The following is a 54,426-nucleotide window of genomic DNA, read 5'->3' on the forward strand; positions in this document are numbered from 1 at the left end:
TCGGGGAAGCGATCGCTGAACTCGGCGGCGACGGTTTCGTCGTTGACGCGATAGTTGAAGCCGGCCAGCAGGCGTTGTGCTTCTTCGGTGTAGAGATAGTCCAGGTAGCCCTTGGCCAGATCCTCGTTGCCGTTACGCTCGGCATACTCGTCGACCACGGCGACCGGGAACTCGGCCAGAATGCTGACCGGCGGCACCACGACTTCGTAGTCGTCCTTGCCGTATTCGTTGCGGATATTGTTGACCTCGGACTCGAAGGTGATCAGCACGTCGCCGATACCGCGCTCGACGAAGGTGGTGGTCGCGCCACGGCCGCCGGTATCGAATACCTCGACGTTACCGAGGAAGGTCTTCATGAAGTTCTCGACCTTGTCCCGATCGCCGTCGAAGGCTTCATCGGCGTAGCCCCAAGCCGCCAGATAGGTGTAGCGGCCGTTACCCGAGGTCTTGGGGTTGGGGAATACCAGGGAAACATCGTCGCGGGCGAGATCGTCCCAGTTCTCGATGTGCTTGGGGTTGCCCTTGCGTACCAGGAAGGCGGTGGTCGAGTAGTAGGGCGAAGCATGGTTGGGGTAGCGATCCTGCCAATCCTTCGCTACCAGGCCGGCGTCGGCCAATACGTTGACGTCGGTGACCTGGTTGAACGTGACCACGTCGGCGCGCAGGCCCTGCATGATCGAGCGGGCCTGGGTCGAGGAACCGGCATGGGACTGCTTCACGCTGACGGTCTCGTCGTGCTGCTGTTGCCACCAGTCGATGAACTTCGGGTTGATGGCGGCAAACAGTTCGCGGGCGATGTCGTAGGAGGAGTTGAGCAGCTCCCGCGACGGTTCCTGCGCCTGTGCCGGCGTTAGCGTGCCCAGCGAGAGTGCCAGGCCAAGAGCGGAAGCGGTGAGCCAAGAGCGGGTAGCGGTCAACCAGTTCATGTGTCAGTTCCCTACGGATTATTCGCGTTGGCGGCAAGGCTAAATAAACCTTAATGGAATGACAATCGGTTAAAATAGAACTTTTTGTTCTATAAAGGTGAGACTGATCAATAAGCCATGCTTCAAGGAGCCCGTGGTTGCGCCGGGAAAGGGGAAGCACATGAAGGAGCCGTATGCGTTCGTCAGCGGTGCGGAAGCTGTCGGAGGCTAGCTCCGCACCGCTGACTTGGAATTCGGCGAATCGCTGTCTCGCTCAGCCGTTGATGATGCTTCTTCGGGCAGGAGGCAACGTGGATAGAGCGTGCGGGAGCGTGTATCGAAGATCCTCGACGAAACGTTGCCACCACTGGGTGAGACTATTGTGGGTGAGATTCTTCAGCATGCTCGCATGGCGTTGCCGGCGTTCTTCCTGCGGCATCTGCAACGCCTGATGAAGTGCCTGGGTGATGGTATGCGGATCATAGGGATTGACCAGCAAGGCGCCATCCAGCTCCTGTGCCGCGCCGGCGAATTCGCTCAGCACCAGGACGCCGGGGTCCTGCGGATCCTGAGCCGCGACGAACTCCTTGCACACCAGGTTCATGCCGTCGCGCACAGGGGTCACCAAGCCTACTCGAGCGGCACGGAAAAGTCCCATCAGTACCGCTCGAGGGTAGGTCTTGTTGATGTAGTGGACCGGCGCCCAGCCGAGATCCGAATAAAGCCCGTTGATATGGCCCGCCTGGGTTTCGAGTTTCTGGCGCAGCTCATCGTATTCATTGATCGCGCAGCGTGAGGGACTGGCGACCTGGGTATACAGTACCTTGCGTCGATACTCGGGGTAGTGTTCGAGCAGTTCCTGGATGGCACCCAGACGCATGGATAGACCCTTGGAGTAATCGAGTCGGTCGGCGCCGGCAATCAACGCACAGTGGCCGAGCGATGCGCGTAGATTCATGAGGGTTCGCTTGGTCTCGCTATGCTGGGATTCTTGCTGCAGCGTGTCGACATCCACCCCCACGGGATAGGTTCCCAGACGCACCCGGCGGTCGCCGTGGAACAGTACGTTTCCCTTGACCGTGGCGCCGAGAATGCGTGTCGCCGCGTCGCGGAAGGACTCCTGGTCGCGCGGTGTCTGGAAACCCAGCAGGTCATAGTCGAGAAACTGCATCAGCAGTCGCTTGTGGCCGGGAATGCAGCGCAGCAACTCCGCGCTGGGAAAAGGGATATGCAAAAAGAAGCCGATCGGTGTGTCGACGTCGCGACGACGCAGCGCATTGCCTAGCGGGATCAGGTGGTAATCATGCACCCAGATCAGTTCGTTGCCCTTGAGTAGCGGGGTAATCTCACTGGCAAATCGCTCGTTGGTGGCGTAGTAGGTCTCGGCGAAGCGGCGGTGAAAGTTCATGGCGCCGAGGTTTAGATGAAAGATCGGCCACAGCACTTCGTTGGAAAAGCCCAGATAGTATTCATCATGTTCTCGTTGTTGCAGTGGCAGGGTGGCATAGGTGACGTTGCCACGTTGCGTGCAACGTGCACTTTCCCGCGCATCGCTGACTTCCCCATTCCAGCCGAACCAGATGCCTCCATGGCTGGCAAGTGCATTGTTGATGGCAACCGCGAGGCCACCCGCCTGCTGCCGCCCCGCCTGAGGCACCGAGACGCGATTGGAAACGATGACGAGGTCTCTCATGATTCTTCTCCTCCCTCCGTTGGGTTCGAATGCGATATCGAATCGGTGTTGGAGATGGTTCAACGTGACTGAGTCGACAACAGGGATTCCAGCCATGTCAGAACTTCCTCCACGCTGTTCAGATGATATCGGGCCTTGCTTCCGACGGTCTTTCCCACGCGGATGGAGATGCCGTTGTGTGCGTTGACTATGGGGAAGGCGTCCTCGTCCGTGCTGTCGTCGCCAATGAAAATCGGCGTGCGGTCCCGGAAAGGGGGCGTTTCGAGCAACGCTTCGATGGCGCGCCCCTTGTGGCAGCCCGCCTGACGCAACTCCAACAGGCACTTGCCTTCGCTGAGCGTGTAATGCCTGCCATGCGCCTGCTGCAGACGATGCATGATGTCGCGGCAAGCATCCTGGCATTGCGGCGCTTGCCGGTAGTGCAGCGCAAAGGCGTAGGTTTTGTCTTCGAAGAAGGTTCCGGGGTGGCGGTCGCAGAACTCGCCGAGGACTGTTGCGATGCGCGAGGCGTCATGATGCTCGCGTTTCAGAGCATGGCGATTGCCGTCGAAGGTTCGCCATTGTGCGCCATGGCAGCCGACCAGTGTCATGGGCAACGGTGTGGTGAGGTGTTCGAGATCCTGGAGATGTCTTCCGCTGACGAGTGCGACGGCTCCTTCCCAGAGAGCATGGCATTCGCTCAACAGGCGGCGTTGGCGAGGGGGCAAGGTTACTGCATCCGGATGCGCGGCGAGAGGTACCAGTGTCCCATCGAAATCCAGAAACAAGGCAGTCTCGGTCGCGGCAGGTTCCGGTGGCTTGGCTGGGCTCATCGAGACCGGCTCCGATATCCAAAACGACTTAATAACTATGGGTGGCCGGAAATATTTCAACCGGATCCCGAGCGTACATGGCGGCCCCGTAGGGTGGCCGCCACCGGCGGCGTCCTGAATGGACATCACAGCCCCATGGCGGAAGAGGTCGAACGCCGTGGATCGGCGCCACCGGTGAAGGTGCCGTCGTCCCCGATCAGGATCGACTGCGCCGCGCCCATCGCCTCCTGCCGGCTGACCTTGTGTCCCATCGCCTCGAGCAGGGCGACGGTGTCCGGGCTGATGCCATCCTCGATGCGAATCTCGTCGGGCAGCCACTGGTCGTGAATGCGCGGCGCGCTGACCGCGCTCTGGATGTTCATGCCGTGGTCGATCACGTTCATCACCACCTGCAGCGTGGTGGTGATGATGCGCGAGCCGCCGGGGCTGCCGGTGATCAGGAAGTTCTTGCCGTCCTTCTTGACGATGGTCGGCGTCATCGAGGAGAGCATGCGTTTCTCCGGTTCGATCTTGTTGGCTTCGCCGCCGATCAGGCCATAGGCGTTGGGTGTGCCGGGCTTGGCCGAGAAGTCGTCCATCTCGTTGTTGAGCAGGAAACCGGCGCCGTCGACGACGATGCCGGAGCCGTAGCTGAAATTGATGGTATAGGTATTGGAGACCGCTAGGCCGCTGTCGTCGGCGATCGAGAAATGCGTGGTCTCGTTGGATTCGTAAGGCAGCGGATTGCCGGCGGCGATCTCGCTGCTCGGCGTGGCGCGGTCGAGATCGATCTGGCTGCGCAGTTCGTCGGCGTAGGCCTTCGAGGTAATGCCCTCGAGCGGCACGTCGATGAAATCGGTGTCGCCAAGATACTCGGCGCGGTCGGCGTAGGCGCGCTTCATCGCTTCGCTCATGACGTGAATGGTACGCGCCGAATTGAAGCCCATGGCGCCGATGTCATAGCCCTCGAGAATATTGAGCATCTGCACGATGTGGGCGCCGCCGGAGGAGGGCGGGCTCATGGCGTAGACGTCATAGCCGCGATAGGTGCCATGCACCGGCTCGCGAATCGTCGGCTGATAGCTGGCCAGATCCTCGGCGCTCATCAGGGCATCATGCTTGTGCATCTCGGCCACGATCAGCTTGGCGGTTTCGCCTTCATAGAACTCACGCGGGCCATGCTCGGCAATGCGCTTGAGTGTGGCCGCCAGGTCCGGTTGCCGGAAGCGCTCGCCGGCGCGGTAGAGCGAGCCATCCGGCTTGAAGAACACCTTGCGCGTGGAGTCCCATTTTTCCAGGCGTTCGCGAGCATCTCGAATGCCTTCGGCGAAGCGGGGCGGAATCACGAATCCCTCGTCGGCCAGTTTGATGGCGGGCGCCAGCGCCTCGGCCAGACTCAGCGTGCCGTACTTGTCCAGCGCCAGTGCCAGGCCTGCCACGGTGCCCGGCACGCCGGAGGCATTGTGGGTATAGCGCGACAGCTCGGGGACCGCATTGCCGTCCTCATCCTGAAACATCGTCTCGTAGGCCTTGGAAGGCGCCTTTTCGCGATAGTCGATGGCGATGACCTTGCCGCTCTTTTCATCCGAAATCAGCATGAAACCGCCGCCGCCGATATTACCGGAGCGGGGCTGGGTCACGGCCAGCGCAAAACCGGCGGTGACGGCGGCGTCGACGGCATTGCCGCCGTCGGCGAGCACGTCGTGGGCGATCTGCGAGGCGAGATAGTGGCTGGTGGCGACCATGCCGTGTTCGCCCACTTCGGGATGGAAGCGCTCTCCCTCGAGAATGGCGGATTGGGCCAGCGCGCAGGCGGAGAAGGCCGCCGTGATGCACAGGGTTGCCAGTAACGTGACGAACCGGTGCTTGACAGGACGAGAGCAGGGCCAGGGCATGCGGGATCCTCTTTGATTCAGGTGGTTGTGCTTGGCTTCCAGTTATAGAAACCTAGCCGAAGAAAGAACGAGTTACGGCTTTCGTTCACGTGCTAAGCATTCCGAGGTGTGATAGTTTGCCGCAGGTGTGGCAAAGAAAAACCGTCGCGGCGAGCACCGCCAATGACGGATGAAAACCGGCGCGTGTTCAGACCTTCCCCGGACGCCGCCTGACAAAGGCTCGACCAAGAACGAGCCGAAAGCTGTGCTTCACCCGGACTGTGAAGGAGATAATCATGAGCTCAGAGCTCGAGAACGCGTCCCGTCGCGGTTTCATCAAGGGTTCCCTGATGATGATTCCGGCGGTGACCGTGGGCAGTGGCGTTTCGCTGACCGCCGCCGCCGCAGAACCCCCCGCCGACCTGAACGACTACCAGCCGACGTTTTTCGATGCCGATGAATGGAAATTCATCCTGGCTGCCTGCGACCGTCTGATTCCGAGCGACGGCGAGGGACCGGGCGCTTTGGAAACCAACGTGCCGATCTTCATCGACAAGCAGATGGAAGGCAAATTCGGCCATGCAGCGGACTGGTACATGAAAGGGCCGTTCTTTGACGACGTTTCGTCGCTGTTCGGCTATCAGTCACCGCTGACGCCGCGTGAGGTCTATCGCAAGGGCATCGCCGCGACGCGCCAGTATTGCCAGGACAATCACGATAACGACTTCGCAGCGCTCGATGAAAAGACCCGCGAGCAGGTGCTGACCCAACTCGAGAAAGGCGAACTCGAATTCGACGATGTCTCCTCCGGCCAGTTCTTCGCCTTCCTGCTGCAGAACACCAAAGAGGGTTATTTCGCCGACCCGATCCACGGCGGCAACAAGCACATGGCAGCGTGGAAGTTCATCGGCTTCCCGGGTGCCCGCGCGTCCTATCTCGAATGGGTCGATCAACACAACAAGGCTTACCCGCTCGGTCCGGTCAGCCTCACTGGCGAGAGGGGATAAACCATGGCCAAGACCAATCCGCACGTCGATGTCGTTCTGGTCGGCCTGGGCTGGACCAGTTCGATCATGGGCATGGAGCTGACCGACGAGGGCTTGAGCGTGCTGGCGCTGGAACGCGGGCCGGATCAGGATACCGTTCCCGACTTCGCCTACCCCAAGATGGCCGACGAACTGACCTACGGTGTGCGCTACCAGCTGATGCAGCGTCCGGCCAAGAGCACCCTGACCGTGCGCCACGGGGTCAAGGACACGGCGGTGCCTTATCGCAGTCTGGGGTCGTTCCTGCCGGGTAACGGCGTCGGTGGCGCCGGTACACATTGGAACGGCCATACCTGGCGGCCGCAGCCGCAGGAGCTGCGGCTGAAGAGTTACGTCGGGGAGGCTTTTGGCAGCGACATCATCCCCGATGAGATGACCATTCAGGATTTCGGCGTCAGCTACGATGAACTCGAGCCGCATTTCGATTTCTTCGAGAAGGTTGCCGGGATCTCCGGCAAGGCCGGGAACCTGAATGGCGAAATTCAGGAAGGTGGCAATCCGTTCGAGGGCTGGCGCTCCAGCGAGTATCCCCAACCGCCGATGCCGCGAACGCTCAACGATACCCTGTTCCACGACATGGCCAAGGATCAAGGGTTGCATCCGTTCCCGCTGCCGGCGGCGAATTCCTCTGGGGCGTATACCAACCCTTATGGCATGCAGCTGGCACCGTGCAACTATTGCGGTTTCTGTGAACGCTACGGCTGTCTCAACTACTCCAAGTCGTCGCCGCAGACCTGCGTGCTGGGTGCACTCAAGCAGCGCAAGAACTTCGCCTACCGCGCCAACTGCGAGGTGATGAAAGTCAACCTCGACAGCGACGGCAAGAAGGCGACCGGCGTGACTTATATCGACGAAAACGGCGACGAGGTCATTCAGCCGGCCGACCTGGTGATCCTGGGAGCGTACTCGCTGCACAACGTTCATTTGCTGCTGTTATCCGGTATCGGTAAACCTTACGACCCGATCAGCGGCGAGGGGGTGGTCGGCAAGAACTATGCCTACCAGATGAATGGCGGCGCGACGCTTTACTTCAAGGACAAGGAGTTCAACCCGTTCATCGGCGCCGGGGCCAATGGCGAGACGCTCAACGACTTCGGCGTCGAGCAGATCGACTTCGGTCAGGAAGGCTTCATCGGCGGTTCCTATTTCAATGCCGCCATGACCAATGGCCAGCCGATCCGCAACATGCCGCTGCCGAAGGGCGCGCCGAGTTGGGGTGCGGAGTGGAAGCAGGCGGTGCAGGAGTCCTACGGCCATACCATGACCATCGGTTCCCACGGCAGCAACATGTCCTACCGTGACTGCTACCTGGACCTCGACCCGAACTACACCGACGACTACGGCCGCCCGCTGATGCGCATGACCTTCAACTGGAAGGCGAACGACGTTCGCATGACCCAGTTCATGAAGCAGAAGATCGATGTGCTGTCCAAGGCACTCGGCCCGGACGACTACAAGCTGTCGTTCAAGGACTTCGACTCCCAGTACGACGTGCGCCCGTACCAGACCACCCACAACGTCGGCGGTGCGATCATGGGGACCGATCCCTCGACCAGCGTGCTCAATCGCTACCTGCAGTCCTGGGACGTGCACAACGTGTTCGTGATGGGCGCGAGTGCCTTCCCGCAGAACATTCAGTACAACCCGACCGGGCTGGTCGGCGGTCTGACCTACTGGGCGGCCAAGGCGATTCGCGAGCAGTACCTGCCCAATCCCGGACCCTTGGTTCAAGCCTGAGGAGAGCGATCATGACCCATCGATATTGGCTGGCCGCGCTCCTTGGCTGTGGCCTAGCGGGAGTGGCGGCGAGCGCCACGGCGGCCGAGCAGACCGAAGTCGAACGCGGCGCGTACCTGGCTCGCGCCGGCGACTGCGTGGCCTGTCATACCGCGCCGGGCGGCAAGCCGTTCGCCGGCGGCCTGGAGATCGAGAGCCCGTTCGGCACCATCATCTCGACCAACATCACACCGGATCCGGACGCCGGCATCGGCAACTATTCGCGGGACCAGTTCGCGGCGGCGCTGCGCGAAGGCAAGCGCGCCGACGGCGCCAATCTCTACCCGGCGATGCCGTACCCGTCCTATGCCAAGCTCAGCGACGACGACATCGACGCGCTCTACGCCTACTTCATGCAGGGCGTCGAGCCGGTATCCGAGAAAGCGAAGGAGAGCGACATCGGCTTTCCGTTCAATCAGCGCTGGGGGATCGGCCTGTGGAACTGGCTGTTCGCCGACGCCGAAGCGTTCGAACCGAAAGCAGGGCAGAGCGAGCAGCTCGCCCGCGGTGCCTATCTGGTTCAGGGGTTGGGCCACTGCGGCAGTTGCCATACGCCGCGTGGGCTGTTGTTCCAGGAGAAGGCGCTGGACGACAGCGACGACGCCTATCTGACCGGCGAGACGCTGGGCGGCTGGTGGGCGCCCAATCTGCGTGGCGGAGGTGACAGCGGCAGTGGTCTGCAGAATTGGAGTGCCGACGACATCGTCGATTATCTCGCGACCGGGCGGAACGATCATAGCGCCGTGACCGGCGAGATGACCTCGGTGGTCGCCAACAGCACCTCGTATTTGAGCGACGATGACCTGCAGGCGATTGCGGCATATCTCAAGTCGCTATCGCGTGGTGCCGACGACGAGCAGGAGGCCCAGAGCGAGACCACGCCGGAGCAGACCGAGCAGATGCTGACCGCCGCCGACGTCGCCGACAAGCCGGGCGCGCGGCTCTATCTGGACAACTGCAACGCCTGCCACTTCGCCAACGGCCGAGGGGCGCCGCAGACGTTCCCGTCACTGGTCGACAACGAACTGGTCAACGCCGACGATCCGACCGGGCTGATCCACGTGATCCTGGCCGGGGCGCGGATGCCGTCGACGCCCGGCAAGCCGGAAGCGCTGGCGATGCCGGACTTCGGCTGGCGGCTGTCCGACGACGAAGCCGCCCAGCTGGCGACCTTCGTGCGCGGCGCCTGGGGCAACCACGGCGGCGAGGTGAGCGCCGACCAGGTGGCCAAGGTGCGTGAAAATCTGCCGCAAGACCTGGAGAGCAGCAAACCCGATTTCCAGGATTGACGAGATCCTGAGCGAACGACGCCTCGCCGGTCCCGCCGGCGAGGCGTTTTGTTTTACGTCTCGTCAGCCAAGGGACGCTAGAATGGACGGCAACCGCTCAAACTCAAGGAAGCGCTGAATAAATCGGCGAGCAGGATGAAGTGCAAGGCGCACGGAGCGCAGCAACCGGAACCTATGGGGTATAGGTGAGNNGCAGCGATTCGCCTGTGCAGTCATTTAAGCAGTGTTTCCTCAATGCAAGGATTCGCCGCTGATGCGTAACTTCAAGATTGCTCCTTCGATTCTCTCCGCCAACTTCGCCTGCCTGGGACAGGAAGTCGACGATGTCCTGGCCTCGGGCGCCGATATCATTCACTTCGACGTGATGGACAATCACTACGTGCCCAACCTGACCATCGGGCCGATGGTCTGCGAGGCACTGCGCAAGCATGGCGTGAGCGCGCCAATCGATTGTCACCTGATGGTCAAACCGGTGGATCGGCTGATCGGCGATTTCATCGATGCCGGCGCCAGCTACGTGACGTTTCATCCCGAAGCGTCCGAGCACATCGACCGCTCGCTGCAACTGATCCGCAGCCATGGCTGCAAGTCCGGGCTCGTCTTCAACCCGGCGACGCCGCTCTCCTATCTCGACTACGTCATGGACAAGGTCGACATGATCCTGATCATGAGTGTCAACCCCGGTTTCGGCGGCCAGTCGTTCATTCCCGCCGCACTGGACAAGCTGAGGCAGGCGCGACGGCGCATCGATGCCAGCGGGCTGCCGATCCGCCTGGAGATCGATGGTGGTGTCGGCCCCGACAACATCGCCGAGATCGCCCGTGCCGGGGCCGATACCTTCGTCGCCGGCTCGGCGATCTTCAAGGCGCGCAGCCTCGATGACCCGCACCGTTACGATGGCGTCATCGGCAAGATGCGCACGGCCCTCGAAAGCCTGTAATGGTTGCTGCGTGAGCGGGACGGGCACAGCGGTGGCAGAACCCCGGTGGTATCTCTACCTGATCGAGACCGCGAGCGGGGCGCTCTATACCGGCGTCACCACCGACGTCTCCCGTCGCTTCGCCCAGCACGTTCGCGGCAAGGGGGCGCGATCGTTGCGCGGCAAGGGGCCATTGAGGCTGCGTCATTGCGAGTGCGTCGGTGGACATGGCGATGCCTTGCGGCTCGAAGCGGCGATCAAGCGGTTATCCGCAGTCGAGAAGCGGAAGTGGTTGGTCGGCAGACAAAAGAAAAGCTAAGGAAACACTGCCTAAATGGCTGCGCAGGCGAATCGCTGCGTTACGCGGTGCTGGAGCGCCAGCCCGGTCGAATCCTCACCTATACCNNGCTCCGGTTGCTGCGCTCCGGGCGCCTTGCGACGGAGTGCCGCCCACTTCATCCTGCTCGCCGATTTATTCAGCGCTTCCCTAACGACGAGTGATTGTCACGATAATGTCATCATAAGGTGATAGCGCTGCGCGTAGAATTTCCGAACGTAAACTTACCAAGGAATTCAATGGTATGAAGGTCGTGGCGCTGCATAACCTCAAAGGGGGCGTCGGTAAAACCTCGGCGGCGGTCAACCTAGCCCGCGAAGCCAACCGGAATGGTTTGCCGACGCTGGTTTGGGATCTCGATGCCCAGGGCGCCTCCACCTGGATTCTGGGCGGCGAGAGCCGTTTGAGCCGCAAGGTCGACAAGTTGCTCTCGGGCAAGTCGCCGTTGGGCGAGCAGGTGCAGCATACGGCGTGGGAACGACTCGATCTGCTGCCCGCCGACATCCGCCTGCGCGATCTCGACCGCATCCTGGGGGAGAAGGCCGATGGCGACAAGCATCTCAAGCGCCTGGTCGAGCCTTTCAGCGAGGAGTACGCGCTGATGGTGCTCGACTGTCCGCCGGGCCTGTCGACCCTGGCCGAGCAACTGATCCGTGCCGCCGACCGTATTCTAGTGCCGACCATTCCCAGCCCGCTCTCCGTGCAGGCATATTCGCGCATGATCGATCACCTCGACCTCAAGAAGCGTCAGCGTGAGCGACTTTTTCCCTTTTTCAATCTGGTCGACCGGCGTCGCACATTGCATCGTGACTGGATCGACTCACCCCCGGCCGAAATCGGCCAGCCGATGCGGACCTGGATTCCCTACGCCAGTGACGTCGAGCGCATGAGTCTGGAATGCCGGCCGCTGGCGGATCTGGCACCGCGCAGCCGGGCGGCCCAGGCTTACCGTCGGCTGTGGCAGGAGCTCAAGGCGGATCTGGACGGGTAACATCGGGGTTCGGCAACGGCCTCATGAACCTGTATCCTTGATCAGTCTTTTCGTGTCTCTCATGGCGACTGCATGGCGCTGCCAACGCTCGACGATCCGTTTTACTATCTCGTCAACTTCCGTACCGTTCTCGATTGGCTGAAGGTTCGCTACGCCGATCTTCTTGCCGCCGACGAGCGCGCCTTCATCGCTACCTTCGGAACGCTGCCCCAAGCCTCCCAGGCGCTGCTGGTGCGCATGGTCATGCGCAAGGGCATCGACTTCCGTGCCAGCCGCCTGGTTTATGCCGAGATCGGCGATCCGACCGTCGCCGTCACGCCGCTGATCGAAGCGGGCTTCGTCGAGGACGGCGCCCCATTGGCGCTGGAGGCCTTATTCGCACTGACCACCAAGCCGGAGCTGGGCGTGCGTTTTTCCGCCGACTTGGCCGAGTCCGGGGTGGCGAAGAGTCGTGGCAAGAACGACTGGCTTGCCGCGCTGCAGGCGCGAGCGTGGGAGCCACGCCCCTTCGCCGATTGGCTGCCGATGAGCGACGACCGTCACTACCGTCTCGGTGTCGATGCCTTGTGCGAGCGGTTTCGGCTGATGTTCTTCGGCAACCTGCGCCAGCAGTGGTCCGAATTCGTGCTGGCCGATCTCGGCGTCTACCGTTTCGAAACCGTGGAACTGGATGCCGCTTCGCGGGCGTTTTCCCGGCGCGGGGAACTCGAGGCCTACCATCGTCTGTACGCCTGCCGCGAGCGCTTCGAGGCGCAGGAACCGCTCGATACGTTGCTGCCGGACATTCCGCGCGACGCCTTCGACAACGTCTGGCTGGAGCGCCGCCGCGGTCGCCTGGTCTACAAGCTGGCTTATCGCCTCGAGCGCCAGGGCGAGCTGGCGCAGGCGCTGGCGCTCTATGAGGAAAGTTCGGCACCGGAGGCCCGCGTCAGGCGAGTGCGGGTGTTGGAGTCGCAGACCAGGTTCGAAGCGGCATTGAAGCTCGCGGAGCAAGCCGCGGCAGCGCCGTTCAATGCCGCCGAGAGTCAATGCCTGGAGCGGATTCTGCCGCGTCTCAAGCGCAAGCTCGGCCGGCCCCGAGGCAAGCCCGACCCGGCGCCAGAGGCGCCCCGGCTCGATCTGGAACTATCGCGATCACCGAGCGTCGAGCTGGCCGCCGCGCGCCACCTCTCGACGCCACGGGCGCCGGTCTACTATGTCGAGAACACCTTGATCAATGCGCTGTTCGGCCTGCTCTGCTGGGAGGCGATCTTCGCGCCGTTGCCGGGCGCCTTCTTTCATCCGTTCCATGTCGGGCCGGCCGATCTGCACGAGGCGGACTTCCATGTCCGCCGCCGCGAGATCTTCGACGACTGCCTGGCCCGTCTGCAGCAGGACGGCAATCCAGCGACACAGGACTACCGCGATATCATCCGCCGGCGCTTTCACCAGAAGTTCGGAATCCAGTCGCCGTTCGTGTTCTGGGAAGGACTCGACGAAGCGCTACTGGAGCTTGCCCTCCACTGCATTCCGCCGAGCCATCTGCGGCTGTGGTTCGAGCGTCTGCTCGGCGATATCCGCGCCAATCGCGCCGGCATGCCGGACCTGATCCAGTTCTGGCCGGACGATGATATTGATGGACCTCGCTATCGCATGATCGAAGTGAAAGGGCCGGGCGACCGATTGCAGGACAATCAACGACGCTGGCTCGAATTCTGCGCCGCCCACGCGATGCCGGTCAGTGTCTGCTACGTGCGCTGGAAGCCGGAAGCGACGTCGGCCACCCATGGCGACGGCGACACTTCCGCCCGGAGCGCGCCTTGAGCTATCGGATCGCGGTCCGCGCGCTGTGCGAGTTCGCCGCCAAGACCGGCGATCTCGACCTGCGCTTCACGCCATCGCCGTCGGCCCAGGAAGGCATCGCCGGTCATCAGATCGTGACCGAACGTCGCGGCGACGGCTACGAACGTGAAATCGCCTTGAGCGGCGAATATGGCCACCTCCAGGTGCGGGGACGCGCCGACGGTTTCGATCCGCGCGCCAATCGGCTCGAAGAGATCAAGACCCATCGCGGCGATCTCTCGCGCCAACCGGCCAATCAGCGCGCGCTGCACTGGGCCCAGGCCAAGGTCTACGCTCATCTGCTGTGCCAGGCGCGCGGGCTAGAGCAACTGACGGTAACGCTGGTCTACTTCGATATCGTCAGCCAGCGGGAAACGCCATTGAGCGAAGTCTGCTCGGCGGATGCGTTGCGGGAAGTCTTCGAGCGTCACTGCCAGGCGTTTCTGGCCTGGGCGCAGCAGGAACTGGCGCACCGGCGTCGGCGCGACAACGCACTGCAGGCGCTGGCCTTTCCCTTCGACGGTTTTCGCCGGGGCCAGCGGCCGCTGGCGGAAGCGGTCTACAAGGCGGTGCATACCCGGCGCTGGCTGCTGCTGCAGGCGCCGACCGGGATCGGCAAGACACTGGGAACGCTGTTTCCGATGCTCAAGGCGATGCCGGGCGAGCCGCTGGACAAGGTTTTCTTCCTCACCGCCCGCAATACCGGCCAGCGTCTGGCGCTCGACGCGCTACGTTCGCTGGGCACCGCAGGTGACGAAGCCGGCGACACCAGGCCGTTGCCGCTGCGCGTGCTGACGCTGACCGCCCGCGACAAGGCGTGCGAACATCCGGACAAGGCGTGTCACGGCGACTCCTGTCCGCTGGCGGCGGGGTTCTACGATCGCTTGCCCGATGCGCGTGCGGCGGCCGTGAAGCGAGGTTGGCTCGATCGCGCCGCACTGCGCGACACGGCTCTCGAGCACGGTATCTGTCCCTATTACCTGGGCCAGGAGATGGCGCGCTGGGCCGATGTGGTGATCGGCGATGTCAACTACTGGTTCGATTTTCACGCCATGCTCTACGCGCTGAGTCAGCAACAGCAGTGGCAGGTCGGCGTGCTGGTGGACGAGGCCCACAATCTGGTCGAGCGCGGCCGGGGGATGTACAGCGCCGAACTCGATCACGCGGCGTTTCGACGCCTGCGCCCGACGTTGCCGGCGCCGCTCAAGCGGCCGATGTCACGCGTGGCCTCGCTATGGCAGGCACTCGCCGACGAGAACGAGGAGGATTATCGCGTACTCGAAACCTTGCCCGGCAAGCTGATCACCGCACTGCAGCAGGCGGTTTCACGCATCGTCGACTACCAGAGCGAGCAGCCGATCGCGCTGGACAGCGAACTCCAGCGTTTCTCCTTCGATGCCCAGCACTTCTGCCGCGTGGCCGAGGTGTTCGGCGAGCATTCGATCTGCGACGTGGTACGCCAACCGCCACGCGGACGCCAACGCAACCCCGGGGCAAGGTTGACCCTGCGCAACGTGGTGCCGGCGCCGTTCCTGGCCCCGCGTTTCGCCGCCGCTCGCGGCGGCACGCTGTTTTCCGCCACGCTGGCGCCGGAAAGCTACTATCGTGATCTGCTCGGCGTCCCCGCCGATGCGCCGTGGCTGTCGCTGGACTCGCCGTTCCATGACTCCCAATTGGCGGTGCGCGTCGCGGCCCGCTTGTCGACCCGCTACGCCGACCGCGAGGCATCGCTGGCGCCGATCGCCGATCGGCTGGCGGCCCAGTTTCGCGCCCGGCGCGGCAATTATCTGGCGTTCTTTTCCAGCTTCGCCTACCTCGAACGGGTCGCCGACTGCCTGTCCGAACGCCATCCCGACGTGCCGCTGTGGCGTCAGGCGGCGCGCATGGACGACGCCGCCCGCGAGGCGTTCCTGGCGCGTTTCGAAACTGGCGGCGAGGGTATCGGTTTCGCCGTGCTCGGCGGGATCTTCGGCGAGGGGATCGACCTGCCGGGCGAGCGCCTGATCGGCGCCTTCGTCGCCACGCTTGGGCTGCCGCAGGTCAACCCGGTCAACGAGCAGATGCGTGCCCGATTGCAGGCGCTCTACGGCCGAGGCTATGACTACGCCTACTTCTTTCCCGGCATGCAGAAGGTGGTCCAGGCCGCCGGCCGCGTGATTCGTTCCGGCACCGACGAAGGGATCATTCATCTGCTGGACGATCGGTTTACGCGGCGCGAGGCGCAGGCGCTGCTGCCGGATTGGTGGCCGCGAGCAAGCTTTGACTGAGTATTGGGGTTGTCTGGCTGCCTCACCTGGCAAGGCAACGAATTTCAATGGTTTCATCTTACGACTGATGGCGCTTTAACGATCGTATCGCTTGTGACTGCGAGGGGGCTTAACGCTCGCCCCCTCGCGCTCCCCCTCTTGATTGACGCCGCTGGCCCACGAAACCCTGAACAGCGATGTCTTGCGCTTCGGGTCGGCGCGCAAGGACATCCCTGTCCGGGCGTGCCTCTTGTGACATCCATGTCACAAGACCCGGCTTAGGCATCGCAGTTCAGCGCGGGCCAGAAGGCGTCGGGGTGGCTCATTCGATCGTGGTGGGCCGCATCGGCTCATACGCGGCGTGACTCAACCAGATTTGGCCAGCGCCTCGAACACTCTTGCCACCGCCTCGGCGCCGGGATCGACCACGCCCTTGAGCGCGCTTTCCGGTACATAGGCGGAGCGGCCGGCATTGGCGCGGGTCAGCGTTGCCGTGGCCTGGGCGCCGTCACGCGCGGCCTGGGCGGCCTGGGCAAGCGTTTCGCCACGCTTCAATGCGTCGACCGCGGGAATCAGCGCATCGAGCATGGTGCGATCGCCGGGCCTGGCGCCACCGTAGGCCTGCATGCGCTCGACGCCCTCGGCGAGCGCGGCGTTGAGTTCGCCACGCTGATCGAGGGAGGCACCGGCGGCGGTGAACAGGATCGACAGCAGCACGCCGCTGGAGCCGCCCATGTCGCGCGACAGCAACTGGCCGATGCCGGTGAACAGTTGCGGCAGGGCAGCGGTATTGAGGCGTTTGGCGGCGAGTGCCTTGGCAATCGCCTCCGCGCCGCTTTGCATGCTGGCGCCGGCGTCGCCGTCGCCACTCCTGGCGTCCAGCTCGTCGAGCGCCTCGCGTGCCTGACGCAGCGTATCGATCACGCGTTCCAGCGTGCGGACATTGGTGTCGTCCTGCGGTGCGTCGTCGGCCAGCGCTTCGTGATCCTGATGCGTATCCGCGCTGAAGGTGTCGGGTCGGTTTGCCGGTCGCAGGCCCGGCCAGCCGGGAGCGCTGGTCGGTGCGTCCAGCGCGGTGACGATGTCGTCGTCGGATGACAGCAGCGTGACCGAAAACCCGTGCATGTCGAGCGAGGTCATCAGCGGCGCGGGACCGATCAGATGCGTCACCTGCTCGATGCCCAACTGGCGCAGCAGGCTGGCGGCGAGCACGCCCATCTCCTGGGTGGAGCAACTGCCGAGATTGTTGAGCACGGCGATCCAGGGCGCGTCGAGATGACGGTCGGCGAGGGCGTCACGCAGCGGTTCGAGCACCAGTTGCATCGCTGCATCGGCATCCTGGGGGGCGACCTCCCGGGTGCCGCTTTCGTTATGGATGCCGAGCCCGAGTTCCGGTGAACGCTCGGCGGTGGGCTGCCCCGGCTGCGCGGCGGGTCTCAGCGCCATGCCCAGCGACCCCATGCGCCGGCAGAAGGCTTCGGCGCGCTGTTGTATCTTTTCGAGTGGTGTTTCCTGTTCGGCGAGATAGCCGGTGAGCTTGTGTACCAGCACGGTGCCGGCGATCCCGCGTGGCTGGGGCGAATCCGGCAGCGCGACATCGTCGGCGACGATCACCATGGCCACCTTCAAACCCTCTCCCCGGGCGCGTTCCGCGGCCAGGCCGAAATTGAGACGATCGCCGGTATAGTTCTTGACCACCAGCAGGCAGCCTGCCTCGCCACAGACCTCGCGAATGGCGGCGAGCACCGCCTCGACGCTGGGCGAGGCGAACAGGCTGCCGGAGATCGCTCCGGTGAGCATGCCGGCGCCGATATAGCCGGCGTGGGCCGGCTCGTGACCCGCGCCGCCGCCGGAGAGTACCGCCACCTGGCGCTGCCCTTGGTTTTGCTTGTCCCAATCCCGCCGGATCAGGATGCGCAGGCCGCTCTCGGGCTCGGCAATCCGCAGTGGGGCGGTGGTCGCCACGGCATTCAGTATCTCGTCGACGACAGTGTCGGGGGCGTTGTAGAAACGTTCCATGTTATTTCTCCGTGGGCTTGCCTAAGAGCCTGTCCACAATCTGCTGCGCGTCGGCCAAACGTTGTTGAAAACGACTTCGGAATACTCATTTACCCCGATGTAAACTCCGTGTCCCAAGCCGTTTTCGCCTAGTTTGACTCTAGCTCGCGAGACCGTGAACGGGCTCTTGGTCGCAATCAGTGAAGCTTCATCTTCGGGCGCAGGTAACGGTTCAGGCCGTCGACGATCACGGTCATTCCGGTCTTGAAGATGCCGTGAATCGCCATCTGGTGCATGCGATAGAGGGAAGCGTAGAACAACTTCGCCAGCCGGCCTTCGATGAACAGACTGCGCGCCGAAGCGCCGCGCATCAAGCTGCCGACCGCTTCGAAGTGGGCCAGCGAGATCAGCGAGCCGCGGTCGTGGAACACGAACGGCTTCAACGGTTTGCCATCGAGCGCCGCGCGCAGGTTGTGGTACAGCAGGCTGGCCTGCTGGTGGGCGGCCTGGGCCCGGGGCGGGACGCGTTTGTCGTCGGGCTGCGGGCAGGAGGCGCAGTCACCGAAGGCAAAGATGCGCTCGTCGTCGATGCTCTGCAGTGTCTGGTTGACCTTGATCTGGTGGTTGCGCTCGGTCGAAAGCCCCAATTCGGACAAAAACGACGGCGCGCGAATGCCGGCGGCCCAGACGCTCAGGTCGGTTTCCAGCGATGTGCCGTCGGCGGTGACGAAGCCTTCGGCATTGGCCTCGGTGACGCGGGTGTCGACGTGGATCTTGACCCCGAGGCGCTCCAGTTCACCATGAACGGCCCGACTGATGCGCTCCGGCAGTGCGGGCAGAATGCGCGGCGCCGCCTCGATCAGGTGGACTTCCAGCTTGCCGCTGTCCAGCGCGGTGAAGCCATAGCTGTGCAGCATGCGCGAAGCGCCGAACAGTTCGGCGGCCAATTCGACCCCGGTCGCGCCGGCGCCGACCAGGCCCACGGTCAGCTTGGGATGCACGCGGCGTTCCGGATCGCTGTAGCGCAGGAAGGTGTTGAGCATGTTGCGGCGGAAGCTTTCCGCCTGCTGCGGGCTGTCGATGAAGTGGCAATGCTTGGCCACGCCCGGCGTGCCGAAGTCGTTGGAAACGCTGCCGACCGCGAGCACCAGGTAGTCGTATTCGATCTGGCGAGCCGGCAGTATCACCACACCGTCGCTGTCGAGGATCGCTTCCAGCGTGATGGTGCGCGCCTCGCGGTCGATGTCGCTCAGCGTGCCGCGCTGGAAGCGGTAGCCGTTGTGCTTCGAGTGGCCCTGGTAGGAAACTTCGTCGAGGCCGGAGTCGAGGGTGCCGGTGGCGATCTCGTGTAGCAGTGGCTTCCAGATGTGGGTCGGGTTGCGGTCGACCAGGACGATGTCGGCGCGTTGGCGTTTGCCGAGCTTGCGACCCAAACGGGTCGCCAGTTCGAGCCCGCCGGCGCCGCCACCGACCACGACGATGCGCGGAGTGGTCATGGGGAATCTCTCCAATCGGAAGTGAAAAATCGAATAGTGCGAAAAGGAAGGGTGAAGACGGTGAATCGTCGAATCGAAAGGCGAGGAAACCCGGGAGGCTGACCGTGGCGTGGCGCGGGCACAGTGAGAGTAGACGTGGGCGAATGAGGGACGACACTATGGGACTGCGCGGTCACGAAAAGGGGCACCCGTCGATCCGACGAAAGATTGCCGGATAGGATACGCCGTTCGCTGGCGCTTGGCACCCGTCCACGACGTAAACTTACGCACCCGCCATCATGGTAAGGTGTGCGCCAACGCGCCTCCGGATCAAGGATTTCGTCATGCACCCCATGCTTCACGACATTCGTCTCGTCGCCTTCGATCTCGACGGTACGCTGATCGACTCCGTTCCCGATCTGGCGGCGGCGGTGGACGCCATGCTGGGTGATCACGGCTTGGCGCCGGTGGGGGAGGCGAAGGTGCGCGATTGGGTGGGCAATGGCTCACGCAAGCTGGTCGAACGGGCATTGGCGTTCGCGCTCGAGCGTGTCCCTGACGCCTCGGCGCTCGATGCGGCCCACGAACGCTTCTTGGCCCACTATCACGCCGCACCTTGCGAGCGCACACGGGTATTCCCGGGCGTGCGCGAAGCGCTGGAGGCATTGCACGCACAGGGGTTGATCCTCACGCTGATCACCAACAAGCCCAAGGCGTTCATCGACCCGATCCTCGAGGCGCTGTCCCTGCGGACCTTCTTCGCCATGACCCTGGGCGGCGATTCGTTGCCCGAGAAGAAGCCGCATCCGGCGCCGCTGTTGCATCTGGCGGCGCATTTCGATGTCGATCCCGCCCGTTGCCTGATGGTGGGGGATTCGCGCCACGATGTGGAGGCCGGCAAGCGCGCCGGGTTCCGCACGCTGGCCGTTCCCTACGGCTACAATCATGGCGAACCGGTGTCCCGTAGCGACCCGGATGCTCTGGTTGAATCGTTGAGGGAACTCGTTTAGGGTTTCCGAACCGCTGCCAAGCCGGCATCGATTTCGTTTTCCTGCCGTGCCTTTTCTGTTCTACATTCGACCGAGCTTCGACATGCGACCGGATATCCAACGCTTTTTCATCCCTAGCGCCTTGATGCGCCACGTCAAGCGTTGGCGATGGTGATTGTCAGCCGTTACCTGCGCAGCCGCCCTCACGATCGCTGATTTCACTGTTGGAGTTCCGGTCTCATGATGATGACCCCCGAGCGCTTTGCCGAGCTGGCGCAAGCCGGCTACAACCGTATTCCGGTCACCCGCGAGGTGCTGGCCGATCTGGATACGCCGCTTTCCACCTATCTCAAGCTGGCCGACTCGCCCTGGACCTTCCTGCTCGAATCGGTGCAGGGCGGCGAAAAATGGGGCCGTTATTCGATCATCGGCCTGCCATGCCGTGAGCGCATCGAGGTGCGCGGCTTCACCGTTTATCACATCATCAACGGCGAGCAGCAGGGTGTCACCGAAGTCGAGGATCCGCTGAGCTGGATCGAGCAATTCCAGTCCCGCTTCAAGGTACCGGATCTCGACGACCAGCCGCGCTTCGATGGTGGCCTGGTCGGCTATTTCGGCTACGACACGATCCGCTACATCGAGCCGCGTCTGCGCACCAGGCAGGCCGCCGACAAGCCGGATCCGATCGGCGTTCCGGACATCCTGCTGATGGTCTGCGACGATCTGGTCGTCTTCGACAACCTTTCCGGCCGTCTGCAGCTGTGGACTCACGCCGACCCGGAAACGCCTCACGCCTACGACAACGCCGTCGAGCGGCTCGAGACGCTGGAACTGAAGCTGCGCAGCGCCACCTTCAATACGCTGAGTCCGGGAACCGGACGGGCGGATGTCGCCGAAGACGACTTTCATGCCAGTTTCAGCGAGCAGGGCTACAAGGATGCGGTTGCCAAGATCAAGGAGTACGTGCTGGCGGGGGATCTGATGCAGTGCGTGCCTTCGCAGCGCATGTCGATTCCGTATCAGGCTCCGCCGCTGGATCTCTATCGCGCGCTGCGCAGCCTCAACCCGTCGCCCTACATGTTCTTCCTCAACCTCGACGATCACCACGTGATCGGTTCCTCACCGGAGATCCTGACCCGGCTGGAGGGCGACGAGGTCACCGTGCGGCCGATCGCCGGCACCCGTCCGCGTGGCGCCACCGAAGAGGAGGACAAAGCGCTGGAAGAGGAGCTGCTCTCCGATCCCAAGGAGATCGCCGAACATCTGATGCTGATCGACCTGGGGCGCAACGACATCGGTCGCATCAGTCAGGTCGGTACCGTCGAACTCACCGACAAGATGGCGATCGAGCGCTATTCCCACGTCATGCATATCGTCTCCAACGTCACCGGCAAGCTGCGCCAGGGGATGTCGGCGATGGACGTGCTGCGGGCGACCTTCCCGGCAGGCACGCTCTCCGGCGCGCCCAAGATTCGCGCTCTTGAAGTGATCGACGAACTCGAGCCAGTCAAGCGCGGTGTCTATTCCGGCGCGGTGGGCTATCTCTCCTGGCACGGCAACATGGACATGGCGATCGCCATCCGTACCGCGGTGCTCAAGGATGGCGAGCTGCACGTTCAGGCCGGCGGTGGCATCGTCGCCGATTCCGACCCCGATGCCGAATGGCACGAGACGCTCAACAAGCGTCGTGCGCTGTTCCGTGCCGTGGCGATGGCCGAGAAGGGCCTCGACAACCTGGCTTGAACCTATCGGGCGGGCCGGATTCGGGCCCGCCCATCGGGTTTGTCATCGAGCTTTCACGATGATCGGCTTTCATCGGAAAGATGCCGCACACCGACTCCCGCTTGTCCCGCTTCTGCGCCGTCTCGCGCCGCCACGCCACGTCGATGCCCAGCGGGCTTTCATGGCCACGCTGGCTTCGAGTGGTGTCGGGGGCGCTGGTGCTCGTTGCCATCTGGATGGTAGTCGCTGCGCTCGGGGGAGAGCCCGGCGTGTGGCTCGAAACGCTCGGTCCGCTGCCGTTCTTCGCCGCCATGGCGATTCTGCCGGCACTGGGTGTGCCGATGACACCGTTCTTCGTGATCGCCGGCCTGCGTTTCGGTATCGCCGGCGGGTTGGCGATCTCCGCACTGGCCGCGCTGTCCAATCTGCTGCTCTGTTACTGGATCGCCCACGGCCGCCTGCGGCCGCTCCTGCGGGATTTCATCGAGAGGCGCTTTGCGGCGCTGGCCGGGCTGGATACCGACCGGCGTAGCGCCTGGCGGGTGACGTTCCTGGTCAAGCTGGTGCCGGGTGTACCGATATTCATCAAGCACTACGCCCTCGGGGCGGCGGGCGTGCCGCGTTCGATCTACCTGAGCGTGGCACTGGTCACCACGGGCCCCTATGGCGCGGCTTTCGTGGTGCTGGGGGAATCCGCGCTGAAGGGCGATCTTGGCCAGGCACTGATGGCGTTGGGTGCGCTGGCGTTGATCGCCGCCTCGATCCTGGCCTGGCGGCGCCAGCGCGCACGCCACGTCATGTCGTGAAGCGGCCACGGCCCGCAAAGTAGGGCCGAAGCCGTATGGCAGGGACTCGACTTGGGACAGGTTTCAGGCCACCTGGCCCAGCAGCAGGAATTCGATCAGTGCCTTCTGGGCATGCAGGCGGTTGCCGGCTTCCTGCCACACCACGGCGCGCGGGTCGTCGAGCAGGGTGGTGCTGATCTCCTCGCCGCGATGGGCCGGCAGGCAGTGCAGGAAGACGACATCCTCGGCAGCCCGGTCTAGCAACGCCTCGGTGACCTGGAAACCGGCGAAGTCGCGCTCGCGCTTGGCCTGTTCCTCTTCCTGACCCATGGAAGCCCAGACATCGGTGGTGACCAGATCGGCACCGCTCACCGCCTCGGCCGGGTCGCGCAGGAGCGTGACACGATCGCCGGCGGCTTCCACGATATCCTGGCGGGGATCGTAGCCCTCGGGGCAGCAGATGCGGAGCTGGAAATCGAACTGGCGTGCGGCGTTGATCCAGGAGTGGCACATGTTGTTGCCATCGCCGATCCACACCGCGGTCTTGCCCTGAACGGGACCTCGGCACTCGGTCCAGGTCATGACGTCGGCCAGCAGCTGACAGGGATGGTAGTCATCGGTGAGTGCATTGATCACCGGTACCGAACTGGCAGCGGCGAACTCCTCGAGGCCAGCGTGAGAGAAGGTGCGGATCATCACCGCATCGACCATTTCCGATAGCACCCTGGCGGTATCGCCGATCGGCTCGCCACGGCCGAGCTGGGTATCCCGCGACGACAGGAACAGTGCGTGGCCGCCGAACTGCGCCATCGCCGTCTCGAACGAGACTCGGGTTCGTGTCGAGGACTTCTCGAAGATCATCGCCAGCGTACGATTGCTGAACGGGGTATAGGTCGGCCCCTGCGTCTTCAGGCGGTTCTTGATCGTGATGCCGCGCTGGATCAGGTAGGAGAGTTCGTCGGCGGAAAGATCCAGCAGGGTCAGAAAATGGCGTACGCTCATGGGCGAATTCCTGTCGTGGCTTTGGCACAAGGCATGCGGCAATCTCCAGGCGCGCCGCACGGCGAAATCGGTCGTCGGCCGCAATCGCAGGCTATCCGCGCGGTCGACTCGGAAAACAACGAAAAAAGCGCCGCGTCCCAAACGCCTGCATAGGTGTTTGGCGAGACGGCGCCGTGATCGGCCCGTGTGTTTCACGGTACGGGCCGATCCGTGCGAAAGCCAATCATCCTAACCACAGCCCCAGGACGGCGCAACGGCTAGTTGGGGCACCTATATGGCACTACTAGCTAGCGACCGCCTAAGAATTGTGTAATTCATGCTTACATATATTGACACAGCCACGGCTATGTGAAGTTATTGAGTAAACATCGATTCAGTGTGGAGAACGTAATGTCACCCTCATCGCAGGTAACGAGCCTCAGTGAGCCGCGGGCCATTATAGAAATCGAATTCCACACTGTTGCCAAGGTCAATTTCTCTTCCTCTCAGAACGGAATATCGATTCTCAAAAAGCTGGCGGTGCAAAACGTCGGCGATAAACCTCTGGAGAATTTGACCGTAGAGGTTACCTGTACTCCGGGTTTGATCAGGCAAAAAACCTGGCAGATTGATCGCCTGGCTGTTGGCGACCAACAGACACTGCCTCAGTTGGAGACGTCACTTGATCACGCGTTACTTGCCGGCCTTAACGAGGCCGAGGTTGGCAACCTGGAGCTGACGGTGAAGGCAGGGGGTGTCATGCTCCATGAGGAGGTGCGACCGATAGAGCTGCTCGCAAGAGATGAGTGGGGCGGGGTGGGAGAGATGGCGCACCTTCTCGCAGCCTACATCTCTCCCAACGAGTCGGTTATAGCCACTCTTCTTAAAGAAGCAGGTCGGCTGCTTGAGGCGACTGGTAAGAGCGGGGCTATCGATGGCTACCAAGCCAATGATCCCGCGAGGGTATGGATGGTGGCAGGTGCGATCTGGTCGGCGCTGACCGGAATGGGGTTGACCTACGCCGTGCCACCTGCATCTTTCGAGATGCGTGGACAAAAAATTCGTAGCCCTGAGCGGATTCGCGCTGAAGGTCTCGCCACCTGTCTGGACTCGGCATTGCTCCTCGCTGGTTGCTATGAGGCTGCAGGGCTCAATCCGGTTGTCATGTTTTCCGAGGGGCATGCCTGGGCCGGTGTCTGGCTGGTCGATCGCGACTTCGGCTCGATAACTGAGCCCGATGTCATGAGCGTAAGAAAGGCTGTTGATGCGCGGGAGCTGGTGCTGCTAGAAACCACTGCGTTGACTCGTCGCCCATCGGTCGGTTTCGAACAGGCAGCAGCCGAGGGCAAGGAGCATACGGCAGAGCCGAATGAGCACGCTTTTCTAATGGCGGTCGATGTTCGTCGAGCGCGAGCCGCCCGTATCAGACCTCTTGCCAATCACCGTATACTTGAAAGTGTTGACGAGTCAGAGACGCCCGCTGTGCCGGCAGCGCTTCCGAAACCGTTGGACTTCGGTTTTCTACCCGGCGATCTGATCGAAGAAACGCCTGACACGGCCGCAGGAAGAATTGCCCGGTGGCAACGCAAGTTATTGGATCTTTCTCTACGCAATAGATTGCTGAACTTTAAGGATACGAAGCAGACCTTGCCGCTGCTCTGTCCGGATGTTTCCTCTTTGGAGGATCGGCTTGCGGAGGGCGAAAAGTTTAAGGTGTTGCCGCTCGCTGATGAGGACCCGGCCGGTCGACGTGATCTCTCCGCCAATGAGCGAGCGGCGGTTTTTCAGGATGTCGCGCGAGATGCCTTCGCCCGATCTCAACTCGCGACGCCGCTCTCCGGTAGAGAGGCCAGTAACCGCCTGCTGGAACTCTATCGACGTTCCCGGAGCGATATGCAGGAGGGTGGCACCAATACGCTCTTCCTCGCCGCAGGCTTTCTGCGCTGGAAAAGAACCGAGGGGGACACACGAAGTTATCGAGCGCCGCTCTTACTGATTCCCGTCAACGTGACCAGACGTTCGGCGCAGTCAGAATTCGTCCTGGAACCGCACGAGGATGAGTTGCGTTTCAATGCAACGCTTTTGGAGTTTCTGAAGAGGGACTTCGATCTGGAAATGCCGGAGTTCCAAGGAGAGTTACCTCGAGACGAAAGCGGCCATGATCTGCCAAGAATTTTCGAGGCCGTTCGTCGCAGGGTCAGGGATGTGGCTGGCTTCGAGGTCGTGGAGGAGTTGGCACTTTCTACCTTCTCCTTTGCCAAGTTCCTGATGTGGAAAGATCTGGTCGATCGCACGGACAGCCTTCGCGAGAGCGCGCTGGTGAGGCATTTGGTCGATAATCCGACCGAGCCGTTTCGAGCACAGGACGCGCCTGACTTGCCCGAGCCGATCGAGATCGACCGCAGAGTCGCTCCACGAGAGCTCTTCACGCCGCTACCGGCTGACTCCTCTCAACTCGCTGCCGTCCTTGCCGCGCAAGAAGGGCATGACTTCGTTTTGATCGGGCCACCAGGGACAGGAAAGAGCCAAACAATCGCCAATATGATTTCACAATGCCTGGCGGTTGGTAAGACTGTTCTATTCGTGGCAGAAAAAGCGGCGGCTCTCGACGTCGTTCACAGACGGTTGGCGGCGAATGGGCTGGCTGACGCGGTGCTGGAACTGCACTCCAGTAAAGCGGATAGAAAGTCCGTTCTCGAGCAGCTAGGGCGCAGTTGGAGTCGCGCACATACATTGTCTGAGGCAGAGTGGATTAGGCTGACTGACGAAGTTGTCTTAACACGTGATCAGTTGGATGCCTATGTCGAAGCGCTTCATCGGCCTAATACTCAAGGCTTTAGTGTCTACGAGGCGATTGGGCAGGCGATGTCGACGGAGCCTGGTTTTACGCTCACGTTCAACAACAAGGATGCTCATGATGAGCAGAGTTATACCTATCTCCGTCGTCTCGCGGAGAATCTGACGCGCTGCCGGGCCGTGGTGGCAGACTGTCCCGAGCTGAAACTCGTTCGAGTAGGGGAATGGTCTTTCAGTTGGCAAGCGCAGTTGCTGCAGCAAACGCGCAATCTTCAATCGTCTACGGGTGATCTCATAGCAGCGACAGAGCGATTGTCCAGTGCGCTGGGTCTCGTCATGGATGCGGAGCTGTCGCCCGAGCGCATCGAAAAGCTGGCAGCATTAGCGGCTATCCCTCATACGCAAGAGAAAGTGGCATGGGCGTTATCGCTCGAGCCAGAAGTACTGGACCGGGACTTGGCGCATTTGCTCTCGCAACTCGATGACTACCGCGTCGCGGCCTCGAAACTGTCCGCCGAGTACCCGCTCGACCGTCTCAAGTCGATTCCAATCGATAGCCTCGATGCCGATTGGCGTCAGGCGCAGACGAAACTATGGCCTTTCTCCAGCCTCAAAAAATTATCGGTGCGTAAGCTTTTGCAGACTTACACCGTCACTGGGCAGGTTGATCCCGCCGTTGATATCACGCTTCTGATTCAGCTCCGGGAGCTAGAGAAAGAAATCCAGTGCCACCCTCTGAAAGAGTGTCCCCTGTTTGAGGGAATCAGAACGGATAGCAAGCGTCTGAGACAATGGCATGAGCAAGCCAATACTCTGCGCGAGGCGTTGGAACGTCTTAGACCTGAAGTACAAAACGCCGATGCTTGGCGAGCTGCCACCCGTCAGCTGGCGGATCGAGAGAATGTTGACCTGCTGGAGCTCATCACGGCTTTTGCAGATCACCACCACGTTTGGTGCGACGCTGCAAAAAGGTTTAGTGAGATAGCTGGCGCCGAACCAGAATGCCAACCCTTACAAACGCTCACCGTGGAACTGCAGCACATTATCGACAACAAGGTGCATTTGTCAGACTGGACGCGTTGGGTCGAAGTTCGAGACCAAGCCGTTGGATCAGGGTTGGGCGGAATGGTTAAGGCGTTGGAGCATGACCCGTCTAGCGGTGGTGAAAACGCCTTTGTCGCCGCTTACGCAACCTGGTGGTTACCCTTGGCGATGGATGCCGAGCCGGTGTTGAGAGGGTTCTCTCACTGGGAACATGAAGCTCTGATCAAGCAGTTTCGAGCCGCTGACGAGCGTGCTATGGAGGCCGCGGCAAGTCAGGTGTTGCGGCGAATCCAGCACGGCCTGCCGTCACGGGATAGTGTTGCCAGGCGCTCGGAGCTTGGCACGCTACGGCATCAGTTGGGCTTGCAACGGCCTAGCCTGCCGATTCGCAGTCTCATCGCGGAGATGCCGAGCACGTTCACGAAGCTGTCCCCCTGCGTACTGATGTCGCCACTGTCAGTTGCGCAATATCTGCCTGCCGGACAGGCTGCGTTCGACGTGGTGATTTTTGACGAGGCCTCGCAGATCACGACCTGGGATGCGATAGGGGCGATTGCGCGCGGCCGGCAAGCGATCATCGTCGGCGACCCCAAACAGCTGCCACCCACCAACTTTTTTGGTCGCAACGACGAACCGGAGGAGGAGATCCCTGACAGCGAGCGAGACCTGGCCTCGATACTCGACGAAGTCGTGGCGGCTGGCATCCCTACACGACAGCTGGAGTGGCACTATCGCAGTCGAGACGAGTCGCTGATTGCATTCTCCAACTGGCACTATTATGGCGGCCGCCTCATCACTTTTCCTTCTCCTGCGACAGCCACCGGCGCGGTCATGCTACATCAGATCAACGGTCTCTATGCGCGTGGACAGGGACGCACCAATGATGATGAAGCGCGGGCAATCGTTACTCTGGCCGTGAATCGGATGACCGAGTGGTTGAAACAGCCGGAGGCCAAGCGTCAAACGCTAGGCATCATCACGTTCAATGCCGAGCAGCAGAGTCATATTCTCAATCTCCTGGATAAAGAGCGCCAGCGGAATCCAGAGCTCGAGTGGTTCTTTGCAGACGAGCGGGAAGAACCGGTCATCGTAAAAAACCTGGAAAATATCCAGGGCGACGAACGTGATGTCATTCTCTTCTCGATCACCTTTGGCAAGGATCACGCTGGCAAGCTGTCGATGGCCTTCGGTGCCCTGAACAGTGACGGCGGCGAAAAGCGGCTGAACGTCGCCGTGTCGCGAGCGCGCCAGGAGATGCACGTGTTTGCCTCCCTCTCGGCGGACCAGATCGATCTGAACCGTACCAACGCGTTGGGGGTGAAACACCTCAAGAACTTTCTTGACTACGCAGCGCGCGGCGCCGTAGCACTGCCGGCAATGGACGAGGGGGCTCTGGGAGATGTGGACAGTCCCTTTGAAGCCGCGGTGAAATCGACGCTCGAGGCCCTGGGGTGGGAAGTCAGGCCGCAGATCGGCGTTTCCGGCTTTCGGATCGACCTCGGTGTAGTACATCCGGATCATGCCGGTGTCTACCTTGCAGGCATCGAGTGCGATGGCGCGACCTACCATGGGTCCGCAACGGCCAGAGACCGTGACAAGGTCAGGCAGGCGGTACTGGAAGGGTTGGGGTGGATGATCTTCAGAATTTGGTCGACCGATTGGTTCAAGCAGCGCCAACCGGTGGTTGAACGTATTCAGGCCTTGCTGATGGAGCATCTCGAGGCGGATCGAGCCAAGCGGGCATCCCTGGCGGATGATCTTCATGAGCCCGGGGCTTCGCCGGAGCAAGCATACCTGGAATCCGGCCCGGCGCAGGATGACCAAGAGCCGTTATACGAAAGCGACGGACGCATGACTATTTCAGATGAGACCTCAGAGGAGCCTTCTACTGTCGATGCTGGGGAGTGGCGGCGGGCCGAGCCGATGGTTGCCCGAGTGGCGCTTCCACGTGCCGTTGACCTGAATGTCGAAAAACTCGAAGAGAGTAATGCGTCAATTGAGCCCGACAAGTTTTTCGATCCAGCTTACGATTCGATTCTCGCAGGTCTTGTCGCGAGGGTGGTTGAGAAGGAGGGGCCGCTACCGCTCGCGCTATTGACGAGAAGGGTTGCGGCTCTACATGGCTGGCAGCGTGCTGGGCGTCGCATTTCGGATAGGGTTCGACAGTCGCTGGGCCAAGTCGAGGTGCACGTAGAAGGTGATGTCGATTTCGTCTGGGCCCAGCATGTCCATGGAGAGCGCGTGGCATTCCGTCACGGTGCAAATCGCAGCGTTCGTGATATTTCCTGCGCGGAGATTGCTTGGCTCTACGACGAGCATAGTAAGACGTTGGAAGCCAGCAACGATCCTGTACTCGATTTGGCTCGATTGGCGGGGATCAGCCGACTCTCTGCTGATGCGCGTCAGTATCTCGAGACATGTATCGAGTGGCGAGAGTCCACTGCGCGCCCGTACTAGGCGTCGATGCTCCGTCGGTCAGTTATCTACTGGTGGCCGACGGCAGGGGTGTTTTCACTTCGCGTCATCAGTAGAATGGAGTCACGGTTCATTCCATTTTCGCCTACACGCGAAGGGCGTTTAGCTGCGTTCTTCCCGTTAAAGGAAGTCTCATGAGCGACACCATCGAAACGATCAAGCAGCAGATCAGCGAGAACCCGATCCTGCTCTATATGAAAGGCACCCCGCAGCTGCCGCAGTGCGGCTTCTCGGCACAAGCGGTGCAGGCACTGATGGCGTGCGGTGAGCGGTTCGCCTTCGTCAACATCCTGGACAACCCGGACATCCGTGCCGAGTTGCCGAAATACGCCAGCTGGCCGACCTTCCCGCAGTTGTGGATCAACGGCGAATTGGTGGGGGGCTGCGACATCATCGTCGAGATGTACCAGAACGGTGAGCTCGAGCCGATGATCAAGGACGCCGCCGCCAAGGCACCGGAAGCTTCCAGCGACAGCTGAGGACGAGGGGCAGTTCCCAACCTCTGCGTCGACGAAAACGCTTCATCCGATGGATGAGGCGTTTTTCGATTAGGGCGCGCAGGCGAGCCTGTCGCTGTGGCGCGAATCAGGGCTCGTCGAAGCCCTGCTCCTTCATCGCCAGTCTCCAACCGCCAAGATCCTTGAAGCGGTTGACGATGGCGCAGAACAGTTCCGCCGTGCGCTCGGTGTCGTAGCGGGCGGAGTGCGCCGAGGCATTGTCAAATTCGATACCCGCCGCCTGACAGGCGCGTGCCAGGACCGTCTGGCCATAGGCCAGTGCCGACAGCGTAGCGGTGTCGAAACAGGAGAAGGGGTGGAACGGGTTGCGTTTGATGGCGCAGCGATTGACCGCTGCGTTGAGAAAGCCCTGGTCGAAGGCGGCGTTGTGGCCGACCAGGATGGCCCGCGAGCAGTTGTGGGATTTGATCGTCTTGCGGATCGGTTTGAAAATGCCATCCAGCGCCTCGCGCTCGCTGACCGCGATCTGCTTGCGGAAGGGGCTCGCGATATCGATGCCGGTGAAGTCCAGCGCGGCCTGTTCGACGTTGGCGCCCTCGAAGGGCTCGATATGAAAGGAGAGGGTCTCCAGCGGGAGCAGGTTGCCCTGATCGTCCATCGTCAGCGGTACTGCGGCGATCTCCAGCAGGGCGTCGGTCGCCGCATTGAAACCGCCCGTTTCGATATCGACCACCACCGGGAGATATCCGCGAAAACGCTGCGCCATCAGCTCCCTCGTGCTGGCGTCCGACATGCAATACTCCCGTTCCCTTGACGTGATGGCGATCCTCGATCGCGCTGCTTCTAGCGGTGCCATTCGGCGGAATCGACCGCGTTGTGCCGTGCGGCGAATGACATGAAGTCTAGCAGTTCAGACCGCAAGCGTCCCGTCGCTCGGTATTCTCGGCGCGGCGAGGGCGTTATAATCCGATCTCTCCACGGTCTTCGCCGCTGGCTTCCATTCTTCAGACTATGGCGCCCACGGATACCATCGAGACCGCCGCCGGCCGCGACGGTCGACGCACAATCAACTAGCCGACGCATACCCAAGGAGTTGCCGCATGTCCGATGTCAAAAAGGTCGTCCTCGCCTATTCCGGCGGCCTTGACACTTCCGTGATCGTGAAGTGGCTGCAGGAAACCTACGCTTGCGAAGTGGTCACCTTCACGGCCGATATCGGCCAGGGCGAAGAGGTCGAGCCGGCGCGAGCCAAGGCGCAGGCACTCGGGGTCAAGGAGATCTACATCGAGGACCTGCGAGAAGAGTTCGTGCGTGATTACGTCTATCCGATGTTCCGTGCCAATACCCTCTACGAAGGCGAGTATCTGCTCGGCACCTCCATCGCGCGGCCGCTGATCGCCAAGCGGCTGGTCGAGATCGCCAACGAGACCGGCGCCGACGCCATCTCTCACGGCGCCACCGGCAAGGGCAACGATCAGGTGCGCTTCGAGCTCGGTGCCTACGCGCTGAAGCCGGGCGTCAAGGTGATCGCGCCGTGGCGCGAGTGGGATCTCAACTCCCGCGAAAAGCTGATGAACTACTGCGAGCAGCACGACATTCCGGTCGACTTCTCCAAGAGCAAGAAGAAGTCGCCGTACTCGATGGATGCCAACCTGCTGCACATCTCGTACGAGGGCGGGATTCTCGAGGATCCGTGGGCCGAGGCGGAAGAGGATATGTGGCGCTGGAGCGTCTCTCCGGAGGCCGCGCCGGACAAGCCGACCTACACCGAGTTGACGTTCGAGAAAGGCGACATCGTCGCCATCGACGGGCAGCCGATGAAGCCGCATGAGGTATTGTCCAGGCTCAACAAGCTGGGCGGCGACAACGGCATCGGCCGCCTCGACATCGTCGAGAACCGCTATGTCGGCATGAAATCCCGTGGCTGCTACGAAACCCCGGGAGGCACCATCATGCTGCGTGCCCACCGCGCCATCGAATCGATCACGCTGGATCGCGAAGCCGCCCATCTGAAAGACGAACTGATGCCGAAGTACGCCAAGACCATCTACAACGGCTACTGGTGGAGCCCGGAGCGCCGCATGCTGCAGGCGGCGATCGACGAGACCCAGAAGTTCGTCAATGGCGTGGTGCGGATGAAGCTCTACAAGGGCAGTGCCAGCGTGGTTGGCCGCAAGTCCGAGCAGTCATTGTTCGACGAATCGATCGCGACCTTCGAGGATGATGCCGGCGCCTATGACCAGAAAGACGCCGAAGGCTTCATCAAGCTCAACGCGCTGCGTCTGCGCATCGCGGCCGGCAAGGGGCGCTCTGCCAGTTGAGGCTAGATGGCAGCGGTCGAACATTTCGTATCGGGACCATTCGTAGAGAGTCGTCATGCTGAAGAAACTGTTTTCCGGGTTGATGGGCGGGAGCGATACCAAGCCCGCCGCCCAGAAGAAAGAACGGGAACCGATCGAGTACAAGGGATTCCTGATCGTGCCCGAGCCTCAGGACGCCGGTGGTCAGTATCGGGTCAGTGGCTGGATTCGCAAGCCCGTGGAAGGTGGGGAAACGCGGGAGCGTCGCTTCGAACGCTCGGATGTGGTTGCTGGCGAAGACGCCTGCGTCGAGCTGACCATCGCCAAGAGCCAGCGCTACATCGATGACATCGGCGACGAAATGTTCGAACAGCAACATTGACTCGTTATCGGCTGGCCAGGCAGGCCGGTCGAGCAACTGACCGAACGGCGCTGATACAGCGCCGTTTTTACGGTTGGCGGCCTTGACGATAACGCCCTATCGTTAGAAAAGCTTCCAATTACAAGGCAAGGATGCCGCTTCATGACCGTCATTCACCATCTACCGGGGATCTAGGGAACGAGCACGTGTGGTTTTGTATGGCTCGTGAATGGGTAGGCTTGCGCTCCAGAGGCGTACCTGGGGTAGTGGTTAAGGAGTCACTATGCGTGTGTTTAGCTGGAAAATGGCAGCGACGATGGGATTGGGTAGTCTATACCTGAGCTCGTTGATGGTCTGGGGGCAAGCCGAGCCCGGCGATTCGCCATTCGATCACCAGCCCGAGACGCGATTGGCCTGCGATCGGCTCAAGGCACAGATCGACCGGACGATTCGTGACAACGGCGCGCGCCACTTCCTGCTCGAGATCGTCGATAACGCACAGGTCGAGGATGGCGTCGTCAAAGCGGGGGAGTCGTACGCCGGAGCCGAGGTCGTGGGTAGCTGCGACGGCGGCACGCGCAAGGTCGTCTACAGTCGCGAAGGCGCTACCGAGATGAGCGCGCCCGAAGCGGAGAACGGTGCGAATGCTTCGACACCGGATGCCACCTCGGGCAGCGATGACTCGTTGCCGGAATCCAGCGGCGACGCCGTACCGGCCGAGGACGAGACGGCTCGGGAACCGGAGTCCAGTCCCTGATCAGGCGATATCCACCTTGTCGGGAAACTCGCACAGGTCTTCGATCACGCAACTGCCGCAGCGCGGCTTGCGTGCCAGGCAGGTATAGCGCCCATGCAGTATCAGCCAGTGGTGGGCATCCTTGAGATAAGCCTTGGGCACGTGGCGCAGTAGCTTTCGCTCGACTTCCAGTACGTTCTTGCCGGGCGCGATTCGCGTACGGTTGGCAACCCGAAAGATATGGGTGTCGACCGCCATGGTCAGTTCTCCGAAGGCGGTGTTCAAAATCACGTTGGCGGTCTTGCGGCCGACGCCGGGCAGCGCCTCCAGCTCCTCGCGGGTGCGCGGAATGTCGCCATCGTACTTGTCGACCAGAATATGGCAGGTCTTCATCAGGTTTTCGGCCTTGGTGTTGTAGAGGCCGATCGTCTTGATGTGTTCCTTGAGGCCGTCGATACCCAGGTCGATGATCGCCTGCGGTGTATTGGCGACCGGAAACAGCCGCGCCGTCGCCTTGTTGACGCCGACGTCCGTCGCCTGCGCCGAGAGCAATACCGCAGCGAGCAGTTCGAACGGCGTGGTCCAGTTCAGCTCGGTGGTGGGGTTGGGGTTATGTTCCTTCAGGCGGGCGAAGATCTGCTCGCGCTTGCTGGCATTCATGATGATATCTCGCTATCGCTGGACCCGCGTGCGTGTCGAAGGTGACGCTCGGCCGCGGCGAGCTGTCGGCGTGCCTCCAGGGCCTCGGCACTTTTTCCCTCTCGCTCCAACCGAGTCAATTGCTGCCGTGCCTTGCGCCATGCCTGCTCGGCGGCCGCCACCGCAATGCGGCGATGTTGGTGCGCGGCGGTATCACCCTGGGATGCGTCCCTTGCCAGTTGGCACTCGACGCTCTCGAGCTGCGCCTCGAGACTCTGCGCGCGATCGCGCAGCGCCGAGCGTTGTTCGTCGGCGGCCTTGGCGAGCTGTTTCTCGATCCGTTTCAGGCGCGCGACCAGCGTCGCCCGATTGGCCTTGAGCGCCGTGATGTCGGTCACGCTATCGACGGATTGTCGTTCGGAAGAGACGGGCGAGGGGCGTCGTGTCGCGGCCAGGCGGCGTTCCCGCTTGCGTCGCTTCTCTTCTTCCTTGCGCGCCAGGCGAGCCTTGCGCGCCTCGAAACGCCTGCGACCGTTGAGCGCGCGCCAGTCGAGATAGGCTTGCCGCTCGGCATCGTTTTGTGCCTCGGCCCAGCGCGGATGCGCGACCAGATCGATACAGTCCACGGGGCAAGGCGCGACACACAGCTCGCAGCCGGTGCATTCGGATTCGATCACGGTATGCATCTGCTTGGCCGCGCCGAGAATGGCATCGACCGGGCAGGCCTGAATGCATTTGGTGCAGCCGATGCACTCGGCCTCGCGAATGACGGCCTGCAGCGGCGTCTGCGCCGGTTCGATCAACGGCAGCGCGGGGCGCCCGGTCAACGCTGCCAGGCGATCCCGGGTCGCTTCGCCGCCCGGCGGGCAGCGATTGATCGCTTCGCCGTCGACGATCGCCTCGGCATAGGGGCGACAGCCATCATGACCGCACTTGCCGCACTGGGTCTGCGGCAGTTCGGCATCGATACGCTCGACGGTGATTGTGGCTGCGAGGGACAAACGACGACTCCCGAGGATGTTGACAAACTACTGCGCTCGACCATACGGCGTTAAAAATCGGCTCAAGATACTCATTTACAACTACGTAAACTCCGTTCTTGCGCCGATTTTGATTCGCTACGCTCCCCCTTCGGGCCAGCCTTTGGCTGTTACTCCCTACGGTCGTTGCGCCTTGTCTGGCCTTCGCTCGTGACGTTTGTCAGCATCCACGTCCCGATTCCTGGCCTGACAATGGCTCGATCCAGCGCCGCTCAGGTCACGCGCTGGCCGGGCTTGGCACCGCTATCCGGCGAGAGCAAATAGATTCCGTCGTCATCGCCGGCGGCCAGCACCATGCCTTCGGAGACGCCAAAGCGCATCTTGCGCGGCGCGAGATTGGCGACCATCACCGTCAGCCGGCCCTCGAGCGCTTCCGGCGCATAGGCCTTGCGAATGCCGGAGAATACCGTGCGTGTCTCGCCGCCGAGATCTAGTGTCAATTCGAGCAGCTTGTTGGAGCCTTCGACGTACTCGGCCTTGCTGATTTTGGCGACACGCAGATCGACCTTGATGAAGTCGTCGAAGGCGATCTCGTCGCCAATCGGTTCGTCGGCCAGCGGGTCGCTCGGGTTTGAGTCGGAGGAAGTCTTGCCGGTCAATTTCTTCTCCTCCTCGAGCACTTCCTTGGAAGCCTCGATCATGGCTTCGATCTTGTCGCTCTCGACTCGTGTCATCAGCGGCTTGAACTTGCCGATGGCATGGCCTTCCAGCACGTGCTGGCGGCTCTCCCAGTCGAGGCTGTCGACCTGCAGGAAGATCCGTGCTTGTTCCGCCATCGCCGGTACCACCGGCTGCAGGTAGACCATCAGCGTGCGGAACAGGTTGATGCCAACCGAGCAGATATCGATCACTTCCTGTTCTCGGCCGCCTTCCTTGGCCAGCACCCAGGGGGCCTTGTCGGCGATGTAGGTGTTGGCCTCGTCGGCGAGTTCCATCACCTTGCGCATGGCGCGGCCGAACTCGCGCGCCTCGAAGTCGGCAGCGATTTCATCGCCGGCATAGATGAACTTGGCGACCAGCTCCGGCTCGGCGCAGGTCGCGGAGAGCTGGCCGCCGGCCAGCTTGTTGATGAAGCCGGCGCAGCGGCTGGCGATGTTGACCACCTTGCCGACCAGATCCGAATTCACCCTGGCGGCGAAATCCTCGAGATTGAGGTCGAGATCGTCGACCCGCGAGGTCAGCTTGGCGGCGAAGTAATAGCGCAGGTATTCCGGATTGAGATACTCGGCGTAAGTCTGCGCCTTGATGAAGGTGCCGCGGGATTTGGACATCTTCGCCCCGTTGACGGTGACGAAGCCGTGGCAGTTGACGCCGGTCGGTGTGCGCATGCCGGCGCCTTCCAGCATCGCCGGCCAGAACAGCGCGTGGAAGTAGACGATGTCCTTGCCGATGAAGTGATAGACCTCGGCTGTCGAGTCTTGCTTCCAGTAGCTGTCGAAATCGATGCCTTCGCGGTCGCACAGGTTCTGGAAGCTGGCCAGATAACCGATCGGCGCATCGAGCCAGACATAGAAGTACTTGCCCGGGGCATCGGGAATCTCGAAGCCGAAATAGGGCGCATCCCGAGAGATGTCCCACTCGTTGAGGCCGGCTTCGAACCACTCCTGCAGCTTGTTGGCGATCTGCGGCTGCACGCGGCCGGAGCGGGTCCACTGTTTCAGGAACGCCTCGAAATCCGGCAGCTTGAAGAAGTAGTGGATCGAGGTGCGCACTTCCGGCGTGGCGCCGCTGATCGCCGAGACGGGATTGATCAGTTCCGCCGGGGTGTAGGTGGCGCCGCACACTTCGCAATTGTCGCCGTACTGCCCCTCGCTGCCGCACTTCGGGCAGGTTCCTTTAATGAAACGGTCGGCGAGAAACAGCCCCTTGACCGGGTCAAACATCTGTTCGATGTCGCGGGTACTGATGTGACCGGCGTCGCGCAGGGCGAGGTAGATGCGCTCGCTGTGGATTCGGTTCTCTTCCGAATGGGTCGAATGGTAATTGTCGAAGGCGACGCCGAAACGGGCGAAGTCCGTCTGGTGCTCCTTGCTGACCTTGTCGATCAACTGCTCCGGCGTGATGCCTTCCTGTTCGGCGCGCAGCATGATCGCGGTGCCGTGGGCGTCGTCGGCACAGACGTAGTGGCACTCATGGCCGCGACTCTTCTGGAAACGCACCCAGATGTCGGTCTGGATGTATTCCAGCAGGTGGCCCAGGTGGATCGAGCCGTTGGCATAGGGCAGCGCGCTGGTGACGAGGATCTGGCGCGAAAGCGAGGCGTTGTTCGACATGGCGACTGGAAGATTCCCGTAACGAACCCCGAGGCGGCGCAGTAGCAAAGCCCCTCGGGTGGATAGGTGAAAACTTGGCCGGTGATTGTAGCATGGCTTGTATCGGTACCGTGTGGTGATGCCCATCGCTCGGTGTGGCGAAGAGCCTTGGTGGACGAGGCGGACAAGGGAATCGGAAATGCCCTCGAGAGAGACTCCGGAGTTACATCTGGTCGGTAGGCTCAGCCCTGAGTAGGCTCGGGCGCGTGAACTCAGGTATGCGCTGTTTTTCGCCGAACATGGCCTAGCGTCGACGATTCTGGATGACGGCTTGGAAGAGAGTGCCTGGCACCTGGTGGCGATGCGCGATGACGAAGTGTTGGGTTATGGTCGTCTGAATGCTTTTGACTCACGGCTATATGGTATCTCGCAGATGGTGGTGGCGTCCGCGTTTCAAGGGCAAGGCGTGGGGCGCCAGATCCTGAGAAAATTGATAGCGATTGCCAGAGACCATGGCGCCTCGAAAGTGCAACTCAGCGCTAGAACGCATGCGATTCCTTTCTACCGCCAGGAAGGCTTTGAGACGCGGGGGGGAGCCTTATCCATCCGCCAAAACCGCCGTGGCGCATGTACTGATGGAGAAGCTCATTTGAACCGTTACATGCCGGCATGGGGTCACGTCGATTGGGCCTCGGGCTGAAAAAGCGGTATCTCCTTGCCGAGAATATAGCGTTTGCGCAGCTGCGCGGAGAGCCCATCGATCAGCATCACCACGATGACCAGCAGCAGCGTGATGAACATCACCACGTCCCAGTTCCACAGACGCATGTTTTCGGCGTAGACCAGACCGATGCCTCCGGCACCGACGAAGCCAAGCACGGCGGCGGAGCGCGTGTTGGATTCCAGTTGGTAGAGGCTCAGTGCCAGGAAAGTCGGGAAGGATTGCGTGAACACACCGAGGCGGTATTTCTGCAGGCTGTTGGCCCCCACTGCCGTCAGACCACGGGTCGGCGCCTTCTCCACGGCTTCGTGCCCCTCGGCATAGAGCTTGCCGAGCAGTCCAGTGTCCTGAACTAGAATGGCCAGCGCACCCGCCAGCGGGCCCAGGCCGACGGCACTGACGAACACCAGCCCCCAGATGGCCATGTCCACACCGCGCAGGACGTCGAAAACGCGCCTGACCAGAAAGCCGACGGGACGCAGCAATGGATGCGCCATGACGTTGCGCGCCGCGAAGAACGAGCAAGGCAGCGCGACCACTGTCGCCGTCAAGGTGCCGGTGAAGACGATCGCCACCGTGATGAAAATCTGCTCGAGATAGTAACCGAACGGCCAATTCTGGAAATCCCTCCAGATGAACATGTGTAGGAAGTACTGAACCAATTTGCCGAGCCCGGTCAGGGTCTGCTCGAGACTGATGCCGTACTGGACGAAAAAGAGAACGTAGAAGGCGAACACGGCGGCGACCAGCAGGGCCAGCCGAAGGAGGTAGCGCCGTTGGACACGGAACAGCGTAGCGTGCTCGCGCTTGATGACATCGGGATCGCTCCGTTCCAACAGGTCGATGGTCATGATCGAGGCTCCAGAATCTGGCGGCGGACGCGGCTCGAGACGCTGTCCAGCAGCGAGACCACCACGATGATCAACAGCAGCGTGATGCTGATCTGGTCGTAGCGGCTGAGCTGAATGTTGGTTATCAACTCCTGGCCGATGCCGCCGGCCCCCACCAGCCCGAGAATGGTGGACTGGCGGAAGTTGATCTCCAGGCGCATGAAAACGTAGGAGAGAATGATCGGCTTGACCTGTGGCCACAGCCCGAAACGCACGGATTGAACCGGTCCCGCACCGCAGGCCACCAGGCCGCGAACCGGTTTGGGAGAAGCGGTCGAGATCGCCTCGTAGAACAGCTTGGTCAGACTGCCTACGGTATGCAGCGCCAGTGCCAGGAAGCCGGGAATGGCGCCAACGCCAAACGCCATGACGAACATGACGGCCCAGGCGAGTTCGGGCATGGTACGCAGAAAGGCGGCACCAGTACGAATGACCTGGCGAAGCCAGAGCGGGCTACGTGTGTTATTGGCGGCGAGAAAGGCCAGCACGATGGCAATCAGAGCTGAGAGGATCGTCGATGCCACGGCGAGATTCAGTGTCTCCCAGATCAATGGGAGCTGTATATCGAGCCGATACCCTCAGTAGGCCAACGAGCCTTCGGTATGCACATTGGCGAACAGGTCGGTCAGATGCAGTATCGGCAGGGTCTTGAGGATGTAATCGAAAAAATGGGGAATCGCATTCCAGAGCGTGGCGAGGTCGAACTCGGAGAAGTGCGTGGAACCGAGATAGAGCGCCAGTAGCGTCAGGGACCAGAGTGTGGATTCGCGCAGTTGAATGCGGCGCATCTGCCGCTAGTAGATATCGAACTCGGAATTGGGAGGCTGAGTCTTCATGATTGATCCTGGCCGCTGAACCCAATTGGCGATTCGGGCGCATTGGCGAGCGTACCGCCGCAAATGCATTAGGGACACGAGCCTTGCCCGTGTCCCTAAGCATGGCGAGGAAAGGCGCCATCGGTGCATGTGCCTTTAACGACGCGAGGTCAGTTCGCGCTTCATGTCGATGATGTCCCGATACTCATCGATCGAGGTGGACTCGATGTGATACTTGCCGCCAGTGGCTTTGGCAAAGCAGTCGTGATCGTTTTTGTCGAGATCGTGGACCGTGGCGACCAGGCGATTCTTGAAGTCTTCAGGCAGATCGTGACGCACGAGGAGCGGGCCGTTGGGGATCAGGTTCGACTGCCAGATGATACGGACGTTATCCATCAGGTCCGGATGGTCGAGTTCCTTGAGCCGGCGGAAAGCACCCGCCGAGTAGCCATCTTCACGGTTGCCGACCATGGAGGCCCAGGTCACCGCGCCGTCGAACTGGTCGTTGAGAACGCCAAGAATGTCCTGCTCGTGGCCTCCGGAGAAAGTCACGTCGGAGAAGAAGTGATCGTACCGATCATCCATGTTGCCGCCGAACTGCTGCTGGAAGGCGTGGTCGGGGATCAGGTAACCGGAGGTCGAATTGGGGTCGGCGAAACCGAACGTCTTGCCCTTGAGATCCTCGAGTTTCTGGTAGGGACTGTCCGCCTTGACCACAACGACCGAGTAGTAACCTTTGGCATTGTCGCTGTCGTTGGCCGTGACACCGACCAGATCGACCGCATCGGGGTTTTCGATGTAGACCGAAGCATAGGAAGAAGGCGACATATTGAGCACGAGATCGACCTTGTCGCTCAGCAGGCCCTGGATGACGCCGGCGTAGTCGGAGGAGTTACGCAGCTGGGTGTCGACCCCCAGTTTGTCGTCGAGAAAGGTTTTGACGCACTGGTTGTCGCCGATCTGTTGTGTCGCGGTCTGCCCGCCGAGAATACCGAGATTCAATTCCTGTGGGGCGTCGGCCGCGTGAACGGTAGCGGAAAGCAGTACACTGGCCAGCAAGGAAGCTGCCTGCAGCGTTTTCTTCATCGTTGATCACCTAATCGAGGTATTGGAATTAATGAAGCGTTTCCATTTCATCGCCGTAGAGTCGGCGTAACAGGGACTCATCCAGTCGATCGGGAGGGCCGTCGAATAGGATTTCACCCTGGGCGATGCCGATCGCTCTCGTGCAGTACTGGCGCACGAGTTCGATCGAGTGCAGATTGATCATGACGGTGATGCCGTTTTCACTGATCTGGCGTAACACCTCCATGATTCGCTGCGTATTCTTTGGATCCAGCGAGGCAACGGGTTCATCTGCCAGCAATAGTTGCGGGTTCTGCATCAACGCGCGACAGATCGCCACGCGTTGCATCTGGCCGCCGGAAAGGTTCTCCGCGCGCTGCAGAGCTTGAGGTAGCAGCCCCAACCACTGCAGTAGCGTAATGGCTCGGGTACGATCCTCGTCGGAGAAGATCTTGAAAAAGAACTTGACCGTGGATGTGTGGTTCAACCGGCCCAATAGAACATTGGTGAGCACATCCAGGCGGGGAACGAGACAGAAGTCCTGAAAAATCATGCCGTATTCACTGCGCCACTGACGCCATTGGCGGGCATTGGAACACAGGATGTCCCGACCGTTACCTTCGTGACCATGGCTTTTGTAACCATGATAGAGAATCTGTCCGCCAGTCGCCGGTGTGCTGCCATTCATGACGTGCAACAAGGTCGACTTTCCTGCTCCGGAGCGTCCGATAACGGCTACCATTTCACCTCTGGAAAGAGATAAATCAATTGATTTCAATACATTATTAGACGCGTAAGCTTTCTCGAGTCCACTCACGGACAAGATTTTGTCTTGAGCGACGGTTGGCATTTCCGGAATGGACTCAGTTACCGGATGGGGCTCGAAGTTCAGTAGTGGAGATGCCATGGTCGCGTCATGTCGGCTGAGGTGAAAAGAGATAGGTAATGATTCGTCGAGTAATTAAAAGCGCTAAAAATGACAAGCCAATGACGAAACCATGATGGATTGCCACTCACACTTTCGGCGCCTGTAATAGCCCTACTCCCATTGTCATGTTGTTCTCCGCTATGGTTGGGAGGCATGGTACTGGCCGATATCTATCGATAGCGGCCGATTCGGTGCCAGCGAGAATTCGGTCTGTCGCCAGCACAGGTTGTGGCTGGCGAGTGACGCGACCCTTGGCATATGACTCTCCTGATACCGGCATGTCGGCATGTCCGCACGAACGTATTGACTTTAGTTTGAGTTAAATCATCTTGTGGTTTGTTTTTCGCTACGGCAGCCTTGAAAAAGAGATACTCAGTATCTCTATAGTCATAAAAGGCTCGATATTTTGCATGGGGCTATTTTGGTTAAGTATCGAATAGAGTTGATCGCATGTTGTTATTCTTGATGGGGAGAAGATAATATGACAAAACCCTTGTTCAAGATATGCGCGGTGGCCAAGGATGAAGGGCCTTACTTGGCTGAATGGGTCTTTCATCATCTGCATTTTGGATTTGACCGAATTCACGTCTATCTCAATCGTACTTCTGATGCATCAGCCGCAGTGCTGGATCGTATTGCACGAAATCATTTTCAAGTAACATATGAATATATTGACTGAATCGATCTGTGTGATCCGGGAGTCGGGCGTAAAATACAGACCATCGCCTATGCCAAGGGGTTGGAAGCGTCCCGTCAGGAGGGCATTGATTGGTTGATGTTTCTCGACATTGATGAATTCTGGGTACCAGAAGACTTTACGGCCCACGTCGGCCAATTGGTATCTATGGTGAGTGATGGAGAGCGACGCCCCATCTGTCATTTATGGCATTGTGAGCTGGGTCAAGGCGAGGCATTTTCTTTTCTGAATATCAGTACGGGTTATGTATTATCCTCTCACCTCAAGACGCTTTTTCCAATCCAGGATACGGAAATAAAGCACGTCAGAATTCATCATCCCATCTTTGGCCGCAATGTGATTCCCTACGATACGGATGGCTGGCCCGTGATCTTCAGCAAAGACCATCCCGAGTTGGCCTGCCAGTCGGTCATAAAACCCAAAAGGGCCTACGTCGTTCACCGAATGTATCGTTCTGAAGATGAGTATCTAGCGCTTCTGCTGCGGGGACGGCCGTCTCAAAAACAACAGTTGAAAACCAACCGTCCTGGTCACCTATCGCATGAAAACGTATCCGCCCGTTATGGCTTTTCATGGCCCAAGCAATCTTTCGGCGCTTACGATAAAACGAAACGTCAGTTTATAGAGGCGCTCGATATCGAAGAGCTGGTCGAACAAGATAAATTTGCAATTCTACACCGCGCGAGTCAAGCCGTCGGACTGCTGAAGCAGATGCTGGGTAACGCGGATCGCGATGAGGCGATAAGGTTGTTGAAAGGAACTCGCTATCGGTCCTTGGCCAATGATGTATTGCCGACTTCGCCGCCTGTTCACGAGGCTGAGGTGAATGACTAGGTAGGCGTTTCGAAACCCATCGCTGGTTCGACCACTAAGTGCCTGCTCTAAGTTTCCGTATATCACATCTCCTTTATCCCGAAAAAAGGCTGCACGATTTGTGTGGGTAAGGCCTCGCCGCAGTGATGAGGCGGTCGTGCCGTCGGGGAAGCGCCAACCATCGAACATGGGTTTGCGGTCCCAGGAACGATACGTTTCATCGGCTACGAAACGTAGTCGACAAGCGGGTCTCGGAACTGGAGCCCCATGGGAAGCGACAAGCGTCTGTCGCGACAAGCTTTCCATTTCTCCGTACCATTGGTGGGTTACTCATCGTCTCCGAGGCCATCATGAAGCTCGAGGGCTTCGTTCTCACCCGCCATTGGCGGGACTCGCCGGCCGGCACGCAGGTGTCGTTCTGGCTGGCGACCGATAATGGTCCGCATTATAGCAATGTTAGGCGTTTGCCGTTGCCATCGAAGCAATGGCAATGTGCCAGATCGATACCGACGTTGATGATCTCGTCGGCACGGTGCAGTGCGATGCCGGAGCGCTCGACGGTCAACAGAGTGTCCCCACCGGTTCGGATGTGCAGTAATGTGCTGTTGCCGAGGTTTTCGATCACCTCGATTCGCCCGCCGAGGGTGATATCGGTTGCTATGCTTTCCGAGCGATCGGGAAGAGTGATCTCGTGTGGCCGGACTCCCAGGATGATCCGCTGTTCGGTGTCGCGGGGAATGGATAGGCGAGGTGCCTTGAGTCGGGTCCCGTTTGGCAGCTCCACGATTGCCGTGGCGTCATCTGAACGGGTGATGAGTGCTGGCAGGAAATTCATCCTCGGGCTACCGATGAAACCGGCGACGAATTTCGTCAGCGGCGCGGTGTAAAGCTCGAGCGGCGTGCCAACCTGTTCGATGCGTCCTTGATTCAGTACCACGATACGGTCGGCCAGCGTCATCGCTTCGGTCTGATCGTGGGTAACATAGATCATGGTGGCATTCATCTCCTTGTGCAGACGGGCGATCTCAAGTCGCATCTGGACACGCAGGGCGGCATCCAGATTGGATAGCGGTTCGTCGAACAGGAAGACGGTGGGATCTCTGACGATGGCGCGGCCGATGGCGACGCGTTGACGCTGTCCGCCGGAGAGCTGTCGTGGCCTGCGTGTCAGTAGTTCCTCCAATTGCAGCATCCTGGCGGCTTCGGCCACCTTGTTCTTGATGACGGCCTTGTCAGTCTTGGCCTGCTTGAGGCCGAAGCCCATGTTGTCCTCGACGCTCAGATGGGGATAGAGGGCATAGGACTGAAAGACCATGGATATGCCTCGTTTGGCGGGGGGAAGGTTCTTGACCGAACGCCCTTCGATTCGGAGGTCCCCGTCGCTGATCTCTTCCAGACCGGCAATCATGCGCAACAGAGTGGATTTGCCGCAGCCGGATGGCCCCACGAATACGACGAATTCACCGCGCCCGACGTTCAGATCGACGCCTCGTATCACTTCGCTGGTACCGTATTTCTTGCGGATGCCCAATAGTTCGACTTGGTTTGAGTGTGACATCACCGACCACCTGATTCACTGTGTCCCGTAGGATGGAAAATGCCGTCCTCGCCGTCGTTGGTGCGGCCAAGTCGCTGCCGTATCGTGACCGCCGCACCGATCAGCCCAGAATCATTGCCGTGTGCGGTCGGTGCTATGGTCACGTCCTGAACCAGATAGGGCCAGGCATGGTTCGGCAGGTTCCGGCGAATACGGTCCAGCAGGAAGTCGCCGGCCAGCGAGACGCCACCACCGACGAGGCACAGGTCGATGGCGGTGAGGTTGATCATCGTGCCGAAAGCCTGGGCGACATAACGCGCCATAGTATCGAAGGCCGCCAGCGCATGCCTGTCCCCTTGAAGAGCGCGTCGGCGAATCGTGTCGACATCGAGTGATTGAACCTGCTCGCCAGTCCGATGGGCGTAGGCACTGATGATGGCTTTCCCGCTGGCCAGATCCTCCAGGGTGCCTCGCAAACCATGGCGGATTGAGGAGTGGCCGGGTTCCAGCACCATGGCGCCGAACTCGGGTGGTTTGGCATTCGCGCCGATGGCGATGTGCCGATCAATGACCAAGGCGCCGCCGATGCCCGTGCCGATAGTGATCAGAGCGAAGCTGTTGGCATGTCGTCCGGCGCCGTATTCCAACTCCCCCCGTGTGGCACAGACACCATCATTGTCGATGGTGCTGGGTAGCCCTGTTGCAATGCTCAGCCGCACTGGAAACGATCCCCGTTTCAGTGGCGGAACATTGCCGGTACCGTCAATGGCCTCTCCGGTCAAACGGTCGCAATGCCCTGGTGCGGAAATCCCGATTGCCACGGGAGAAAGGCGATGGATGTTGGCCAGGCAAGTGAGTCGTTTGGCCGTACCGAACACGAGTTCGTCGAGCGTGTCGATATCCGATAATGGGAATGTGTCCTTTGCCACGACATGACCACTGTCGTCGACGATCCCCAATTTGATGGCCGAGCCGCCGATGTCGATCCCGAATACATGCTCCATGTCAGTGATTCGTTCCATCGAGTTTGATGCCGAGTCGGGCGGTCAGGTCAGGGTAGGTCATGGCCTCCGGCACCATGCCTCGTTGCTCGGCGAGATGGACGCCGAGCCATTGGAATGGAACGACTGCCGTCAGCGTATCCTCATGGAGCAATGGGATGTCGAGCCCATTCATGCGGAAGGTGGGGGCTTCTGTGGGCATCGATGTACCGGTCAGATCAAAAACGAGGGCATGCAGATGGTAATGTGTCATGGCTCGAGCAATACGGTGGGCAAAATCCAACTCGTCGGCGGTGGAGGCCAGCAGGACGGTCCGAGAGTGACGGGTAAGGCCGTGCAGGCGGCCGTGACTGGCTTCCTCCGTTTCCAAGCCGAAGGAGGGGATGCCGCTCATCTCGGCAATCTTCAGTGAACCTTCCTGGGCCGAACCCAGATGGCGCCCCTGACCCAGCACGAGAATGACGTCAGCGTTAGCGAATGTCGGCAAGGCATTCAGCGACCAATTCCGGGCCGCGGTGACGAAACGTGCGTAGTCGTCGACGAAAGGGGCGTCGTCGATGCATGGAGACGTACCGGAAAGCAGGACGCCGATCAATTGGATCGCGATGACGCTGGCAGTGTAGCCCATCGTCTTTGGGCCGACGGTTTCCCGTTCCGCAGGGAGAAGAACCAGGCCTACGTCTAGTTTGGCCATGTCGGTGTTTCTGCCGGCGGTGACCACGATGGCCTTCATCTGCTCGGCCAGTGCCTGGTGGGTGGCGGCCAGCGTATCGCGACTCTGACCGGACTGGGAAAGGATGATGGCTAGACTGTTGTGGCGTCGCCTACATGTCTTTTCCGCCAGGAAAGTCAGCGGGCTGCATAGATGCAGGTTGGCCGCCGTCCGGACAAAAGCTTGGATCGATGCCTGGAAGGCGTTCATGGAACTGCCCGTGCCGATCAGATAGATATGCTCGGGGGGGATGGCTGGTAATGCGGCCCGAATCTGATCGGGCAGGTCGTGCAGGGAGTGATGGATGATGGTGGGTTGTTGGGTGATGAATTGTGCGATTGTCATTGTCGTGGCCCTGCGCTCAGGTGACATTTCAGCGAATTTTGCTACAAACTAATTCAAAACATTTGCGAAATTCAAGGGGGAGGAGTGGAAGGCATGTCATTGATGGGAACCAATCTGGAACATGCTCGTGGCCGTAACCGGAGAGTGGCCTTCGAGGTAGTGCTGAGACATGGACCGGTATCTCGCGCCGAGGTGGCTCGCATGACCGGTTTGACACCGCAGACCGTCTCCAACATTACTGCCGAATTCGTCGATACCGGATTGATTCGGGAAGTGGGGCGGCGCAAAGGTGGCAAGGGGCAGCCCGCACTCGAGTACGCCGTCGATGGCGAAGGGGCCTATACCATCGGTGTGCATCTTGATCAGCAACGTATCGTCGGGATCGTGGTCAATGTGCTGGGCGAAATCGTCGAGCGTGCTCAGGTATTGGTCGCCAGCCAGAACCCGGAACAAGTGTTGGGACAGGTCGAGCGGGTCGTCGAGACACTGGTGCCTAGTCATACCTTGCGGCGCAATAGGTTGTTGGGAGTTGGCGTCGTCATGCCTGGTTTCTTCGAGCGCGGTGTCTTTGTCTCCTACGGACCGTTGAGCATGGAGGGCTGGCTGGACTTCCCTGTCGGGGAGAAGCTGTCGCGGCGGCTGCGCCTGCCAGTCTATGTCGACAACGATGCCACGGCTGCCGCTGTCGGCGAGAGTCTCTATGGCTGGGGCCACCAGTTACGCAGCTTTGTCTATATCTACTTCGGTCTCGGCGTGGGGGGCGGCATCATCGTGGATGGGCAGCCCTATGCCGGAGTGCATCAGCGAGCCGCTGAAGTAGGGCATCTGATCGTCAATCCTGGCGGAAAAGTCTGCGCATGCGGCAGTCGCGGCTGTCTGGAGCGATACATTTCGCTGTTCAGCGCCTACGAAGCTTTCCTGCACAGCGAGAGCGAACTGGAAGCTGCGACTCCGGAATATCTGCTGGCCGAGTTCGAAAAGGGAAATCCGGCGCTCGAGCGTTGGCTAGAGGATGCTGCCTATTATCTGAGGATTGCCGTCAATCAGTTGGAAAACATGCTGGATCCAGGGGGCGTCGTGATGGGAGGGGTATTGCCGGGGCCGATTCTAACAGCGCTGATCGACAAGGTCCGACCGCTGAAGCCCAGTATCGTGTCGCGCTCCGGTTCGGATCTAACTCGCCTTGCCCAAGGCAAGGTGGTGGTCGATACACCGTCGATCGGTGCGGCGGCGTTGCCGATGTCCTATTTGCTACACCCCGCGACCCAGGAGCGGCTTGCATTGCACGCTAGCGACACGAATAGCGGATCCAACTCGTCCAATACCTTTGGGGTTTCGGGATTTGCGGATATTCCGTTCTTCGCTGGTGAGCCGACGAGTTGAGACTGGCCAATCCACGATTTTTGGTTGGTTGACAAGGCAATGTCGATTTGCTTAATTCGGAAAACAAATTGAATTAATGACTGGCAGATTCCCTTGCCGAGACTCGTTAACGGGGACAACAACAATAGTAGAGGAGGCCCTGAAATGTTCGCTCGCTCCAAGTCTTTTGGTATTGCTTTCCTGATGCTGAGCTTGGGTGGCCTGATGCCGACCGTTGCTTCGGCTGAAACGCTCAATGCCTTGTTCATGTCTCAGGCCTCCTACAACGAGGATGATATCCGCAGCATGACAGAGGCTTTCACTCAGGCGCATCCCGGTGTCGATGTCAACCTGGAGTTCGTTCCATATGAAGGCTTGAGGAACAAGACGTTGCTGGCGAGCAACTCCAGCAATGGCTATGACGTCGTGTTGTTCGACGTGATCTGGACCGCCGAGTACGCCCAGCGCGGCCTCCTCGAGGACGTTTCCGAGCGCATCGATCCCGCTGTCGAGGACAAGGTTTTCCCTGGAGCCTGGACGACTGTCGTTTACGACGACAAGTACTACGGTATGCCCTGGACCAACGACTCCAAGCTGTTTTTCTACAACAAGGCGATGTTGTCGAAAGCGGGATTCGATCACCCACCCCGGACATGGCAGGAGGTGGCTGATCAGGCCGAGACGATGAAGGAGAAGGGAATCGTCGAATATCCGCTGGTATGGAGTTGGCCGCAGGCCGAGGCAGTGGTCTGCGACTACACCACATTGCTGGATGCCTTCGGAGGTCGTTTCCTGGATGACGCTGGCAAGCCGGCGTTCCAGAAAGGGGGCGGTCTGAAGGCTCTCGACTACATGGTATCGACACTGGACAATGGAATCACCAACCCAAACTCGACGCAGTATCTGGAGGAGGACGTGCGCCGGGTCTTCTCCAGCGGTAAGGCAGCTTTTGCATTGAACTGGTCTTACATGTACGACCTTGCCAACGATCCACAGCAGTCTAGTGTCGTGGGGGATGTCGGCATCATGGCACCTCCAGGTGTCGAAGGGGTAAGCGAAGCCTCGGGCGTCAACGGATCCATGGGGCTGGGCGTGACCAGCAACAGTCAGCACCCGGATCTTGCCTGGCAGTATGTACAGCACATGGCCTCGCCGGAAATGCAGAACTCGCATGCCGAGCGCAGTCTGCCAATCTGGGTCGGTTCCTTCGACGATCCTGACGTGGTCGCCGGCCGGGACGATTTGATGTCGGCTGCCGAGAAGACCTTTACCGCCATGATCGCGCGACCGACCCTGCCCAATTATCAGGAAGCATCCAACTTGCTGCAGGTGGCGCTCCAGCAAGCACTGCTGGGAGACTCGCCGCCGCAGGACGCCCTGAATTCTGCTGCCGATCAGATCTCGAATCTGCAGTAACCGCCTGGGGTGCGACATGCGGTTTCCTCAATCGACTTACCACGCTCGCCAACGCCATACTGCCTGGATGATGATTGCTCCCCTGGCTTTCGGGGTTTTGATCATCATCGGCTGGCCGTTTCTCGACACACTATGGCTGAGTCTGACCTCGGCACAGCTAACTCAGTACACCGGTCCGTTTGTCGGGCTGGACAATTTCGTTCGCGCCTTCCATTCCCCTCAGGTGCGAGAGGCATTGCAGACCACCATCATTTTCGTGGCAATCACCGTCACGGCGGAAGTGGTCCTGGGTGTGCTGATCGCCTTGCTCCTGGATCAGCCGCTCTATGGACGCAATGTCTTTCGCGCTCTGCTGATTCTGCCCTGGGCTCTGCCGACCGTTGTCAATGCGATGTCCTGGCGACTGATCTATAATCCCGATTTCGGTGGGTTGAATGCTCTGTTGACCCAGATTGGGCTGATCGACAGTTATCAGAGCTGGATTGGTTCGCCATCCACTGCATTGTATGCCATTGCCGTGGCGGATGTCTGGAAGACCGTACCTCTGGTGGCGATGATCACACTGGCTGCACTGCAGGGAGTTTCCCGAGAGCTATTGGAAGCGGCACGCATCGATGGCGCTTCCGCCTGGGCGCGTTTCAGAGTGGTCACCTTGCCCGCCATCCTGGGGCCGCTGACGGTAGCGGCCGTGCTGCGGACCATTGAAGGCGTCAAGGTCTTCGACCTCATCTGGGTCATGACCCGTGGTGGACCGGTCAACAGCACCAAAACCATGAGCATTCAGGTCTATCAGGAGGCCTTCGCCAACTTCCGAGCTGGCTCCGGCGCGGCGCAAGGGCTGCTGATCGTGCTCGTCAGCATGATCATGATCAACGTATACATTGCATTGTTGCGTCGGCAGGCCAGTCAATGAAACAGCCTCTGTATCTTCGGATTCTGCTGCATCTGGCCGCCATTCTGGTGGCTATCGTGACGCTGGCGCCGATTGTTTGGCTGCTGCTGGTTAGCATCAGTACGACGGAGCATCTGACCACGCTGCCGTTCGAATGGATTCCGGACCATCTGGATCTGTCCAATTATCGGCAGTTGCTCTCCCTCGCCGACAACAGCCGCGGAGACCTGTTTCTCGGAGCTTTACAGAACACCATGATCGTAGCCTTTGGTGCCACGGCGGTATCGCTGTGTGTCTCGGTACCGGCGGCGTGGGCCTTTTCCCGCATTCGCGGCCGACATGCCAGTTTGCTGTATGTCGTTGTTGCGACCTACATGTTGCCACCGGTGGCACTGATCGTGCCGCTGTTCGCGCTGCTGAACGCGTTCGACCTACTGAATACCAAACTTGGCCTGGTGCTGGTCGACTGCTCTATCGTCATGCCGTTCATGACTTGGCTTTTGAAGAGCAATTTCGACAATCTGCCTCACGAGATCGAGGAGGCGGCATTTGTGGATGGTGCTGGCATGCTGGCAGTGTTGCGCAAGGTTACGCTTCCCATGGCGAAACCGGCATTGGCGACGGCCATCCTGTTCGCCATCCTGTTGCTATGGGATGAGTTTTTCTATGCGTTCATTCTGACCAACGACAACCGCAGCCAGACGCTGACAGTGGCGATCGCCAATTTGGCCAGCGGTCGTGTTTCGGATTATGGGTTGCTGTCTGCGGCAGGCCTGTTGACCGCGTTGCCGCCACTGATCATTGGCGTGTTGCTACAGCGTGCGCTGGTTTCCGGCCTGGCCCAAGGAGGTGTCAAGGGATAGCGATGCGTGGCTCGACAAGGGACAATTCGCTTGCGGATTGGATACCCAAGGGGCACGTGTGGAGCAACAGGGCTTTATTCTCACCCGTCATTGGCAGGACACGCCGGCCGGTACCGACGTATGGTTCTGGCTGGCGACCGACGAGGGGGCGCGGCTGGTCCACCTGCCTGTGCAGACCTCGGTAGCGTTCATCCCTGCCGAGCAGCGTGAGGCCGCCGAGCATGTGTTGCGGGCGGAGCGCGACATCGAGTTGCGTGAACTCGAGCTCGAGGATTTTGATCGGCGGCCGGTATTGGGTCTCTATTGCCGCTCTCATCGCCAACTGATGAAGCTGGAACGTCGGCTGAGCGAGGCCGGCGTCGACGTCTTCGAGGCCGATGTCAGGCCGCCGGATCGCTATCTGATGGAGCGCTTCATTACCGCGCCGGTCATCGTCGGTGGAGGAGAGGCCGAAGATGGCACGATCGTCGATGGGCAGCTAAGGCCGGCACCGGATTATCGCCCGGCACTCAGTCTCTGTTCGCTGGATATCGAAACCGACCAGTACGGCGAACTCTACTCGATCGCCCTCGAAGGGTGCGGCCGGCGCGACGTCTACATGCTCGGGCCACCGGTCGGCGAGGGTGGCACGGCGGATCGCGAGCGAGATTTCGAACTGGTCTACTGCGAGTCGCGAGTCGATCTGCTGCGGGCGCTGAATGCCTGGTTCGCGCGCTTCGACCCCGATGCGATCATTGGCTGGAACGTGATCCAGTTCGACCTGCGTCAGCTACAGCGTCACGCCGAGCGTTTCGGTGTGCCGCTATTGCTGGGGCGCGGCGATACGGCACTGGAATGGCATGCCCATGGCAGCAAACCGGATTATTTCTTCTCCTCGGCGCCGGGCCGCTTGATCGTCGACGGCATCGAGGCGCTGCGTTCGGCGACCTGGAGCTTTTCCTCCTACAGCCTGGAGAACGTCGCCCAGACGCTGCTCGGCGAGGGCAAAGCGGTCGATAATCCCTACCAGCGGATGGCGGAAATCAACCGCATGTTCGCCGAGGACAAGCCGCGACTCGCCCACTATAACCTCAAGGATTGCGAGCTGGTCACGCGAATCTTCGGACACACCCGGATCATCGACTTTCTGCTCGAGCGCGCCAGCGTGACCGGGCTGGCCGCGGATCGCAGCGGCGGTTCGGTGGCGGCGTTCTCGCATCTCTATCTGCCGCGCATGCACCGGCTCGGCTTCGTCGCACCGACACTGGGAAGCCGGGCGGGCGACGACAGTCCCGGAGGCTACGTGATGGACTCCCGCCCCGGGCTCTACGACTCGGTGCTGGTGCTCGATTTCAAGAGCCTGTATCCCTCGATCATCCGCTCGTTTCTGATCGACCCGGTCGGGTTGATCGAAGGGCTGCGCCAGCCCGATGACGTGCACTCGGTGCCGGGTTTTCTGGAGGCGCGATTCTCTCGTACTCAACACGCCTTGCCGGCCATCGTCGCTCGGGTCTGGGAGGGACGAGAAGCCGCCAAGCGCGAGGGCAACGCACCGCTGGCCCAGGCACTGAAGATCATCATGAATGCCTTCTATGGTGTGCTCGGCTCGCGAGGTTGCCGCTTCTTCGATCCACGGCTGGCGTCGTCGATCACCATGCGCGGGCACGAAATCATGCGGCGCACTCGCGAGTTGATCGAAGCTGAGGGTTATACCGTTATCTATGGCGATACCGACTCGACTTTCGTGTGGTTGGGCGAAGCGCACGGAGAAGAGCGGGCACGGACGATCGGCAAGCATCTGGTGGCGCAGGTCAATGAGTGGTGGCGCCATCACCTGCGCGAAAGCTTAGACCTGCAAAGCGCCCTGGAGCTGCAGTTCGAGACCCATTTCAGCCGCTTTCTGATGCCGACCATTCGCGGCGCGGAAGAGGGCAGCAAGAAGCGCTATGCCGGGCTGGTGCGCGACGCCGACGGCGGCGGGAAGCTCGTCTTCAAGGGCCTGGAGTCGGTACGTGCCGACTGGTCGCCGCTAGCCAAGGCCTTTCAGCGCGAGCTCTATCGGCGCATCTTCAACGGCGAGCCCTATCGCGACTACGTGCGCGATACGGTTCGGCGCACACTCGCCGGCGAGTACGACGACGAACTGATCTACCGCAAGCGGTTGCGGCGCAAGCTCGACGATTACCAGCGCAACGTGCCGCCGCATGTACGTGCCGCGCGCATGGCCGACGAACTCAACCGCCAACTGGGGCGACCGTTGCAGTATCAGGACGGCGGCTGGATTCGTTATGTCATCACCGTGGCCGGGCCGGAGCCGCTGGAGGCGAGGCGTTCGGCGATCGACTACCAGCATTACGTCAGCCGCCAGCTACAGCCGGTGGCCGACGGGATCCTGCCCTTCGTCGACGACGATTTCGAGCGCCTGGTTGATCAGCAGTTGGGGCTGTTTTAGGCGTCTCAGTGACTTGATAATGAGGAGAAACCTCATGTGTGAAGTAATGGTTTTCCGTCAGTGGCAAGGCGCTGGCAATCGACATCATTTGATTGATAGTTTGACTGCTTACTTACAACATTTGCCATTGACGATGATCGATGTGCCAGTGGATGAGCTCGCAGGGCCGGTACGTGACGGCATTAACCCGCATTATTCA

Annotated in this window: 43 protein-coding genes and 1 pseudogene (1 of these 44 cut by a window edge); 25 read left to right on the plus strand and 19 right to left on the minus strand. The window is 60.7% G+C overall.

The features are described 5' to 3' along the window. The 4 genes from cysP to ggt all read right to left on the minus strand — a co-directional run. Positions 1-926: the 5' portion of a thiosulfate ABC transporter substrate-binding protein CysP gene (gene cysP, locus DOM57_RS06595; RefSeq protein ID WP_110648440.1), read on the minus strand. 103 nt of this gene lie to the left of the window's left edge; only the first 926 of its 1,029 coding nucleotides appear in the window; it begins with the start codon at positions 924-926; the stop codon falls past the left edge of the window. A 253-nt stretch (positions 927-1,179) separates the two neighbouring features. Beyond that, positions 1,180-2,598 carry an alpha,alpha-trehalose-phosphate synthase (UDP-forming) gene (locus DOM57_RS06600; RefSeq protein WP_110648441.1) on the minus strand — a complete coding sequence of 473 codons (1,419 nt, stop codon included), beginning with the start codon at positions 2,596-2,598 and terminating at the stop codon, positions 1,180-1,182. 59 nt (positions 2,599-2,657) lie between these two features. Next, complete coding sequence (gene otsB / locus DOM57_RS06605; RefSeq protein ID WP_162619464.1) at positions 2,658-3,365, minus strand: trehalose-phosphatase; 708 nt, start codon at positions 3,363-3,365, stop codon at positions 2,658-2,660. A gap of 170 nt (positions 3,366-3,535) precedes the next feature. Further along, positions 3,536-5,284: a gamma-glutamyltransferase gene (ggt, locus tag DOM57_RS06610; protein WP_110648443.1), complete on the minus strand. Its 1,749-nt coding sequence runs from the start codon at positions 5,282-5,284 to the stop codon at positions 3,536-3,538. Between the two features lie 275 nt (positions 5,285-5,559). On the opposite strand from ggt, the gene DOM57_RS06615 reads away from it, so the two are divergent. The 8 genes from DOM57_RS06615 (at position 5,560) to DOM57_RS06650 (ending at position 15,709) form a co-directional block, all read left to right on the plus strand. Then, positions 5,560-6,270 carry a gluconate 2-dehydrogenase subunit 3 family protein gene (locus DOM57_RS06615; RefSeq protein ID WP_110648444.1) on the plus strand — a complete coding sequence of 237 codons (711 nt, stop codon included), beginning with the start codon at positions 5,560-5,562 and terminating at the stop codon, positions 6,268-6,270. A gap of 3 nt (positions 6,271-6,273) precedes the next feature. Beyond that, the gene (locus DOM57_RS06620; RefSeq protein ID WP_110648445.1) at positions 6,274-8,046 is read left to right on the plus strand and encodes a GMC family oxidoreductase; all 1,773 of its coding nucleotides are present in this window, start codon (positions 6,274-6,276) and stop codon (positions 8,044-8,046) included. 11 nt (positions 8,047-8,057) lie between these two features. Next, positions 8,058-9,374 (plus strand): c-type cytochrome, encoded by a 1,317-nt coding sequence (locus tag DOM57_RS06625; protein ID WP_110648446.1) that lies wholly within the window; start codon positions 8,058-8,060, stop codon positions 9,372-9,374. Between the two features lie 253 nt (positions 9,375-9,627). Continuing rightward, positions 9,628-10,314 (plus strand): ribulose-phosphate 3-epimerase, encoded by a 687-nt coding sequence (rpe, locus tag DOM57_RS06630; RefSeq protein ID WP_110648447.1) that lies wholly within the window; start codon positions 9,628-9,630, stop codon positions 10,312-10,314. A gap of 31 nt (positions 10,315-10,345) precedes the next feature. Beyond that, positions 10,346-10,612: a GIY-YIG nuclease family protein gene (locus DOM57_RS06635; RefSeq protein WP_239496138.1), complete on the plus strand. Its 267-nt coding sequence runs from the start codon at positions 10,346-10,348 to the stop codon at positions 10,610-10,612. A gap of 262 nt (positions 10,613-10,874) precedes the next feature. After that, entirely contained in the window at positions 10,875-11,621 is a 747-nt protein-coding gene (locus DOM57_RS06640) for a ParA family protein (protein WP_110648449.1), read from the plus strand. 72 nt (positions 11,622-11,693) lie between these two features. Continuing rightward, positions 11,694-13,424, plus strand: a complete 1,731-nt coding sequence (locus tag DOM57_RS06645) for a VRR-NUC domain-containing protein (protein ID WP_110648450.1) — start codon at positions 11,694-11,696, stop codon at positions 13,422-13,424. Continuing rightward, positions 13,421-15,709 (plus strand): ATP-dependent DNA helicase, encoded by a 2,289-nt coding sequence (locus DOM57_RS06650; protein ID WP_110648451.1) that lies wholly within the window; start codon positions 13,421-13,423, stop codon positions 15,707-15,709. Before DOM57_RS06645 ends, DOM57_RS06650 begins: the two co-directional genes overlap by 4 nt. Before the next feature lie 345 nt (positions 15,710-16,054). Here the strand turns inward: DOM57_RS06650 and DOM57_RS06655 are convergent, their stop codons facing one another. Both DOM57_RS06655 and DOM57_RS06660 read right to left on the minus strand, forming a co-directional pair. After that, positions 16,055-17,707 carry a dihydroxyacetone kinase subunit DhaK gene (locus DOM57_RS06655; RefSeq protein ID WP_110648452.1) on the minus strand — a complete coding sequence of 551 codons (1,653 nt, stop codon included), beginning with the start codon at positions 17,705-17,707 and terminating at the stop codon, positions 16,055-16,057. Positions 17,708-17,883: 176 nt separating this feature from the next. Continuing rightward, positions 17,884-19,182 (minus strand): NAD(P)/FAD-dependent oxidoreductase, encoded by a 1,299-nt coding sequence (locus DOM57_RS06660; RefSeq protein WP_110648453.1) that lies wholly within the window; start codon positions 19,180-19,182, stop codon positions 17,884-17,886. Between the two features lie 323 nt (positions 19,183-19,505). On the opposite strand from DOM57_RS06660, the gene DOM57_RS06665 reads away from it, so the two are divergent. From DOM57_RS06665 to DOM57_RS06675, 3 genes are all read left to right on the plus strand, one after another. Beyond that, complete coding sequence (locus DOM57_RS06665) at positions 19,506-20,171, plus strand: phosphoglycolate phosphatase (RefSeq protein ID WP_110648454.1); 666 nt, start codon at positions 19,506-19,508, stop codon at positions 20,169-20,171. Positions 20,172-20,396: 225 nt separating this feature from the next. Further along, positions 20,397-21,893: an anthranilate synthase component I gene (trpE, locus tag DOM57_RS06670; protein ID WP_110648483.1), complete on the plus strand. Its 1,497-nt coding sequence runs from the start codon at positions 20,397-20,399 to the stop codon at positions 21,891-21,893. Positions 21,894-21,973: 80 nt separating this feature from the next. Then, positions 21,974-22,678 carry a TVP38/TMEM64 family protein gene (locus DOM57_RS06675; RefSeq protein ID WP_110648455.1) on the plus strand — a complete coding sequence of 235 codons (705 nt, stop codon included), beginning with the start codon at positions 21,974-21,976 and terminating at the stop codon, positions 22,676-22,678. Between the two features lie 63 nt (positions 22,679-22,741). Here DOM57_RS06675 and argF read toward each other — a convergent pair whose 3' ends face one another. After that, entirely contained in the window at positions 22,742-23,659 is a 918-nt protein-coding gene (gene argF, locus DOM57_RS06680; RefSeq protein ID WP_110648456.1) for an ornithine carbamoyltransferase, read from the minus strand. 390 nt (positions 23,660-24,049) lie between these two features. On the opposite strand from argF, the gene DOM57_RS06685 reads away from it, so the two are divergent. Then, on the plus strand, positions 24,050-29,935 hold the full coding sequence (locus tag DOM57_RS06685) for a DUF3320 domain-containing protein (protein WP_110648457.1): 5,886 nt from the start codon (positions 24,050-24,052) through the stop codon (positions 29,933-29,935). Between the two features lie 152 nt (positions 29,936-30,087). Beyond that, positions 30,088-30,432, plus strand: coding sequence for a Grx4 family monothiol glutaredoxin (gene grxD / locus DOM57_RS06690; protein ID WP_110648458.1), 345 nt, complete (start codon positions 30,088-30,090; stop codon positions 30,430-30,432). A gap of 106 nt (positions 30,433-30,538) precedes the next feature. On the opposite strand, the gene rnt is transcribed toward grxD, so the two are convergent. Next, positions 30,539-31,204, minus strand: a complete 666-nt coding sequence (rnt, locus tag DOM57_RS06695; protein ID WP_110648459.1) for a ribonuclease T — start codon at positions 31,202-31,204, stop codon at positions 30,539-30,541. A gap of 307 nt (positions 31,205-31,511) precedes the next feature. Here rnt and DOM57_RS06700 point away from each other — a divergent pair, with 307 nt between their 5' ends. From DOM57_RS06700 to DOM57_RS06710, 3 genes are all read left to right on the plus strand, one after another. Further along, a complete protein-coding gene (locus DOM57_RS06700) occupies positions 31,512-32,732 on the plus strand; it encodes an argininosuccinate synthase (RefSeq protein ID WP_110648460.1) in 1,221 nt (406 codons plus the stop codon). Between the two features lie 55 nt (positions 32,733-32,787). Then, positions 32,788-33,093, plus strand: a complete 306-nt coding sequence (locus DOM57_RS06705) for an HlyU family transcriptional regulator (RefSeq protein WP_110648461.1) — start codon at positions 32,788-32,790, stop codon at positions 33,091-33,093. Between the two features lie 262 nt (positions 33,094-33,355). Continuing rightward, complete coding sequence (locus DOM57_RS06710) at positions 33,356-33,829, plus strand: DUF1161 domain-containing protein (protein ID WP_110648462.1); 474 nt, start codon at positions 33,356-33,358, stop codon at positions 33,827-33,829. Here the strand turns inward: DOM57_RS06710 and nth are convergent, their stop codons facing one another. The 3 genes from nth to metG all read right to left on the minus strand — a co-directional run bounded on the left by nth (position 33,830) and on the right by metG (position 37,760). Beyond that, entirely contained in the window at positions 33,830-34,468 is a 639-nt protein-coding gene (nth, locus tag DOM57_RS06715; RefSeq protein WP_110648463.1) for an endonuclease III, read from the minus strand. Continuing rightward, positions 34,465-35,448, minus strand: a complete 984-nt coding sequence (locus tag DOM57_RS06720) for an RnfABCDGE type electron transport complex subunit B (RefSeq protein WP_110648464.1) — start codon at positions 35,446-35,448, stop codon at positions 34,465-34,467. The genes nth and DOM57_RS06720 overlap by 4 nt, the downstream gene beginning before the upstream one ends. Positions 35,449-35,699: 251 nt before the next feature. Next, complete coding sequence (gene metG / locus DOM57_RS06725; protein WP_110648465.1) at positions 35,700-37,760, minus strand: methionine--tRNA ligase; 2,061 nt, start codon at positions 37,758-37,760, stop codon at positions 35,700-35,702. A 310-nt stretch (positions 37,761-38,070) separates the two neighbouring features. Here metG and DOM57_RS06730 point away from each other — a divergent pair, with 310 nt between their 5' ends. Next, the gene (locus tag DOM57_RS06730) at positions 38,071-38,439 is read left to right on the plus strand and encodes a GNAT family N-acetyltransferase (protein WP_110648466.1); all 369 of its coding nucleotides are present in this window, start codon (positions 38,071-38,073) and stop codon (positions 38,437-38,439) included. Here the strand turns inward: DOM57_RS06730 and phnE (DOM57_RS06735) are convergent. From phnE (DOM57_RS06735) to phnC, 5 genes are all read right to left on the minus strand, one after another. Next, positions 38,415-39,311 carry a phosphonate ABC transporter, permease protein PhnE gene (gene phnE, locus DOM57_RS06735; protein WP_110648467.1) on the minus strand — a complete coding sequence of 299 codons (897 nt, stop codon included), beginning with the start codon at positions 39,309-39,311 and terminating at the stop codon, positions 38,415-38,417. The genes DOM57_RS06730 and phnE (DOM57_RS06735) overlap by 25 nt on opposite strands. Beyond that, positions 39,308-39,901, minus strand: coding sequence for a phosphonate ABC transporter, permease protein PhnE (phnE, locus tag DOM57_RS22230; protein WP_275425958.1), 594 nt, complete (start codon positions 39,899-39,901; stop codon positions 39,308-39,310). The genes phnE (DOM57_RS06735) and phnE (DOM57_RS22230) overlap by 4 nt, the downstream gene beginning before the upstream one ends. Positions 39,902-39,928: 27 nt before the next feature. After that, positions 39,929-40,138 carry a hypothetical protein gene (locus DOM57_RS22235; protein ID WP_239496140.1) on the minus strand — a complete coding sequence of 70 codons (210 nt, stop codon included), beginning with the start codon at positions 40,136-40,138 and terminating at the stop codon, positions 39,929-39,931. Between the two features lie 183 nt (positions 40,139-40,321). Beyond that, complete coding sequence (gene phnD / locus DOM57_RS06745; RefSeq protein ID WP_110648468.1) at positions 40,322-41,251, minus strand: phosphonate ABC transporter substrate-binding protein; 930 nt, start codon at positions 41,249-41,251, stop codon at positions 40,322-40,324. 28 nt (positions 41,252-41,279) lie between these two features. After that, positions 41,280-42,137, minus strand: a complete 858-nt coding sequence (gene phnC, locus DOM57_RS06750; RefSeq protein ID WP_110648469.1) for a phosphonate ABC transporter ATP-binding protein — start codon at positions 42,135-42,137, stop codon at positions 41,280-41,282. A gap of 502 nt (positions 42,138-42,639) precedes the next feature. Here phnC and DOM57_RS06755 point away from each other — a divergent pair. The 3 genes and pseudogenes from DOM57_RS06755 to DOM57_RS22695 all read left to right on the plus strand — a co-directional run. Continuing rightward, positions 42,640-42,837 carry a glycosyltransferase family 2 protein gene (locus DOM57_RS06755; protein ID WP_110648470.1) on the plus strand — a complete coding sequence of 66 codons (198 nt, stop codon included), beginning with the start codon at positions 42,640-42,642 and terminating at the stop codon, positions 42,835-42,837. 96 nt (positions 42,838-42,933) lie between these two features. Continuing rightward, entirely contained in the window at positions 42,934-43,689 is a 756-nt protein-coding gene (locus DOM57_RS06760; protein WP_110648471.1) for a hypothetical protein, read from the plus strand. 329 nt (positions 43,690-44,018) lie between these two features. Further along, positions 44,019-44,078: pseudogene (locus DOM57_RS22695) on the plus strand (hypothetical protein); the annotation flags it as partial. Positions 44,079-44,113: 35 nt separating this feature from the next. On the opposite strand, the gene DOM57_RS06765 reads toward DOM57_RS22695, so the two are convergent. From DOM57_RS06765 to DOM57_RS06775, 3 genes are read right to left on the minus strand one after another with little or no spacing between them, the layout of a single operon-like run. Then, on the minus strand, positions 44,114-45,226 hold the full coding sequence (locus DOM57_RS06765) for an ABC transporter ATP-binding protein (RefSeq protein ID WP_110648472.1): 1,113 nt from the start codon (positions 45,224-45,226) through the stop codon (positions 44,114-44,116). Then, positions 45,226-46,209, minus strand: a complete 984-nt coding sequence (locus DOM57_RS06770; RefSeq protein WP_162619465.1) for an ROK family protein — start codon at positions 46,207-46,209, stop codon at positions 45,226-45,228. The genes DOM57_RS06765 and DOM57_RS06770 overlap by 1 nt, the downstream gene beginning before the upstream one ends. A gap of 1 nt (position 46,210) precedes the next feature. Then, positions 46,211-47,263: an SIS domain-containing protein gene (locus tag DOM57_RS06775; RefSeq protein WP_162619466.1), complete on the minus strand. Its 1,053-nt coding sequence runs from the start codon at positions 47,261-47,263 to the stop codon at positions 46,211-46,213. A 93-nt stretch (positions 47,264-47,356) separates the two neighbouring features. Here DOM57_RS06775 and DOM57_RS06780 point away from each other — a divergent pair, with 93 nt between their 5' ends. The 5 genes from DOM57_RS06780 (at position 47,357) to DOM57_RS06800 (ending at position 54,227) form a co-directional block, all read left to right on the plus strand. Next, positions 47,357-48,646, plus strand: a complete 1,290-nt coding sequence (locus DOM57_RS06780; RefSeq protein WP_110648475.1) for an ROK family transcriptional regulator — start codon at positions 47,357-47,359, stop codon at positions 48,644-48,646. Positions 48,647-48,790: 144 nt separating this feature from the next. Continuing rightward, positions 48,791-50,041, plus strand: coding sequence for an extracellular solute-binding protein (locus DOM57_RS06785; RefSeq protein WP_239496141.1), 1,251 nt, complete (start codon positions 48,791-48,793; stop codon positions 50,039-50,041). 70 nt (positions 50,042-50,111) lie between these two features. Next, on the plus strand, positions 50,112-50,954 hold the full coding sequence (locus DOM57_RS06790) for a carbohydrate ABC transporter permease (RefSeq protein WP_239496142.1): 843 nt from the start codon (positions 50,112-50,114) through the stop codon (positions 50,952-50,954). 56 nt (positions 50,955-51,010) lie between these two features. Then, positions 51,011-51,796, plus strand: coding sequence for a carbohydrate ABC transporter permease (locus DOM57_RS06795; RefSeq protein WP_204352886.1), 786 nt, complete (start codon positions 51,011-51,013; stop codon positions 51,794-51,796). Next, complete coding sequence (locus DOM57_RS06800; protein WP_239496143.1) at positions 51,753-54,227, plus strand: DNA polymerase II; 2,475 nt, start codon at positions 51,753-51,755, stop codon at positions 54,225-54,227. The genes DOM57_RS06795 and DOM57_RS06800 overlap by 44 nt, the downstream gene beginning before the upstream one ends. Positions 54,228-54,426 lie beyond the last annotated feature (199 nt).

The organism is Salinicola peritrichatus (genome assembly GCF_003206715.1).
Classification (GTDB): Bacteria; Pseudomonadota; Gammaproteobacteria; order Pseudomonadales; family Halomonadaceae; genus Salinicola; species Salinicola peritrichatus.

Coding starts and splice junctions, on each gene's coding strand:
- DOM57_RS06600 (WP_110648441.1), bottom strand. CDS start 2,598: ATGAGAGACCTCGTCATCGTTTCCAATCGCGTCTCGGTGCCTCAGGCG.
- ggt (WP_110648443.1), bottom strand. CDS start 5,284: ATGCCCTGGCCCTGCTCTCGTCCTGTCAAGCACCGGTTCGTCACGTTA.
- DOM57_RS06615 (WP_110648444.1), top strand. CDS start 5,560: ATGAGCTCAGAGCTCGAGAACGCGTCCCGTCGCGGTTTCATCAAGGGT.
- DOM57_RS06620 (WP_110648445.1), top strand. CDS start 6,274: ATGGCCAAGACCAATCCGCACGTCGATGTCGTTCTGGTCGGCCTGGGC.
- DOM57_RS06625 (WP_110648446.1), top strand. CDS start 8,058: ATGACCCATCGATATTGGCTGGCCGCGCTCCTTGGCTGTGGCCTAGCG.
- rpe (WP_110648447.1), top strand. CDS start 9,628: ATGCGTAACTTCAAGATTGCTCCTTCGATTCTCTCCGCCAACTTCGCC.
- DOM57_RS06640 (WP_110648449.1), top strand. CDS start 10,875: ATGAAGGTCGTGGCGCTGCATAACCTCAAAGGGGGCGTCGGTAAAACC.
- DOM57_RS06645 (WP_110648450.1), top strand. CDS start 11,694: ATGGCGCTGCCAACGCTCGACGATCCGTTTTACTATCTCGTCAACTTC.
- DOM57_RS06655 (WP_110648452.1), bottom strand. CDS start 17,707: ATGGAACGTTTCTACAACGCCCCCGACACTGTCGTCGACGAGATACTG.
- DOM57_RS06660 (WP_110648453.1), bottom strand. CDS start 19,182: ATGACCACTCCGCGCATCGTCGTGGTCGGTGGCGGCGCCGGCGGGCTC.
- DOM57_RS06665 (WP_110648454.1), top strand. CDS start 19,506: ATGCACCCCATGCTTCACGACATTCGTCTCGTCGCCTTCGATCTCGAC.
- trpE (WP_110648483.1), top strand. CDS start 20,397: ATGACCCCCGAGCGCTTTGCCGAGCTGGCGCAAGCCGGCTACAACCGT.
- DOM57_RS06675 (WP_110648455.1), top strand. CDS start 21,974: ATGCCGCACACCGACTCCCGCTTGTCCCGCTTCTGCGCCGTCTCGCGC.
- argF (WP_110648456.1), bottom strand. CDS start 23,659: ATGAGCGTACGCCATTTTCTGACCCTGCTGGATCTTTCCGCCGACGAA.
- DOM57_RS06685 (WP_110648457.1), top strand. CDS start 24,050: ATGTCACCCTCATCGCAGGTAACGAGCCTCAGTGAGCCGCGGGCCATT.
- grxD (WP_110648458.1), top strand. CDS start 30,088: ATGAGCGACACCATCGAAACGATCAAGCAGCAGATCAGCGAGAACCCG.
- rnt (WP_110648459.1), bottom strand. CDS start 31,204: ATGTCGGACGCCAGCACGAGGGAGCTGATGGCGCAGCGTTTTCGCGGA.
- DOM57_RS06700 (WP_110648460.1), top strand. CDS start 31,512: ATGTCCGATGTCAAAAAGGTCGTCCTCGCCTATTCCGGCGGCCTTGAC.
- DOM57_RS06705 (WP_110648461.1), top strand. CDS start 32,788: ATGCTGAAGAAACTGTTTTCCGGGTTGATGGGCGGGAGCGATACCAAG.
- DOM57_RS06710 (WP_110648462.1), top strand. CDS start 33,356: ATGCGTGTGTTTAGCTGGAAAATGGCAGCGACGATGGGATTGGGTAGT.
- nth (WP_110648463.1), bottom strand. CDS start 34,468: ATGAATGCCAGCAAGCGCGAGCAGATCTTCGCCCGCCTGAAGGAACAT.
- metG (WP_110648465.1), bottom strand. CDS start 37,760: ATGTCGAACAACGCCTCGCTTTCGCGCCAGATCCTCGTCACCAGCGCG.
- phnE (WP_110648467.1), bottom strand. CDS start 39,311: ATGACCATCGACCTGTTGGAACGGAGCGATCCCGATGTCATCAAGCGC.
- DOM57_RS22235 (WP_239496140.1), bottom strand. CDS start 40,138: ATGCGCCGCATTCAACTGCGCGAATCCACACTCTGGTCCCTGACGCTA.
- phnD (WP_110648468.1), bottom strand. CDS start 41,251: ATGAAGAAAACGCTGCAGGCAGCTTCCTTGCTGGCCAGTGTACTGCTT.
- phnC (WP_110648469.1), bottom strand. CDS start 42,137: ATGGCATCTCCACTACTGAACTTCGAGCCCCATCCGGTAACTGAGTCC.
- DOM57_RS06755 (WP_110648470.1), top strand. CDS start 42,640: ATGACAAAACCCTTGTTCAAGATATGCGCGGTGGCCAAGGATGAAGGG.
- DOM57_RS06760 (WP_110648471.1), top strand. CDS start 42,934: ATGTTTCTCGACATTGATGAATTCTGGGTACCAGAAGACTTTACGGCC.
- DOM57_RS06765 (WP_110648472.1), bottom strand. CDS start 45,226: ATGTCACACTCAAACCAAGTCGAACTATTGGGCATCCGCAAGAAATAC.
- DOM57_RS06770 (WP_162619465.1), bottom strand. CDS start 46,209: ATGGAGCATGTATTCGGGATCGACATCGGCGGCTCGGCCATCAAATTG.
- DOM57_RS06775 (WP_162619466.1), bottom strand. CDS start 47,263: ATGACAATCGCACAATTCATCACCCAACAACCCACCATCATCCATCAC.
- DOM57_RS06780 (WP_110648475.1), top strand. CDS start 47,357: ATGTCATTGATGGGAACCAATCTGGAACATGCTCGTGGCCGTAACCGG.
- DOM57_RS06785 (WP_239496141.1), top strand. CDS start 48,791: ATGTTCGCTCGCTCCAAGTCTTTTGGTATTGCTTTCCTGATGCTGAGC.
- DOM57_RS06790 (WP_239496142.1), top strand. CDS start 50,112: ATGATTGCTCCCCTGGCTTTCGGGGTTTTGATCATCATCGGCTGGCCG.